This window comes from Streptomyces sudanensis (assembly GCF_023614315.1).
In the GTDB taxonomy this organism is placed as follows: domain Bacteria; phylum Actinomycetota; class Actinomycetes; order Streptomycetales; family Streptomycetaceae; genus Streptomyces; species Streptomyces sudanensis.
In genome coordinates this window covers 1,916,432-1,974,102 of sequence record NZ_CP095474.1, presented here as the reverse complement: position 1 = coordinate 1,974,102, position 57,671 = coordinate 1,916,432, and the positions used below count along the sequence as shown (strand labels likewise).

Genomic DNA, 57,671 nt, shown 5'->3' with positions numbered 1-57,671 from the left:
TATGCCGACCTGCGCGGCCCTGCGGCCTGCGAGCTGCTCGGCGGACCCGAGAAGCAGGCGGTGCACGACCGGCTCGGCCCCGACCCGCTGCGCGACGGCGACGATCCCGCCCGCGCCTGGCGCCGCGTCTCCCGCTCCCGTACGGCGATCGCCGCGCTCCTCATGGACCAGAGGGTCGTCGCCGGCGTCGGCAACGTCTACCGCGCCGAGGTCCTCTTCCGGCACGGCATCGACCCGTACCGCGCGGGAAAGGACGTTACGGAGACGGAGTGGGCGGCGATCTGGCAGGATCTCGTCACACTCATGCGCGAGGGCGTCCGCACCAACCGCATCGACACCGTGCGCCCCGAGCACACCCCCGAGGCGATGGGCCGCCCGCCGCGCGTCGACGACCACGGCGGAGAGGTGTACGTGTACCGCAGGGCCCACCTGCCCTGCCACATCTGTGGCGGCGAGATCCGCACCGCCGGTCTCGCCGCCCGCAACCTCTTCTGGTGCCCCGGCTGCCAGCGGCACTGACCCGGGCCGCCCCGGGGGCCGGCCTCAGAAGCCGTGCGGCAGCCAGGGCGCGACCGCTGAGCCGAAGGCGAGCGAGGCCTCCGCCAGCGCCCCCTCCCGCACCTCCCGCACCAGGCCCGCTCCCGCCAGCGACACCAGCGAGGACCCGCCCAGGTACGCCGCGCCCAACTCCCTCACGGACAGCGCGAGACCGGCCGGCTCCTCCGTGCGGACGCACCGCGCGCCCCCGCGGTCCCCGGTCAGCCGCCAACGGCCCGCGTTCCACGGGCAGAAGCCGTCCTCCACCTCCAGGACCACGTCCACCGGCGCCCGGTACGTCCGCGCCTCCAGCGCCGCACCCACGTCCACGAGCCGTACGAACATCCCGTCCCGCAGCGTGACCCCGCACCGCCGGACGTCGGACACGAGGTGCTGCCAGGGATCATCGACCGGTCGGTTCCTGACGGAAACGGTCGAGGTCAGATCGATCTCGAACAGGTAGCGCCAGACAGCGGCGTACGACGCCGGGTCGAGCGCCCCCATGTGCTCCAGTACCACCGTGCCGGCGGCCCCCGCCGCGTCCCACTCGGGCCGCACCCGGTACAGCGCGTACCCCGCGACCCCGCCGTCCCGCTCCGCCAGCACGCACTGCAGCGCCGACGCGCCGCCCCGCTCCGACGGCGGGTCCAGCAGCGGCAGCCGCTCCCACCCCGGCCGTCGCTCCAGCATCCCCGGCCGCAGCGGCACCGACCGCGCGTACACCGCCTCGCACACCGCCGCCGCGTCCTCGGGCCGCGCCAGCCGCAGCCGCACGCCGTCCGTACCCGCCGGAACGGACAACCGCACCCGGGTCGTGTCGACGGTGGCCCGCATCTGTCGCGCCGCCAGGCCGTAGCCGAACCGGCCGTAGATCCCGGGCTCCGACGCCGTCAGCACCGCCAGCGGCTCGCCCCAGGCGCGTACGTCGTCCAACTGCTGCCGCATCATCGAGGTGAGGACGCCGCGCCTGCGGTGGGTCGGCGCCACGCTCACCGCCGTCACCCCGGCCGCCGGCACCACCGCCCCGCCCGGCACCGACAGCCGGAACGAGAACGCCCCGGCCGTCCCCACGCACTCCTCCCCGTCCCAGACGCCCAGCGAGCGCTCGTGCTCGGTCAGCGCCTCCCACAGGGCGCGTTCCTCCGGCGCCTCGACCACACCGCCGAACGCACGTTCCAACTGCTGGTACCACACGTCCCACTCGGCGGCGGTGAGAACCCTCGGCTCGGTCGTCATGTGCCATCCCTACCAGCCACTCCTTCCGCCGTGCGACCCGATTTCGAACGCAATGTCACGGGGTCCCCCTGCACGCCCCCCGCCCGGATGGATAAGGTCCGGACCAATGGCCCGCAGCACACCACCCACGAGCACGTACGCGGCCCGGTACCGCAAGGCGGTCCGCCGGGCCCGCGTCGCGCTGCGCAGGTCCGCCGTCGACTACTTCCGCGGCGACGGCTCCGACCGGGTCGCCCTGGCGGGGCTCTTCCTCACCATCCCGGCGATCATGCTCGCGACGATCGCCACCCCCGTGTGGTGCGCCCCCGAGGCCCTCGTCCTGCCGATCGTCGCCGGCGGGCTGCTGCTGCGCCCCGCCAGCCTCCTCGCCCTGTACGCCGCCTCCGCCGCCGCGCTGATCGTCGAGTCCGCCGTCCTCGGCCCGTACACCGAGGGGGCCGCCCGGATCACCCCCGGCACCATCCTCGTCGTCGCCGCGTGCGGCCTGTTCGGCCTGCTCATCGCCCAGTTCCGGGCCCGTGTCGGGGTGCCCTGGCGGCGCGGCGGCACCATGCTGTTCGACCTGCGCGAACGCATCCGCGCCCAGAGCGCCCTGCCCCCGCTGCCCCGGGGCTGGCACCGCGAGATGGCCCTGCGGCCGGCCGGCGGGCAGTCCTTCTCCGGCGACTTCGTCGTCGCCGCCCGCACCAACGGCGGACGCACCCTCGAAGCCGTCCTCACCGACGTCTCCGGCAAGGGCATGGACGCCGGCTCCCGCGCCCTGCTGCTGTCCGGCGCCTTCGGCGGACTGCTCGGCTCCCTCCCGCCGCACGGCTTCCTGCCCGCCGCCAACGCCTACCTCCTCCGGCAGGACTGGCAGGAGGGCTTCGCCACCTCCATCCACCTGGTCCTCGACCTGGAGTCGGGCGACTACGAGCTGCTGTCCGCCGGCCACCTGCCGGCCCTCCAACTCCACGCGGGCAGCGGACGCTGGGAGGAGAAGGCCGGCGACGGGCCGCTGCTCGGCGTCTACGACGGCGCCGAGTTCCACCCGGTCAAGGGCACCCTGCGCCCCGGCGACGTGCTGATGCTCTTCACCGACGGCCTCGTCGAGGCCGCCGACCGCGACATCGCCGACGGCATCGACCGGCTCACCGGCGAGGCCGACCGCTACGTCGCCGCGGGCTTCCACGGCGCGGCCTGGCACCTCATCGAGGCGTGCGCCAAGGACGTCAACGACGACCGCGCGCTGCTCCTGATCTCCCGGGACGCCTGACCCCGCGCGTACAGTCGCCCCATGCCCCACCTCTCACTCCGGCAGGTCGAAGCGATCGCCCGGCGCGCCCACGCCGAACAGACGGACAAGGCGGGACGGCCCTACGCCGAGCACCTCCGAGCCGTCGCCGAGGGGGTGCGGGCCAGGGGCGGCAGCGAGGAGCAGATCGCCGCGGCCTGGCTGCACGACGCCGTCGAGGACGGGGCCCTGTCGCCGCGGTGGCTCGCCGGCGCCGCGCTGCCGCAGCAGACCAAGGACATCGTCCTGGCGCTCACCAAGCGCCCCGGCGAGGACCTCGCCGACTACACCGCCCGCGTCCTCGCCGTACCCGGCGCCCTCCTCGTCAAGGAGGCCGACCTGGCGCACAACGCCGACCCCGACCGGCTCGCCCTCCTCGACGAGCCCACCCGGAACCGGCTGACCGCCAAGTACGCGCGCGTACGGCGACTGCTCGGCCTCACACCCGGCTGACCCTCCCGGCGGGCACCGGCACGCCCCGCGGGGCCCCGTCCCCCCGCGCGGGCGCCTCCCTGCGGAACGCCCACTCCAGGCGCGGCTCCGTCACCCACCGCAGCGCCCGCCGCACGGGCGGGGCGCACATCAGCGTCACCGCCGCGGCCGCCGCCGCCGTCAGCCCGACCCGCCCCGCGGGCGCGGCCAGCACCGGATGCGCCTCGACGAGCTCCCAGTACTGCAGGGCCTTCGTCGCGAACCCGTGCAGCAGGTACCCGCACAGGCTCCCCGCGCCCAGCACGGTGAACCAGGTCCGCCGCGACGGCACCCACGCCAGGAACGCCGCCGTCAGCACCAGGGCCACCGCGCCCAGCACGGCCGTCGCCAACGGCCCCGCCCACCACGGGTACCCCAGCTCCTGGGCGCTGGTGTGGCGGTAGAACCAGCCCATCCGCAGGTGCGGCGCCACCGCGTACGCCGCCACCACCGCCCCCGCCGCCACCACCGCGGCCGCGACCCGCACGGCCCGCCGCCGCAGCAGCCGGAAGTGCTCCTCGCGCAGCGTCAGGCCCAGCACGAAGAACGGCAGGAACTGCAGGACCCGCTGGAGTTCCAGGTCGGCCGCGATGCGCGGGGTCAGCGAGGCCAGCGCCGCGACGGCCACGGCGACGGGCAGCGGGTGGCGCAGGGAACGCCACAGCGGGGCGGACAGCCGCCACACGAACAGCGCGAGGAGGAACCACATCAGGTAGGACGGGTCGGTGAGCGAGAACGCCTGCTGCGGCGCGTCCTGCGCCCACCGCCGGTACAGCGTGTACGCCACCTCGAAGACGAGGTAGGGGACGAGGACGCCGCCCACCAGCCGCCTCAGCTGGTCGGGCCGTCCGGTGAAGCTCCGCGAGAAGTACCCGGAGACGATCACGAAGGCCGGCATGTGGAAGGCGTACACGAGCATGTACAGCGCGCGTGTGGCGCGGCTGCCCTCCATGATCGCTTCCCATGTGTGACCGACCGCGACGAGCACGATCGCCAGGTACTTCACGTTGTCGAAGAAGGGGTCGCGCCGGTCCTGCTTTTCCTGTGACGGCTGGAGCATCCGAGGAACCCTAACCCCGCCCCAGCCAATCAAAAAGACTGACGATCACATCGGAGCAGATGGTGCGACGCCCGAAATCGGGCGTTAAATCCGGTGTGAAGCGCGCATATCGCCCCGCCGCTCCTCACGTTCCGCACAGTGGCCGGGACCGGGTCGAAAGCTGTGGATTTTCCGTGGCGGACGCGCGGACGCCCCGGGCGGACCGCCGCGCGCCCCCGGCGGAATTCCCTCCGCGGCCCCCGCCGCCCCGGCCCGTCCGTCCTTTCCGGACGGTGCGGACGTTCACGGTACGTCACGGGGCAGCGTGAAACGGGTTGTTGGTGGCACGATGGAGGAGTGCGGGGGGTGTGCCGGGCACGGTGCCCCCGGCCGTCCTGACGGGCCGACCGAGGGGATCGATCGTGGCCATTTCGCTGTCCGTGGTGCTGCTGCTGGTGATCGTGCTGGTGGTGATGATCCGCAATGGATCGATCAAGACGGGACCCGCCGTCGTCGCCGCCCTGTTCGGCTTCTTCCTCGCGTCCTCCGGACTCGGGCCGACCATCAGCAAGGTCCTCAACGAGATAGCCGCGTCCATCAGCAAGATCAACTTCTAGCCGGGCCGGCCGCGGCGCCCCGCGGCGCCGCGGAGACGACTCCGGCCCGGCCGGGTGATCGCTCACCCGGCCGGGCCGGAGGTCCTCCAGAGCGGGCGACGGGAATCGAACCCGCGTAGCTAGTTTGGAAGATCGCGTAAGTGCTGCCTGGGTGACCTGGCGAGACGCTGATCTGTGCCTCGCCCTACTTCGCGCCGGTGTTCCCCGCCACTCCCCGCTAGCTCCCGCTCGTTGGGGCACACGAAGGGCACGGATGCTATGCCTTGCGTCGCCTCCGGCGTCGGCGCTTACTGGGGGCCGAGGCGACATCTTCCGCCCAGAGAGACCCGACAGACGCAACGGGAGGTTTACCTGGGGTCACCCGTCGTGGCGCGCGCTTCTGTGGCCCCTGCGGCTTCTTCCTCGCCTGCTGCTGGACTGACTTCCGCGGCACCTGCGGTTTTTTCTTCGCCTGCTGTTGGTCATGCTTCTGCTGCTCGTGCGCCGTCTTCCCGGGTTGCTTGCGGGTTCGCCGCCCAGGGTTGCCCAAGGTTCCTGGCTTGGCCGCGTTCTTGCACGCAAGGCAAGAACGTTTGCCGCCGATCATCAAGAATCCGTCATTTATGCAGATGTTACGGCTATGTCCGAGTTGGCTGCATGAGCACTGACAGTTCATGGCCCCCCCGGGTGCCTAATACGTTGAACTGGATACGAGTCTGCCTCACTCCTGGCGCGTATGGAGTGGAAAGATGTCGACTTGCAGAACGCGTTGATCATCGCTTGACGTTCTCCGGCCACCTTCACCCACCACTCTCCCCAGCTTCCATCCCGTCCGCCGTCGACCCACACACCGTGGAGCGGGCGTGGTCCAGGGCGTCAAGGTGGAGCGCCCAACTGGACGAACGACCTTGACGCCCTGGGCCGCGTCTGCTCGGCTCTGCCTGGGTCGACGGCGGACGGGATGGAAGCTCCCCACGCACGCCCCTACAGACCTGCAGTCGGCGACGGCGCCCCCGCCATCCCGGTGCCGGCCGATCCCCCGCCGGAGGCATCGTCTTGACCGTCGGGAGTCTTCCCTCCTTGGCCACTCAGCCTTCTTGCCCGTAAGCCCGCGTCCCTTCGGCGCTCCAGTGGGGTCTGTCGGTGGTGCTCTGCCCGTGAGCGGCCCGGCTGCCTATTCGGGGGCTTGGCCTGTGGCGCCTGGTCGGAGATGAGGCGTCGGGGGTTGGGGATGGCCTTGGGGCGNGGTGGTGAGGGGGAATGCTGCTCGGTCCGGCGTCGTCCGGGGTGGGTCAAAGCGTGGAACGGATCATCCTGCGGCATCTGCTGTGGCGCGGGGCCGGGGGCGGGGCGACGCGGGCCGAAGGCATGGCGTCGCCCCAGTCCCCGCGCCCGCGCCGGCCCGCGGTGCGGGCCGGTGGGGTGTGATCCGTAGCGGTGGCTGAACAAGTCATTGGCCGACGCGCCGGATGCCGGGGAAGGGCAAGAGCCCCGGCCTGCCTGGCGTCCCTGTGGTCGCTGCCTGCCCGGGGGAGCCTTGGTTGTCTGGGCCGTCTGGCGCGGTGCGGGTTCGGAGTGCTGCCGGGTATGGCCCGGGGTCGCTGCGGTGGCGGCTGCATCGCGTAGGACCGGCCCGCTTCGGAATCCCGGACCGGCGGCGCGGGAGCCTCGGGGCCCCTTCCCCCTCCCCGCCCGAAAGGGCGGGGCTTGATGAGGTAGAGAAACCTGTAACAGCTCTCATGTCCCATGACCTGTTCGGGATAGCGAGAAGCCTCTGAGCTGGGGCTTTACCGGCATCTCAGGTTGGCATATGCGTCTTGTGTGCGGCAACTTGTCTCATGTGAGACGCATTGGCATCATGGAGGCATGCCCACCCGCCGAAATCGTCCACGGTCCAAGGTCGTGCAGCGACCGCCCCGTACTGTCCAGGCCTCTGCATCGGATGCCCCCGCCGGCACCCCCGAAGACGCTCGGGCCAAGGCCGTACGGCAGCTCGTAGAGCCAGGCAAGGAGCGTGTCCACCTCGCAGCCGAGTTGGAGCGACTGGACGCCCGCCTTCGCCCCCTGGTCCTGGAGGCCGTCGCGGCTGGCGTTCCCTATCGCCGCGTTGCCGAGCTGACCGGCATCTCCCGCGCGACCGTGGCCCGTTGGGGCAAAGGCGCGGAACACTGAAATGTAGGCCGCACCCGTCGACACCGGGCGCGGCCCTGTCCGATTCGAAGGAGTCGAAGCCATGTCGAATCGATCTGCCCTCATCATCGCAGAAAAGCCCTGCCCGACCTGTTCCGGGATCTGTTTCGTCACCGATGATGGCTCTGTGACCGGGAAGCCTGGAAAGTCTGTCCCCTGCTCGTGTTCCCTCGGCTCCCACAGTCCTACTCGGGTGCCTGAGGGAGTTCACTACGCCGTGGGTACGCGGCTCGCCCTTGAGCCTGCTGATTGCGCCTGCGCGGGGACGGGCTGGTTGGACGGAGGATTTTACGCGTGGGACGGGGAGGTTCACCTTGCGGCCGACGAGCGGTGCCCCCTCCACGCCGCCTGAGCGGCCATCCGCGGGGCACGCAGGGGGCACGCGGTTCTGATCACAGCCCTGGAACCACTCAGGGCCAGGACGGAGGATCACCCTCTGACCTGGCCCTGAGCCGTCCAGAGCGGGCGACGGGAATCGAACCCGCGTAGCTAGTTTGGAAGACTAGGGCTCTACCATTGAGCTACGCCCGCAAGCGGTACGCCGCACGTCGCCGAAGGGCGACGGCCGCGCCACGTGGAGCATCGTAGCGGGTTCCCGCGTCCGACCGCACACCCTTCGGCGCGGCGACGCGGCGCCCGCGGCCATGTACCCTACGTGTCGCACCGACGGGGTGTGGCGCAGCTTGGTAGCGCGTCCGCTTTGGGAGCGGAAGGCCGTGGGTTCAAATCCCGCCACCCCGACCACGACAGCACCGCCCGCGCACGCCGGGCGCGGACAAGATCACGTTGTGGGGCCCGTCCTCCTTGCGGTTACTATGCAAGCTACGAGCCCGTGTGTCTCTCTGACCGGGCCGATCCGCTGGGCCGCCGCAGTCAGCGCCCAGCTGAAACCCAGAATCAGCCATCAAGGAGACCGAACCGTGAAGAGCGCCGTGGAGACCCTGAACCCGACTCGGGTTCGGCTCACTGTCGAGGTGCCCTTCGAGGAGCTCAAGGCCAGCCTCGACGCGGCGTACAAGAAGATCAACCAGCAGGTCACGGTCAAGGGCTTCCGCAAGGGCAAGATCCCGGCCCGGGTCATCGACCAGCGGTTCGGCCGTGGTGCGGTGCTGGAGGAGGCCGTCAACGACGCCCTCCCCAAGCTCTACACCGAGGCGGTCAACGAGGCCGAGGTCAACCCGCTCGGCCAGCCCGAGGTGGACATCACCGAGCTGAAGGACGGCGAGCTGCTGGCCTTCACCGCCGAGGTCGACATCCGCCCGGAGATCGAGATCCCGGACTTCTCCGGCATCGAGGTCACCGTCGACGCCGTCGAGGTCACCGACGAGGACGTCGAGAAGTCCGTGGAGCAGCTCCGTGAGCGCTTCGCCTCCACCTCCCCGGTCGAGCGCGCCGCCGCCGAGGGCGACGTGCTGACGATCGACCTCGAGGCCAAGGTCGACGGCGAGGTCCTCGCGGACGGCGTCGCGACCGGCGTGCAGTACACGATCGGCTCCGGCGAGCTGCTGGAGGGCATCGACGAGGCCGTGACCGGCCTGGAGGCCGGTGGCGAGGCCACCTTCACCTCCACGCTGAAGGGCGGCTCCGCCGAGGGCAGGGAGGCCGAGGTCACCGTCAAGGTCACCCAGGTCGCCGCCCGCGAGCTGCCCGAGCTGGACGACGAGTTCGCCCAGATGGCGAGCGAGTTCGACACGCTCGACGAGCTGAAGGCCGACAGCCGCAAGCGCCTGGAGAACATGAAGCAGTACGACCAGGCCACCCAGGCCCAGGAGCGCGTCCTGGACGAGCTGCTGAAGCTGGCCGAGGTCCCGATCCCCGAGAAGCTCCTCGAGGACGAGATCAACACCCGCAAGCACAACCTGGAGCACCACCAGCTCGGCCAGATGGGCCTCACGCTGGAGAAGTACCTGGAGCTCCAGGGCAAGACGGTCGAGGAGTTCGACGCCGAGACCCGCGAGCAGGCGGTCAAGGGCATCAAGACCCAGTTCATCCTGGACGAGCTCGTCTCCAAGGAGAAGCTCAACGTCAACCAGGACGAGCTGACCGAGCACCTGATGCGCCGCGCCGCGTCCTCCGGCATGAGCCCGGACCAGTTCGCCCAGGCCGTCGTCGAGGGCAACCAGGTCCCGATGCTCGTCGGCGAGGTCGCCCGCGGCAAGGCCCTGGCGCTCGTCGTCGAGTCCTCCAAGGTCGTCGACACGAACGGCGAGCCGGTCGTCATGGACGACGACGAGGACGAGGACGAGACGGCCGCCGAGGCCCCCTCCGAGGGCGACGAGGCGCAGGCCGAGGAGAAGACCGAGGCCTGACCGGCCCCGGCCCGGACTCCCCGGCGGGCCCCGGACGCACAGTGCGTCCGGGGCCCGCCGCCGTACCCGAGGAACCTTGCGCTCCCAGCGAACAGTTCGGCAACCGGGATGGCGCCCGCCCACCTGCGCGTTAGGGTCCATGAATACGAGGGCAGGGGAGTCCCGCCCCCAGTACGACAGACGCTGAGACGGCCGCAGCCGTCGGAGACGAGCAGGTGGATACGTGACGAATCTGATGCCTTACGCCGCGGGTGAGCCGTCCATCGGTGGTGGCCTCGGCGACCATGTGTACAACCGGCTGCTCGGCGAGCGGATCATCTTCCTGGGCCAGCAGGTCGACGACGACATCGCGAACAAGATCACCGCGCAGATGCTCCTCCTCGCCGCCGACCCGGACAAGGACGTCTACCTGTACATCAACAGCCCCGGTGGTTCGGTGACGGCCGGCATGGCGATCTACGACACCATGCAGTACATCCCGAACGACGTGGTCACGATCGGCATGGGCATGGCCGCCTCCATGGGCCAGTTCCTGCTGACCGGCGGCACCGCGGGCAAGCGCTTCGCCCTGCCCAACACCGACATCCTGATGCACCAGGGCTCCGCCGGCATCGGCGGCACCGCCTCGGACATCAAGATCCAGGCCGAGTACCTCCTCCGCACCAAGCGCCGCATGGCCGAGATCACGGCGCGCCACTCGGGCCAGACCGTGGAGACGATCATCCGCGACGGTGACCGCGACCGCTGGTTCACCGCGACCGAGGCCAAGGAGTACGGCCTGATCGACGAGATCATCTCCGCCGCCTCGGGCGTTCCGGGCGGTGGCGGCACCGGCGCCTGAGCCCCCGCCGCGCCGACCGCCCCCNCCCCCAGCAGCCCGCCGAACGCCACAGGATGGTGAACACCCCATGAGCAACTTCTCCGCGAGCGGCCTCTACACCGGCCCGCAGGTGGACAGCCGTTACGTCGTCCCCCGCTTCGTCGAGCGCACCTCCCAGGGCGTGCGCGAGTACGACCCGTACGCCAAGCTCTTCGAAGAGCGCGTGATCTTCCTCGGCGTCCAGATCGACGACGCCTCCGCCAACGACGTCATGGCGCAGCTGCTGTGCCTGGAGTCGATGGACCCGGACCGCGACATCTCGGTCTACATCAACAGCCCCGGCGGATCCTTCACCGCGCTGACGGCGATCTACGACACGATGCAGTTCGTGAAGCCGGACATCCAGACCGTCTGCATGGGCCAGGCGGCCTCCGCCGCGGCCGTCCTCCTCGCCGCCGGCACGCCCGGCAAGCGCATGGCCCTGCCCAACGCGCGCGTGCTGATCCACCAGCCGTCCGGCGGCACCGGCCGCGAGCAGCTCTCCGACCTGGAGATCGCGGCCAACGAGATCCTCCGGATGCGCACGCAGCTGGAGGAGATGCTCGCCAAGCACTCCACGCAGCCGATCGAGAAGATCCGCGACGACATCGAGCGCGACAAGATCCTCACGGCCGAGGACGCCCTGGCGTACGGCCTGATCGACCAGATCGTCTCGACCCGCAAGAGCACGGCGGCCGCGGCGGCCTGACGCCCGACCTTCCCTTGGCACGGACCCTCCGGCGACTCCCCGTCGGCGCGAACCGTGCCAAGGGGGGCCCGAACGGGGGGCCCGGCAAGGTACCGTCGGATATGAGGCACCAGGAGCCGGCTGCGAACAAGCCGCTCCCAGGCGAAGGGGAAGCACCTCGTGGCACGCATCGGTGATGGCGGCGACCTGCTCAAGTGCTCGTTCTGCGGAAAGAGCCAGAAGCAGGTGAAGAAGCTCATCGCAGGACCCGGTGTGTACATCTGCGACGAGTGCATCGACCTCTGCAACGAGATCATCGAGGAGGAACTCGCCGAGACGAGCGAGGTGCGGTGGGAGGAACTCCCCAAGCCCCGCGAGATCTACGAGTTCCTGGAGGGCTACGTCGTCGGCCAGGAGCCGGCGAAGAAGGCCCTCTCGGTGGCGGTCTACAACCACTACAAGCGCGTCCAGGCCGGCGAGAACGGCGGCGGCCAGGGCAGGGACGACGCGATCGAGCTCGCCAAGTCCAACATCCTGCTGCTGGGTCCCACCGGTTCCGGCAAGACGCTGCTCGCCCAGACGCTGGCGCGCATGCTGAACGTCCCGTTCGCCATCGCCGACGCGACGGCGCTCACGGAGGCCGGGTACGTCGGCGAGGACGTCGAGAACATCCTGCTCAAGCTCATCCAGGCGGCCGACTACGACGTCAAGAAGGCCGAGACGGGCATCATCTACATCGACGAGATCGACAAGGTGGCCCGCAAGAGCGAGAACCCGTCCATCACCCGCGACGTCTCGGGTGAGGGCGTCCAGCAGGCCCTGCTGAAGATCCTGGAGGGCACCACGGCCTCCGTCCCGCCGCAGGGCGGCCGCAAGCACCCGCACCAGGAGTTCATCCAGATCGACACGACGAACGTGCTGTTCATCGTGGGCGGCGCCTTCGCCGGACTGGAGAAGATCATCGAGGCGCGGGCGGGGGCGAAGGGCATCGGCTTCGGCGCGACGATCCGCTCCAAGCGGGAGATCGAGGCGAGCGACCAGTTCCAGGAGGTCATGCCGGAGGACCTGGTCAAGTTCGGGATGATCCCCGAGTTCATCGGCCGGCTCCCCGTCATCACCTCCGTCCACAACCTGGACCGCGAGGCGCTGCTGAAGATCCTCGTCGAGCCGCGCAACGCCCTGGTGAAGCAGTACCAGCGCCTCTTCGAACTCGACGGTGTGGAGCTGGACTTCGACCGCCCCGCCCTGGAGGCCATCGCCGACCAGGCCATCCTCCGCGGCACCGGCGCGCCATCATGGAGGAGGTCCTGATGTCGGTGATGTACGAGGTCCCGTCCCGCAAGGACGTCGCCCGCGTCGTCATCACCGAGGACGTCGTCCACAACAACGTCAACCCGACCCTGGTGCCCCGCGTCGTCAAGGACCAGGGCCGCCACGAGAAGAGCGCGTAACAGCCGCCGCACGACGAAGGGCGCCCTCCCGGTCCATCCGGCCGGGAGGGCGCCCTTTCGCCGTGCGGCGGGCTCACGCCTTGACGCGGACGTCCTTGCGGAGGTCGGCCGTGATCCGCGCGGCCGCGTCCTTCTCGGTGCCCTTCGTCATCTCGCCGGCGAACACCACGGCGAACGTGCTGTGGTCCGCCCAGGCGCAGAACCAGTTGGTCTGCTGCTGCTTCGTCATGGGGTTCTCACCCTGCATGGACTGGCACTTCATGGCGCCGTTGAAGCCGTCGGGGGACACCTCCTCCGCCGAGCCGATCAGCTTCGTCTTGCTGTCGGTGTCCTTGTCCGCCTCCAGGCGCATCTGGGCGAAGTACGCGTCCAGGGTCTTCTCCGGGTCCGCGATCTCGCCGTACACGCCGCTGAAGCTGACCGACTTCGCCGCCAGTGCCTCCGGCGAGGCCCCCGGGTTCGCCGGGTCGGCCTTCTTCGGGTCGTACGTCGAGTACGCGCCCGACACGGACGTGCCGTTGCGCACGCCCGCCCGCTCCAGGTTCTTCACCATGGACTCGTTGGAGGCGCCCTCCTTGCTGTGCCGCTTGTACTCGCCGCCCAGCACCGTCTCGGGCGCCGCCAGCCTGTGGGGTCCGTCGTCCTCCAGACCGCCGAGCCCCCCGAACAGGAACCACGCGCCCACGCCGAGCGCGACCACGCCCGCGGTCACGCCGATGACCAGGCCCGTCTTCTTCTTCGGGGCCTGCGGCGCGCCCGGGTACCCCGGAGCGCCGTACGAGGGCTGCTGCGGAGGCTGTCCGTAGGGGGGCTGCTGCGGGGGCTGACCGTAGGCGCCGGGCTGCGGGGGCTGGCCGTACGGGGCCGGCTGCGGCGGGTGGCCGTATCCCGGCTGGGGCGGCGGCGCCTGCTGCGGGTAGCCGTAGCCGGGCTGCGGCGCCTGCGGGGGCTGGCCGTACGGACCCGGCTGGCCGTAGGGCCCGGGCTGCGGGGGCTGCCCGCCGTAGGGGCCCGGCTGGTGGTAACTCATCAGGGATTTCCCTCGTCCAGACGTTTACGCGTTGCCCACATCTTGGCCGAAGGAGCGCTTCCCGGGGGGCGCGGGGTGCGCATCGCCACGGAACATTCCCGTTTCAGTACGCGGCTGTGACACCCCTAAACTGGGCCCGTGACCGAGAACACTCAGCAGCAGCCAGCGTCCATCCCCGAACTGCCGACCCAGTACGCGCCGGCCGAGGTAGAAGGGAAGCTGTACGAGAGCTGGGTGGAGCGCGGTTACTTCGACGCCGACGAGAACAGCGACAAGCCGCCGTACGCGATCGTCATCCCGCCGCCGAACGTCACCGGCAGCCTCCACCTGGGCCACGCCTTCGAGCACACCCTCATCGACGCCCTCACCCGGCGCAAGCGCATGCAGGGCCACGAGGTGCTGTGGCAGCCCGGAATGGACCACGCCGGCATCGCCACGCAGAACGTCGTCGAGCGTGAGCTGGCCAAGGAGGGCAGGTCGCGGCACGACCTCGGGCGTGAGGCGTTCGTCGAACGCGTCTGGCGGTGGAAGGCCGAGTCCGGTGGCCGGATCTCCGGCCAGATGCGCCGCCTCGGCGACGGCGTCGCGTGGTCGCGCGAGCGGTTCACCATGGACGAGGGGCTGTCCCGGGCCGTCCAGACCATCTTCAAGAAGCTCTACGACGACGAGCTGATCTACCGCGCCGAGCGCATCATCAACTGGTGCCCCCGCTGCCTCACGGCCATCTCCGACATCGAGGTGGAGTACCAGGAGAGCGACGGCGAACTCGTCTCCATCCGGTACGGGGAGGGCGACGACTCCATCGTCGTCGCCACCACCCGCGCCGAGACGATGCTCGGCGACACCGCCGTCGCCGTCCACCCCGAGGACGAGCGGTACCGGCACCTCGTCGGCCGGGAGGTCGAACTGCCGCTCACCGGACGCCGCATCCCGGTCGTCGCGGACGAGCACGTCGACCCCGCGTTCGGCACCGGAGCCGTCAAGGTGACCCCGGCGCACGACCCGAACGACTTCGAGATCGGCCGGCGGCAGGAGCTGCCCTCCCTCACCGTCATGGACGAGCACGCCGTCATCACCGTCCACGGCCCCTTCCAGGGCCTGGACCGGCTGGAGGCCCGCTCCGCCATCGTCGCCGCCCTCCGCGCCGAGGGCCGGGTCGTCGCCGAGAAGCGCCCCTACCCCCACTCCGTCGGCCACTGCTCGCGCTGCAAGACCACCATCGAGCCGCGCCTGTCGATGCAGTGGTGGGTCAAGGTGGGCCCGCTCGCGCAGGCCGCCGGCGACGCGGTCCGCGACGGCCGCGTCGCGATCCACCCGCAGGACATGGAGAAGCGGTACTTCGACTGGGTCGACAACCTCCACGACTGGTGCATCTCGCGCCAGTTGTGGTGGGGCCACCGCATCCCCGTCTGGTACGGCCCGAACGGCGAGGTCGTCTGCGTCGGCCCCGACGAGCAGCCTCCGTCCGGGGAGGGCTGGCACCAGGACACCGACGTCCTCGACACCTGGTTCTCGTCCGGGCTGTGGCCGTTCTCCACGCTGGGGTGGCCCGAGCGGACCGCGAGCCTCGAGAAGTTCTACCCGAACTCCGTCCTGGTCACCGGGTACGACATCCTCTTCTTCTGGGTCGCCCGGATGATGATGTTCGGCCTCTACGCGATGGACGGCACCCCGCCGTTCCGCACCATCGCCCTGCACGGCATGGTCCGCGACCAGAACGGCAAGAAGATGTCGAAGTCCTTCGGGAACGTCGTCGACCCGCTGGACTGGATGGACAAGTACGGCTCCGACGCCCTCCGCTTCACCCTGGCGCGCGGCGCCAACCCGGGCATCGACGTGCCGATCGGCGAGGACTGGGTCCAGGCGTCCCGGAACTTCGCCAACAAGATCTGGAACGCCACGCGCTTCGCACTGATGAACGGCGCCACCGTCGAAGGCCCCCTGCCGGACGCCGCCCGGATGTCGGCCGCGGACCGCTGGATCCTCTCCCGCCTCGACAAGACGGTCGCCGAAGTCGACGCGTACTACGAGGACTTCCAGTTCGCCAAGCTCAGCGAGACCCTCTACCACTTCGCGTGGGACGAGGTCTTCGACTGGTACGTCGAGCTGTCCAAGACGACGTTCTTCGCGGGCGGCGAGCAGGCGAAGGTCTCCGCGCGCGTCCTCGGCGAGGTCCTCGACGTGACGCTGCGCCTGCTGCACCCCGTCGTCCCGTTCGTCACCGACACCCTGTGGACCACGCTCACCGGCGGAGAGTCCCTCGTCGTCGCCGACTGGCCGGGCGCGGTGTCCGTCCCCGGAGCCGACACCCCGGGAGGCTTCCGCGACGAGGCCGCCGAGCGGGAGATCGAACTCGTCCGGCGCGTCGTCACCGAGGTCCGCCGCTTCCGCTCCGACCAGGGCCTCCAGCCCGGTCAGAAGGTTCCGGCGCGCCTCGACCTGGCCGGTACGGCGCTGGCGCCGCACGAGGCGGCCATCCGCCAGCTCCTGCGCCTCCAGCCGGAGGGCGAGGGCTTCCAGGCCACGGCGTCCCTGCCGGTCGCCGGGGCCACGGTCGCGCTCGACCTGTCGGGCACGATCGACGTCGCCGCCGAGCGCAAGCGCCTGACGAAGGACCTGGGCGCGGCCGAGAAGGAGAAGGCGCAGGCCGAGGGCAAGCTCGGGAACGAGGCGTTCCTCGCCAAGGCGCCCGACCAGGTCGTGGAGAAGATCCGTACCCGGCTGGCCAAGGCCGAGGAGGACATCACCCGCATCCGGGCCCAGCTCGCGAGCCTGCCGCAGGACTGACCGGCCGCGGCCGCCCGGCACCCGGCCGGGCGGCCGGTGCGCCATGGCGGCCGGCCGCCTCCCACGGCCGGGCGNNNGCCGCATCGGCGGGGCCCCGGGGCCGGCCGGTTCCGGGTTCCGTGAGCCCCCGCGCGCACCGGGCCCGGTCCCGCGCACCGGTCCGGCGGCGGCCGGTCCGCCGCCGGGCACGGGGCGGCGGGCGGCGGTGTCGGCGGCCCTCCGTAGACTGGACGCGTGAGTGAGCAGCCCCCGTCCAGCGACCACCCGGACAGCGACGACACCGCCGACTTCGACGGCATCGTCGGAGCCGAGACGGACCGAGACCCCGACCTGGCGGTGATCGAGGCCGGCAGCCGTACCCTGCGGACCCAGGCCGGCCCGCCGCAGGGCGACCCCGTGCCGGCGCGGCCCGCCGACCCGGAGGTCGACAAGGCGCTGCGGGAGGTCGAGCAGGAGCTCTCCACCCGCTGGGGCGAGACCAAGCTGGAGCCCTCCGTCCAGCGGATCACCGCCCTCATGGACGTCCTGGGCGAGCCCCAGCGCACGTACCCCGCCATCCACATCACGGGGACCAACGGCAAGACGTCCACGGCCCGCATGATCGAGGCCCTGCTCGGCGCGTTCGACCTGCGCACCGGCCGGTACACCTCGCCGCACGTCCAGTCGATCACCGAGCGGATCAGCCTGGACGGCGCCCCGATCGGCGCCGAGCGGTTCATCGAGGCCTACCGGGACGTCAAGCCGTACGTCGAGATGGTCGACGCCGCCCAGGAGTACCGGCTCTCCTTCTTCGAGGTCCTCACCGGCATGGCGTACGCCGCGTTCGCCGACGCCCCGGTCGACGTCGCCGTCGTCGAGGTCGGCATGGGCGGCAGCTGGGACGCGACCAACGTCATCGACGGCTCCGTCGCCGTCGTCACCCCGATCTCCCTGGACCACACCGACCGGCTCGGTTCCACGCCCGCCGAGATCGCCGGCGAGAAGGCCGGGATCATCAAGCAGGACGCCACCGTCATCCTCGCCCAGCAGCCGGTGGACGCGGCGCAGGTGCTCCTCAAGAAGTCCGTCGAGGCGAACGCCACCGTCGCCCGTGAGGGCATGGAGTTCGGCGTCGTCTCCCGGGAGGTCGCCGTCGGCGGCCAGCTGCTGACCCTGCGCGGCCTCGGCGGCGAGTACGAGGGCGTCTTCCTGCCCCTGTACGGGGCGCACCAGGCGCACAACGCCGCCGTGGCGCTCGCCGCGGTCGAGGCGTTCTTCGGGATCGGCGCGCAGCACGCCCGCCCCCTGGACCTCGAAACGGTCCGCCGGGCCTTCGCCGCCGTCACCTCGCCCGGCCGCCTGGAGGTCGTCCGGCGCAGCCCCACCGTCGTCCTGGACGCCGCGCACAACCCGGCGGGCGCCCGGGCCGCGGCGGACGCGGTCCGGGAGGCGTTCGCCTTCTCGCGGCTGATCGGCGTGGTGGGCGCGAGCGGCGACAAGGACGTGCGGGGGCTCCTGGAGGCGTTCGAGCCGATCTTCGCGGAGATCGTCGTCACGGCGAACTCCACGCCCCGGGCGATGGACCCCGACGCCCTCGCGGCCGTCGCGGTGGAGGTCTTCGGCGAGGAGCGCGTGGTGGTCGAACCGCGCCTCGACGACGCGCTGGAGGCGGCCATCACGCTCGCCGAGGAGGAGGGCGGGTTCGCGGGCGCGGGCGTGCTGGTGACGGGTTCGGTGATCACGGTCGGGGAAGCCCGGCTGCTCCTCCGGAAGGGCTGAGACGGATGCGTACGCTCTGCGCCTCGACGCTGGTCGGCGAGTTCTTCGTGCTGGGCTTCGCGGGCCTGGTGGCGATGAAGGACCCGGATCTGGGCATGGGCACCGTCTGGACGGTGTGCGGCGTCCTGATGGTGGTGAGCCTGCTGCTGTGCGGCCTGCTCACCCGTCCGGGCGGCGTCCAGCTGGGCTGGGCGCTGCAGGTCGCGCTCGTCCTGAGCGGCTTCTTCGTGCCGGTCATGTTCTTCCTCGGCGCGGTCTTCGCGGGCCTGTGGTGGGCGTCCGTCCACTTCGGGCGGAAGATCGACGAGGCGAAGGCCCGCTGGGCGGCACAGCACGAGGCCGGCGCCCCGTCGGCGTGACCGCACCGGGCCCGGCACCCGGTCCGGGTGACCGCCGCACGCGCGGGCGGCCCGCCGGTCCGGTCGGGTGCCGTCCCGGCGGCGCGCCCCTGTAGCCTCTGTGCACCGCACGTACATGCTTGCAAGGAGCCGTTCCACGATGACCCAGCGCACCCTCGTCCTCCTCAAGCCCGACGCCGTCCGCAGGCACCTGATCGGCGAGATCATCGGCCGCATCGAGCGCAAGGCCGGCTGGACCATCGCCGCGCTGGAGCTGCGCACGCTCGACCAGGACACGCTGGAGCAGCACTACGGCGAGCACCGCGGCAAGCCCTTCTACGAGCCGCTCGTCGCGTTCATGTCCTCCGGGCCGGTCGTCGCGATGGTGGTCGAGGGGGAGCGGGTCATCGAGGGCGTACGCCGGCTGGCCGGGCCGACGGACCCGATCGCCGCGGAGCCCGGTTCCATCCGGGGCGACTACGGCACCATCGTCCGGGAGAACCTGATCCACGCCTCGGACTCGGAGGAGTCCGCCATTCGGGAACTCAAGATTTTCTTTCCCGGCCTTTCCTGACCTACTGTCAACCGTACGCGCTCATGACCTGGGGCGACCGAGTGGAATTCCGGTCGCCCCGCGGCATATGACGAGGAGGATCGGGAACGCATCGCACCGGTATCTCGTCACCTGTACAGAGGCGGATCACCGCGCCGTGTTCGCGTAGGCGGCACTACGATGGAATCCTCCGCTCCACACGATCCAGCGCGCCGTCCTGAGAAGCCGTCAACGCTCTATGGGAAGGCCCGACGCTCCTCATGGGAAACAAGGGGAACTCAATGTCGTTCATCGGCCGTGACATGGCTGTCGACCTCGGGACCGCCAACACGCTGGTGTACGTCAGGGGTCGCGGCATCGTCCTCAACGAGCCGTCGGTCGTCGCCATCAACACCAACACCGGCGGCATCCTGGCGGTCGGCGCGGAGGCGAAGAAGATGATCGGCCGGACCCCCGGCAACATCGTCGCGGTGCGGCCGCTGAAGGACGGGGTGATCGCGGACTTCGAGATCACCGAACGGATGCTCCGCTACTTCATTCTGAAAATCCACAAGCGCCGCTATCTGGCCCGTCCCCGCGTCGTCGTCTGCGTGCCGTCCGGCATCACGGGCGTCGAGCGCCGCGCGGTCATCGAGGCGTCCACCCAGGCCGGCGCCCGGCAGGTGCACATCATCGAGGAGCCGATGGCGGCCGCCATCGGATCGGGCCTGCCGGTCCACGAGGCCACCGGCAACATGGTCGTCGACATCGGCGGCGGCACGACCGAGGTCGCCGTCATCTCCCTCGGCGGGATCGTCACCGCGCAGTCCATCCGGGTCGCCGGCGACGAGCTGGACAACGCGATCATCCAGCACGTCAAGAAGGAGTACAGCCTCCTCCTGGGCGAGCGCACCGCCGAACAGATCAAGATCACCATCGGTTCGGCGCACGACTTCGGCGAGGAGGAGCACACCGAGATCCGCGGACGCGACCTGGTCTCCGGCCTGCCCAAGACCGTCGTCATCTCCGCCACGGAGGTCCGCAAGGCGATCGAGGAGCCCGTCAACGCCATCGTCGACGCCGTGAAGACCACCCTCGACAAGTGCCCGCCCGAGCTGTCCGGCGACATCATGGACCGCGGGATCGTCCTCACCGGCGGCGGCGCCCTGCTGCGCGGCCTCGACGAGCGGCTGCGCCAGGAGACGGGCATGCCGATCCACATCGCCGAGGACCCGCTGGACTCGGTGGCGCTGGGCTCCGGCAAGTGCGTCGAGGAGTTCGAGGCGCTCCAGCAGGTGCTGGACTCCCAGCCCCGCAGGTGACGCCGGCGTGACCGGCCGTACGGGGTCCCGTCGGTCCCGTGCGGCCGGTCTCCGGTACCCCGGTACAACAGCACAGACATTCCTACGAGGAAGGCACGGCCGCCCCACGTGAGGGACACGAAAGAGAGCCGACTGCTTCTGGCGCTTCTGGTCGCCGTCGCGTTCGCGCTGATCACGGTGGACATCCGCGGCGGTGAGAAGTCACCGGTCGACGGAGCCCGCCGCGTCGCCGCCACCGTCTTCGGTCCGGTGGAGAACAGCGTCGCGTCCGCGGTCGCCCCGATCGGCAACGCGATCGGGGCCGTACGGGACTCCGGCGAGCGCCACGGCCGCATCGCGCAGCTGGAGAGGGAGAACGCCGAGCTGAAGGCGAGGCTCGGCAGCGACGACCGCAACCGCAACCGCGTCCGCGAGCTGGACAAGCTGCTCAGGACGGCCGGCGCGGGGCAGTACGGCATCAAGGCGGCCGAGGTCATCGCCATGGGGGCCGCCCAGGGCTTCTCCTGGACGGTCACCATCGACGCCGGGGCGCAGGACGGCATCCGCCGCGACATGACCGTCATCAACGGCGACGGACTCGTCGGCCGCGTCACCACCGTCGGCCCCTCCACCGCCACCGTGCTCCTCGCCGGCGACCCGGACTTCACGGTCGGCACGCGGATAGAGCGCACCGACGAGCTGGGCTTCGCCACCGGCCAGGGCGACCGCCCGCTGTCCGTGCAGCTCCTCAACGGCAAGGCGAAGGTGAAGCCCGGCGACCGGCTCGTCACCTTCGGCTCCCAGGCCGACCGCCCGTTCGTGCCGGGCGTGCCCGTCGGCGAGGTCATCCGCGTCGACCCCTCCAGCGGCGCCCTGACCCGCAGGCTGTTCGTCCGCCCCTACGTCGGGTTCAGCCGCCTCGACATCGTCGGCGTCGTCGTCCAGGCGCCCCGCACCGACCCGCGCGACACGGTCCTGCCCGCCAAGCCGAAGCCCGCCCCGACGGTCACCGTGACGGTCACGCCCTCCCCGGTCGGGGACCGGCCGCAGGGCGAGGGGGACGGGCAGGCGAACGCCCAGCCGGGCGTGACCCCCCGCGCCGACGAGCAGGAGCAGGAGTAGTCCCATGCGCTTCAACCGGATCCTGCTCTCCAGCACGCTGGTCACGGTCGCCCTGGTCGTCCAGGTGTCCGTCCTCGCCCGCCTCCAACTGCCCGGTGCCGTACCGGACTTGCTCCTGCTGACCGTGCTCGGCCTGTCCATGGTCTACGGGCACGTCGGCGGCGCCCTCGTCGGATTCGGCGCCGGCCTCCTCGCCGACCTCGCCCCGCCCGCCGACCACGCCGTCGGCCGCTACGCCCTGGTCCTGTGCGTCGTCGGCTACGTCGCGGGGCTCACCAGGCCGGAGACCGGGCAGCCCAGGTCCGCGGCCGGCCCGATGGCCGTGGTCGCCGCCGCCGCGGTCGGCTCCACACTGCTGTACGCGGGCGTCGGCGCCCTCGTCGGCGACACCGGAGCCCGCCACGTGGGCCTCGTCTCGCTGATCCTCACCGCCGTCGTCTACGACCTGCTGCTCACGCCGTTCACCCTGCCGTGGATCATGGCGCTGGCCCGGCGGGCCGACAACGACCCGCTCGCCGAGCCCGCCGGCGGCGGCGACGTCACCACGGGCTGGATGGTCGGCGGCACCGGCCTGAGCCTCGGCGACCGGCGCGGCGGCCTGCGCGCCCGCGCCGCCCGCGGCAGGGCCGCCCGCGCCGCCCGCATCAGGGGGGTCAAGCGCCCGTGAGGCCGGCCCGACCCCGACGAGAACGGCACACCGCACGAGGGAACCGAGACACCCAGGGGAGGGAGTCGTGAGCAACATTCCCGAGACGGGCCGGACCCCGCGCGTCCAGATCCGCCTCATCGTCATCCAGGTCCTCGTCTTCTCCCTCCTCCTCACCCTCCTCGGCCGCCTCTGGTACCTCCAGATCCGCAACGGCGAGGAGTACTCCGACGAGGCGAGGAGCAACCACGTCCAGCAGGTCGTCCAGCCCGCCGTCCGCGGCGCCATCCTCGACGCGCGCGGCGTGCCCCTCGCCGACAACGAGACCCGCCTCGTCGTCTCGGCCTCCCGCACCGAGCTCATGCGCATGAAGGACCGCGGCAGGGGCGTCCTCACCCGCCTCGCCGGCGTCCTCGGCATGACGCCCAAGGAGGTCATGGACAAGGTCCGCCTCTGCGACTCCAAGACCCCGCAGCCCTGCTGGAACGGCTCCCCCTACCAGCCGATCCCCGTCACCGACGAGGCCACCACCCAGCAGGCCCTGCAGATCCGCGAACGGGCCGAGGACTTCCCCGGCATCACCGCCGAACCCACCGCCGTACGCCGCTACCCGGCCCCCGGCAAGGCCCGCACCGCGCAGGTCCTCGGCTACCTCTCGCCCGTCACCGACGAGGAGATCGAGAAGGCCAAGGACACCGACTCGCCGTTCCTCCGCTCCGACCAGATCGGCCGCTCCGGCATCGAACGCACCTACGACAGGTACCTGCGCGGCAAGGCCGGCGTCACCCGCTACGAGGTCGACAACCTCGGCCGCGTCATCGGCCAGGCGGAGAACGACCCGACCGTCCCCGGCTCCACCCTCGTCACCTCCATAGACGCCCGCGTCCAGGCCGTCGCCGAGTACGAGCTGCACCAGGCGATGAAGAACGTCCGCAAGGAGACCGACAAGATCACCGGCCGCCCCTACAAGGCGGACGCGGGCGCCGTCGTCGTCATGGAGTCCAAGACCGGCCGCGTCGTCGCGATGGCCTCCCAGCCCGACTACGACCCCAACGTCTGGGTCGGCGGCATCTCCGGCAAGGAGTACGCCAGGCTCACCGGCAAGGGCTCCAACTACCCGCTGCTCAACCGGGCCATCCAGGGCCAGTCGCCCGCCGGCTCCGTCTTCAAGGTGGTCTCGGCGAGCGCGGCCGTCCGGGCCGGCTACCCCTTCGACGACCGCTACAACTGCAGCGCCTCCTACAGCCTCGGCGGCCGCAGCTTCGCGAACTTCGAGTCCAAGGGGCACGGCCCCATCACCCTCGGCGACGCCCTCAAGTACTCCTGCAACACCGTCTTCTACGCCCTCGGCCACAAGGAGTGGCAGCGCGACGGCGGCCTCAAGCCGGACAAGGACGCCCACGACTGGTTCTACCGGACCGCCCACGACTTCGGGTTCGGCTCCGAGACCGGCATCGACCTGCCGAACGAGGTCAGCGGCCGCGTCCCCGACCGCCGGTGGAAGCAGCGGTTCTGGGAGGCCAACAAGGACTCCTGGTGCAAGCAGGGCAAGAAGGGCGGCAGCTACGTCGAGCAGATCGCCTACGAGAACTGCCTCGAAGGCAACCAGCTGAAGGCGTTCGACAGCATCAACTTCGCCATCGGCCAGGGCGACGTCCTCATCACCCCGATTCAGCTGGCCACCGCCTACGCCGCCATCAGCAACGGCGGCACCCTCTTCGCACCGACCATCGGCAAGGCCCTGATCAGCCCCGACGGCAAGAAGGTCCAGGAGATCAAGCCCAAGGCCCGCGGCAGGCTGCCGGTCGACGCGCAGACCATCAGCGACCTCGACAAGGGCCTGCGCTCCGTCGTCGAACCCGGCGGCACCGCCGCCTGGCGGTTCGGCGGATGGCCGCAGGACAAGATCCCGATGCGGGCCAAGACCGGCACCGCGCAGGTCTACGGCAAGCAGACCACCTCGTGGTTCGCCACCTACACCGACGACTACACCATCGTCATGACGATCTCCCAGGGCGGCACCGGCTCCGGCGCCTCCGGCCCCGCGGTCCGCAACATCTACGACGCCCTCTACGGCCTCGACGACGCGGGCAACCAGGACCTCAAGCGGGCCCTCCTGCCCAAGCCGCAGAAGGACCTGCCGAAGATCCAGCCCGACGGCACCATCGAGGCGCCGCCGATCAAGCCGTACGACCCCGAGTCGCAGAAGCCCAAGGACGGCACGGGACAGGGCGACGGACAACCGGGCCTCGCGGGTCCGCCACCGGTCTGGAGGGACTGACCGACCACCATGCCCGGAAACAACGACTTCTCCGTCCCCCGCTACGGGCCCGAGCCGGGCGGCCTGTGGGCCAGGCTCACCGCCCGCGACTCCCTGGTGCGCCGCCTCGACTGGCCCCTGATGCTCGCGGCACTGGCCCTGTCCCTCGTCGGCGCGCTCCTCGTGTGGTCCGCCACCCGCAACCGCACCGAGCTCAACCAGGGCGACCCGTACTCGTTCCTCTTCAAGCACCTGCTCAACACGGGCATCGGCGTCGCCCTGATGGTCGGCACGATCTGGCTCGGGCACCGCACCCTGCGCGGCGCGGTGCCCGTCCTGTACGGCGTCTCCGTCGTCCTCGTCCTGCTCGTCCTCACCCCGCTGGGCGCCACCATCAACGGCGCCCACGCCTGGATCGTCCTCGGCGGCGGCTTCTCCCTCCAGCCGTCCGAGTTCGTGAAGGTCACGATCATCCTCGGGATGGCGATGCTCCTCGCGGCCCGCGTCGACGCCGGGGACCAGCTCCACCCCGACCACCGCACCGTCGCCAAGTCCCTGCTCCTCGCCGTCGTCCCCATGGCCATCGTCATGCTGATGCCCGACCTCGGCTCCGTGATGGTCATGGTCGTGATCGTCCTCGGCGTCCTCCTCGCCTCCGGCGCCTCCAACCGGTGGGTCCTCGGCCTGATCGGCGCGGGCATCGCCGGAGCGGTCCTCGTCGCCGTCCTCGGCGTCCTCGACGAGTACCAGATCAACCGCTTCGCCGCGTTCGCCAACCCCGAACTCGACCCCTCGGGCGTCGGCTACAACACCAACCAGGCCCGCATCGCCATCGGATCCGGCGGCCTGTACGGAGCCGGGCTCTTCAACGGCCACCAGACCACCGGCCAGTTCGTCCCCGAACAGCAGACCGACTTCATCTTCACCGTCGCCGGCGAGGAACTCGGCTTCCTCGGCGCCGGCACGATCATCGCCCTGCTCGGTCTCGTCATGTGGCGCGCCTGCCGCATCGCCCGGGAGACCACCGAGCTGTACGGCACGATCGTCGCCGCCGGCATCATCGCCTGGTTCGCCTTCCAGTCCTTCGAGAACATCGGCATGACCCTCGGCATCATGCCCGTCGCCGGCCTCCCCCTGCCGTTCGTCTCCTACGGCGGCTCGTCCATGTTCGCCGTGTGGATCGCCGTCGGCCTCCTCCAGTCCATCCGCTCCCAGCGGCCCATAGCGGCCTGAACGCACGACGGCCGGGCGGCACCCTGGACTACATTCGGTGTATGGCGGACACGAAACGTGAGATAGAGCGAAAGTACGAAGCCACCACCGACACCCGGGTGCCGGACCTCACCCGGGTCCGCGGGGTGTCCCGCGTCGTCGACACCGGCACCGCGGACCTCGACGCCGTCTACTACGACACCCCCGGCCTGCGCCTCGCCGCCCACTCCGTCACCCTGCGCCGCCGCACCGGGGGCGACGCGGGCTGGCACCTCAAACTGCCCGTCGCCCCCGGCGTCCGCGACGAGATCCACGCCCCCCTCGGCGGCGACGTGCCACCCGCCCTCGCCGCGCTCGTCCGCGCCCTCACCCGCGGCGACACCCTCGCCCCCGCCGTACGGCTGCGCTCCTCCCGCGACGTACGCCACCTCCTCGACGGCGACGGCGCCCTCCTCGCCGAACTGAGCACCGACACCGTCCGCGCCGAACGCCTCACCGGCGACGGCGGCACCGCCCACTGGACCGAGATCGAGGTGGAACTCGCCGACGGCACCGACCCCGCCCTGCTGGACGCCGTCGACAAACGCCTCCGCAAGGCCGGCATCCGCCCCGCCGCGTCCCCGTCGAAACTCGCCCGCGCCCTGGAGGAGACCGGCACCCCGCCCCCNCGGCCCGCCCCTCCCCGCACCACACGGCAGGCGACCACGCCCTCGCCTACCTGCGGAAGCACACCGAAGCCCTCCTCGTCCACGACATCGGCCTGCGCCGCGACCAGCCCGACGCCGTCCACCGGATGCGCGTCGCCACCCGCCGCCTGCGCAGCGCCTTCCGCAGCCTCCGCACGGTCCTCGACCGGGAGGCCACCGCCCCCGTCGCCGCCGAGCTGAAGTGGCTCGCCGCGGAACTGGGCGTCGACCGCGACCGGGAGGTACTCGACGAACGCCTCCACACCGCCCTCGAAACCGTCCCGCGCACCCTCCGGCTCGGCCCCGTGCACGCCCGCCTCCGCCGCTGGTCCGCCGCCCGCCGGGCCGGCTCGCGCGACCGCCTCCTGGAGGTCCTCGACGGCGACCGCTACCTCGCCCTCCTCGACGCCCTGGACGCCCTCCTCGCCGACCCGCCGCTGCGCCCCGCCGCCGCGAAGGCCCCGGAGAAGGTCCTGGCCAAAACGGTCGCGAAGGACCACGCGCGGGTGGCGGCCCGCCTCGAACACGCCCTGGCGCTCGACCCCGGCCACCACCGGGACACCGCCCTCCACGAGACGCGGAAGGCCGCCAAACGCGCCCGCTACACCGCCGAACTCGCCGCCCCCGTCCTCGGCAGGCCCGCCCGGCGCCTCGTCAAGGACATGAAGGCCGTCCAGCAGCTCCTCGGCGACCACCAGGACAGCGTCGTCGCCCGCGAGGCGCTCCGGCAGCTCGCCGTCCAGGCGAACGGCGCGGGCGAGTCGTCCTTCACCTGGGGGCTGCTCCACGGCCGCGAGGAGGCCAGGGCCGCCGCCCGCGAACGCGAGCTGCCGCACGTGTGGGCGGGCGTGCGGGACCCGCGCGGCTGAGCCGTTCGCCGTGCCGGGGGGCGACTCGGGGCGCGTTACGCTTGAGAGTCGCCCCCATCAGCTCACGAAGGTTCCCCGAAATGCCTGAGTCGGTCTTCCCACAGCTCGAAGCTCTGCTCCCGCATGTGCAGAAGCCGATCCAGTACGTCGGCGGCGAGCTCAACTCCACGGTCAAGCCCTGGGAGAGCTGCGACGTCCGCTGGGCCCTGATGTACCCCGACGCGTACGAGGTCGGCCTGCCCAACCAGGGCGTCATGATCCTCTACGAGGTGCTGAACGAACGCGAGGGCGTCCTCGCCGAGCGCACCTACAGCGTGTGGCCGGACCTCGAGAAGCTGATGCGCGAGAACGGCGTGCCCCAGTTCACCGTCGACAGCCACCGCCCCGTCGGCGCGTTCGACGTCTTCGGCCTCAGCTTCTCCACCGAGCTGGGCTACACCAACATGCTCACCGCGCTCGACCTCGCCGGCATCCCGCTGGAGGCGAAGGACCGCGACGTCGACCACCCGATCGTCCTCGCCGGCGGGCACGCCGCGTTCAACCCCGAGCCGATCGCGGACTTCGTCGACGCCGCGGTGATCGGCGACGGCGAGCAGGCCGTGCTGGAGATCACCGACATCATCCGCGCCTGGAAGGCCGAGGGCCGCCCCGGCGGCCGCGAGGAGGTCCTCTTCCGCCTGGCGAGGACCGGCGGCGTGTACGTCCCGCGCTTCTACGACGTGGAGTACCTGCCGGACGGCCGCATCGGCCGCGTCGTGCCCAACCGCTCCGGCGTGCCGTGGCGCGTGTCCAAGCACACCGTCATGGACCTCGACGAGTGGCCGTACCCCAAGCAGCCGCTCGTCCCGCTCGCCGAGACGGTCCACGAGCGGATGTCCGTCGAGATCTTCCGCGGCTGCACCCGCGGCTGCCGCTTCTGCCAGGCCGGCATGATCACGCGCCCCGTGCGGGAGCGAAGCATCACCGGCATCGGCGAGATGGTGGACAAGGGCCTGAAGGCGACCGGCTTCGAGGAGGTCGGCCTGCTCTCGCTCTCCTCGGCCGACCACTCCGAGATCGGCGACATCGCCAAGGGCCTCGCGGACCGCTACGAGGACGACAAGATCGGCCTGTCCCTCCCCTCGACCCGCGTCGACGCGTTCAACGTGGACCTGGCCAACGAACTGACCCGCAACGGCCGCCGCTCCGGCCTCACCTTCGCCCCCGAGGGCGGCTCCGAGCGCATGCGCAAGGTCATCAACAAGATGGTCTCGGAGGAGGACCTGATCCGCACGGTCGCCACCGCGTACGGCAACGGCTGGCGCCAGGTGAAGCTGTACTTCATGTGCGGCCTCCCCACCGAGACCGACGACGACGTCCTCCAGATCGCCGACATGGCGGCGAACGTCATCGCCAAGGGCCGCGAGGTCTCCAAGTCCAACGACATCCGCTGCACGGTCTCCATCGGCGGGTTCGTGCCCAAGCCGCACACGCCGTTCCAGTGGGCTCCGCAGCTCTCCGCCGAGGAGACCGACGCCCGCCTGGAGAAGCTCCGCGACAAGATCCGCGGCGACAGGAAGTACGGCCGCTCGATCGGCTTCCGCTACCACGACGGCAAGCCCGGCATCGTCGAGGGCCTCCTGTCGCGCGGCGACCGCCGCGTCGGCGCCGTCATCCGCGCCGTGTACGAGGACGGCGGCCGCTTCGACGGCTGGCGCGAGCACTTCAGCTACGACCGCTGGATGGAGTGCGCCGCGAAGACGCTGCCGCACTACGGCGTCGACGTCGACTGGTACACGACGCGCGAGCGCACCTACGAGGAGGTCCTGCCCTGGGACCACCTGGACTCCGGTCTGGACAAGGACTGGTTGTGGGAGGACTGGCAGGACGCCCTCGACGAGACCGAGGTCGAGGACTGCCGCTGGACGCCCTGCTTCGACTGCGGCGTCTGCCCCCAATTTGATACATGGCCACAACTGAGCAACAGCGGTAAGAAGCTGCTCCCACTTACGGTCAAGAAGGGGTCGTGACCAGCGGCGATGCCGTCCGGCGGATGGCTGAGACGCTCGCTGGAATGACCGAGGCGGAGCGTGCCGAGATCCTCCGTGGGCTTGGAGCGAAGGAGCGTGAGCAGGCTTCCCGCCCCTCGCGGCGTACGCCGCTCCCTGCTCCTCGGCGAGATCCGAGCATCGCCTCCGCTGTGGAGTGGGTGTAGGCACACGACGAGCGGCGTCCGGTATCGACGGGCCGGACGCCCCTCGCCGCGCCTCTGCGGGGCTCTACGCCCTTGCCGGACTCGGGGCTGGGGCTCGGCCCTCTCAGAGCCGCACAGGCCCGCGTACGGCCTCGTCCGGGGCGCACCTCAGATCCGGCGTGCGGTGGCCAACGGACGGGCGCGCTCGGACAGCTCGCGGACGTGAGGGTTTCGCGCGTGTGGGCGGAGGGCGGAGAGCATCGCGCGGAAGCGGTCGTCGGCCCGACCCGACTGAACGTGGGGGTAGTCGTCGAGTGCCAGGTGCCAGGTCTGGACAGCTTCCTCCAGCCGACCAGCCTCCAGCTTCCACTCGGCCAGCATCGATCGGTGCCGAACCCTGGCGCGCCGGTACACGGTGGGCCTGACCTTCTCGGACTGTTCGAGAGCACGGATGGCACCCTCACGGTCGCCGAGTTCGTAGCTGACCTGTGAGACGTGGTAGCTCAGGGACGCGGGGTCGTAAGAGCCGTGAGCCTTGGCCTTGGCCTCCGCCTTCTCCATGGCCACCTCCGCCTCACGGAGCATGGCCCACGCCCCGCGCCGGTCGCCTGTCTGCGCGGCTGCGTGTGCCTGCTGTCCGGCAAGGAACGCCCGCATCCTCGGACCGGCCTCGGGGGAGGCGGCCGACGCTGCGTTGGCGTATCGCAAGGCCGCTGCGCCATGCCCAAGCTCGACGGCTTGGACGCTCATACCGCGCAGCGTCGTGCAGTAGGTGAGGTGGTCTCCGGCTGCGCCGGCCAGCTCAAGGGCCTTCATGTAGTAGCTCTGGCCGAGCATGTCCAGGCGCTCGTCAACGGCCATGTACCCGGTCAGGTAGAGGTGATCAGCGGCGGCCGAGAGCATGGCCTTGCGTACGGAATCGCTGGCCGTGGCTTGGAGGTACGGGGCGATGTTGTTCACCATGAACGCGGCGGCCATGGGCCGGGCGGTACGCCCGCCGAACTGGTCATCCAGTTCGCTGATCCGTTCAGTCATGGCGATGACGGACTCGACCTCGGCCATGCCGATCCGGGTGTGCGGGTTGGTCTTGATCCGTTCGAAGCGTGACAGTACGTCGGGCCAACCGGGGATGGTCAGGGCGACCGAGTACAGGCCCCCTGCGAGCACTCCCCTCCGAGATGGGTCCATGTCCATGCTCCCGAGATCGATCAGTCCTGCAACGGTATCCGTCGCCTCGGGCTCGATGTCGGGCTGATCGGCAAAGCCTGCCTCGAACGCGGTGACCTGCCTGCCGAGCTTCCGGCTGAGGGCCTCCAGCACGACGGGGCGGTACTTGGCCATGGGGCGTGTGCCGGATAACCAGTGGGACACGGCGGACTCGTCGTACTTCAACCGCCGACCGGTCTCCGTTCCGACTCGGTTGACCGCACGCGCGAACTCGCCCAGGTTCCAGTGGGTCTCGGCGTAGAGGGCTGCCAGCTTGTGGTTCGGAGTACGTGCGCGTGATGCCATGAAGCCACCCCCCTGGGCTTGGTTTCAAGGGTTTCAAGGTACCGCCAGGCTCCTTCCATGTTCACGGCCAGCGCACACCTGTTGACTCAGGGTCGTGCCACGCGGGGCGACGAGCAGGACCCTTCCGCCCCGCGTGGCCAGCCAAGCCGACAGGCGTAGTCGAAGCTGCGCCCCGCCCGGAACGGAGACTCAGGTGACCACCGTCGACACCGCGACGATCACGGTCGAACTGCCCGACGCGTTCGACCCTCGCTGGAACCGCCTGCCCGGTATCACCATGGACGGCAACAAGATCACCCTCGACCCGGCCGAGTACTTCTTCCGGTTCGAGGCGAACACCTGGCTCGTCATCGACTGGCAGACCGTGACGGACGGCCTGCTGAACGTGGACGAGACCGAGACCGCGAGCGTCGAACAGATGGCGCTGGAGTTCGTGAAGGCGCACGGCCGCTCGACCAACGACGCGGGCGAGGTCCTGGCCATCGCCTACCAGGTGTACTCGTACCTGTTCCGGGACGAGCACCTCGCCACGCTCGGCCTGCCGGGTGTCACCGCCGAGCACCTGAAGATGCTCCGCGAGGCGGCCACCTTCATGGCCCTGAACAAGGTCGAGCTCGACGGCCACATCTCCAACGTGGGCCCGTGCTGGTTCTTCCCCTCCGCGACCGGTGTGGTCTTCGACCTCTCCGACGAGGACGGCCAGATGCTGGACGAGGTCTACCACGGCGGCTGGTTCAACGAGCACCGCCGGATCGAGGGCATCAAGGCTCACGCCGCGCTCGGCGGACGGCTGGTCCACGGCTGCCAGTCCAAGCCCGACCAGTCCGGCGGCGTCGTCGCCCCCTACGGCGCGTCGATGGCCACGTTCGGCAAGGAGCTCGCCGAGATGAAGGCCGAGTGGATCGAGCAGGTCAACTCCTACCGGGTGACGGCCGCCTGATCCCACCGTTGAACCACGGCCCGGGGTGGCAAGCGCGCTGTCGCCCCGGGCCCGGCCCCCTGACCCNCCCCNGAAGGAACGGAACCGCCCCCGTGGACAGCAAGCTCACCGCCGCCATCCTCGCCGACATCTGCGCCCGCACCGGCCAGCCGATCCCCACCCGTGAAGAGATGCGGGTGTGGGACATGTCGGGTGTCGAGCGCTTGCGCTTCCCCCCGCACATGCGCACCGCGATCTACAAGTACGCCGTCGAACCGTTCGCCAACGAGGACGAGATCCTTCGAGCTGCCCGCTTGTCCGGCATCCCCGTGCCGGAGGTCATCGGCTCCATCACCCGAGAGGGCACCCTTGGCATGGTCATCGAGGACTTGGGTGAACCGGTCCGCGAGGCACAGGACGCTGATGGCATCGTGGCCGCTGTCGCCCTGCACCAGGCGCCCGCCGCCCCGTCGCTCCGGGAGATGGACGAGGACGCGCTTGCCGCTCTGCCCGAGCTCGCGCTCGGTCATCTGCGCCGCCTGCGTGATGCCGGCCGCTGGTGCGACGAGGACACCGCCGAGCTCTCGCTTGCCCTGAGCACCCTTGCCGCGTCGGCGGAGAAGCGGGCGACCGGTGCTGAGCTGACCCCGTTCGGCTGGGTGCACTCCGAGTTCCATCCGACCAGCCTCCACATCGGCGAGGACGGCTGGCGCTTGCTGGACTTCGCCCGTGCGTTCACCGGTCCTGGCCTGCTCGACCTCGCGTCCTGGCACGGCACCACTGGTGACCCGGACCCGGCGAGGCTGCGCGCCTTCATCGAGGCGTACGTGAACGCTGGCGGTGACAAGGACGCGCTCGCCGAGCGCGGCGGTCTGCCTGCCGAGCGGTGGGCGCTGGGCTGGCATCGGGTGTGGGCGAGTGAGTGGTTCATGGAGCAGGCGCTCCGCTGGATCAACAACCCCGAAAATGACCCGCTCTACATCAAGGTCGTCCGCAAGCACCTCCTCGCGGCCGTCAGGCTGCTGGAGGCGTGACGTGGACGCTTGGGACGCTCACGCCGCCCAACGCCTGGCAGAGGGCCCGCTACGCCCCCTCGACCCGCCCACTCGGATGGAGTGGACACAGCGCCCCGGCATCGGTCCCGGCGCCGAGATCCTCGGCGATGACCTGGCAGGGCGACGCGTCGTGGAACTGGGCTGCGGACCCGGCCACAACGCTGCTCATCTGACCAGCCTCGGCGCGAAGGTCACCGGAGTGGACCGCTCAGAGGGGCAGATCCAACGGGCGTGCGCCCACTACGGACACCACGGGACCGAGTTCGTCCACTCACGCGCGCTGGGCTACCTCACCCGGGAGAGCGAACGCCTGGAGGCCATCGTCTCTGTCTTCGGAGCGATCGGCCTGGACGAACCGTCGAAGTTACTCGGCGCCTGCTCACGCAGCCTCGGACGCAAGGGCGTGCTCGCCTTCTCGGTACCTCACCCGCAGCGCACCGGCACCATCCCCGTCAGTCCCCGCACCCGCGACCGCATGACGTTGCCGGACGGAACCGCCGCCACGGGCGACCGATGGGACATCGACTCGGCCGCTTGGGTGAGGGTGGTCAACCGCGCCGGATTGCTGATCACCGGAGTGCACAACCTGTTCGCCCCGGCTGATGCTCGCTGGCCGACCACCTTGCTCATCACCGCACGGAAGCCCTGACACCCGACCGAACCCGGGAGGCACCGATGCACGAACCCCCGTTCCTGCTGTTAGACATCGACGGCGTCTTCATCCCGTTCCCCGGACCGGACGGCGCCACCCCCGCTACCCACCCCCGCCACACGGTCACCACTGACGACGTGGCCAAGCCGTTCGATGTCTGGCTCAACCCGGACCACGGCAAGCTCATCACCGACGCCATCGGCACCGGACTGGTCCGGCCCGTGTGGTGCACGAGTTGGCGGGCCGATGCCCGCCGCGTCATCGCCCCGCTGATGGGCCTGCCCGACTTCGAGCACATCGAGCTGCCCAACCTGCCGATCAAGACCAGCCACCCTGACGGCTACCTGTGGAAGCGCAACCACGTCGCGGACTGGCTCGCTACGGCTCCGGCCGTGTGGATCGATGACGACTTCACTCGCCTCGACCACCAGTGGGCGGCCGACCGTAGCGCGTTCGGAAACCCCACCCTGCTCATCGAGCCCGACCCGTACGAGGGCATCCAGCCCGAGCACATCGCGACCGCTCTGGAGTGGGCCACCGCCCTCGTGTCCACAAGGGAGGCGGCTTGATGTCGGCTCGACATGCCGCACCCCCGGACCGTGACCGACTGGGCGCAGTCCTCACCGCGAGTTGGGCTGTGCTCCACCTGCTCGGCTTCGCGACGCTCGGCCTGCTACTCCATGAGCGTCCGGCTGTCGCCGACCAGGCGACTCCCTCGGAGTCCGTTCCGGACTCGGAGCCTGCACCCGCCTGACCTGCTGCGCTCGGTGCCGTCAGCCTGCCCTGCGCCCCTGTGCTGGCCCCTCTCGCCCATGGTGGAGGCTGGCCGGCTCGGGGGCGTTCGAGCCTCTCAGGCGGGCACACAGGCCCGGACATGACGACGGCCCCCGGGGCTTCCCGAGGGCCTGTCTTCATAGCTGTGCGCCTGTCTCAGGCGCTCTCTCCGAGATGGCGGTAGAGGGTGGCTCGGGAGACCCCGAGCGCCTTGGCGATGGCGCTCACGCTCTCGCCCTTCGCCTTCCTGGCACGGGCCACGGTGAGCACGTCCTCATCGACCACGGACGGCCGTCCACCGGTACGCCCCTGCGCCTTGGCTGCATCGAGTCCGGCGCGGGTGCGCTCCTTGATGAGGCTGCGCTCGAACTCCGCCATGGCTCCGACCACCTGAAGCATGAGACGGCCGTCTGCCGTACCGGGGTCGATGTTGGCCAGTGCACCCGTGAGCACCTTGAACCCGATGCTACGCTCTCGAAGGGTGTCGACCATGGTCACAAGGTCGATGAGAGACCGAGCGAATCGGTCCAGCTTCCACACGCACAGGGTGTCGCCAGGGCGGGCGTAGTCGAGTGCAACCCGCAGCTCCGGCCGGTCAGTGTTCTTGCCCGATGCCTTGTCCTCGAAGATCCGGGCGCAGCCTGCGGCCGTCAGTGCGTCGCGCTGGAGCTGTGCTTCCTGGTCGTCGGTGGAGACGCGGGCGTAACCGATGAGCTGCCCCGTGGGCGTGATGATCTCTGCCATGGCCCGACTGTCTCAGAACTCGTCTCAAAAGGTCAAGCCCGAGACGGAGGTTTCGAGACGGGTTTTGAACAGTGCTGCGCCCCCTTGCGGGGCGCTTCCTGTCTCGTCTCACAAACCTTGGTTTTCGAGACGCCCGTTACTGATCACGCTGCGCAACGGTCGGGCGAGACGGAGACGAGCATCGGCCCTGCTGCCTTGCTCCATGTCCCGCCTTGCGACAGGGCCGACAGTCCCTCGGTGCGCAGACCGTTGACCACGGGGGCGAGGAAGGTTTCCTGCCAGTGCTGCGTGGCTGCGGCAGTCATGCCGCTTGCCTCGACAACGGCCCTGACTCGCGCTTCCAGTACCGCTGTGCCCTCTTGTATGTCGGCTCCGGTCCATGCGTCCGCGTGCTCGCCTGCCAGCGCCCAAGACATCTTGATCATGACTGCATCGTAGGAGCGGAGAGCAGAGCAGCCGAGAGTCAGAGGGGGTGGGGTATGCCCCCTTGAAGGGGTCTCGACTCACCGCCGGGTCTTGGCGGCCAAAATCCTGCCACGGTTTCAGACCTCGTCAGAGCGGCGGCGTAGCAGGGCAGCGGCGAAGAAAGTGCAGGTAGGACGCGGTTTGCTTGGCCAGTTCGACGGCCTGAGACTGCACAGGAGTGAACCCTTTCGAGGCTTACCGCATGGCGCTTCGCTCAGTGGGGGCGCGGCAGCGCCCCACCCTGGTCTTCTTGATGTCGGCCCCTTCGGGGCCGCTCTGCTGAAGCGTCCTCCCGTCGTGCGGCCGAAGGCCGCCCCTGCTCCCTACCTCTTCGCCGCTGGCAGGCTGGGGCTTTGCAGTTCTCCAGTGGTCTGCACGCTGGTCGGCCGTAGGCCGCCAGTGTCAGAAGACTGGCGTACTTACGTAAGTAGCAAGGGGGAGCGAGGCTTGCCGAGCGGAGCGAGGTAGCTGGTGGTGGTGACACTTCCTGTAAGGGGGGCAACATCACCACCACCACGAGTCAGGCTGTCGCGTCGGGCTTCCTGGCCCAGCGCCCATCGACAAGTTCCAGGGCCTCGCTGAGCTTGGGCCGGACGGTCTCCCACTTCCGCCCGACCGTGGGCGCGTAGCGCAGTGCCAGCGCCTTGTACGTCGTCTCCTCCGGCTGCTCCTCGATGATCCGCGCGAGGAGGTCTTCGTCCCACGGCTTCGCCTTCGGCAGGCCGACGACCTTCAAGCGGGGCTCGGCCCGCTCCCAGATGGGGACCTCGCTGGACTCGCCGGCACGGCGCACGGTGACACTCAGGTCCAGGTCTTCCCGGGCCCGGTTGCTGGCGGTCTGAATCCGCCTGCCGTGCTTGCCGGAGTTCCGCAATGCGATGAGCCCACGTGCGCCCGCAGCGATGGCCCGTCCCCCGATCGGGGAAGAGGAGACGCTCATCCCTTCCCCCGTCCCCTTGGGAGTGTGGGTGACCAACAGGGTGGGGATGCCCGCTTCGCTGATCGGGCGCAGGCTGTGCATGATCCGTTGCGCGGTGACGGGTGAGGAGATGTCTTCGCCCGGAGCGAGGGCGCCGATGATGTTGTCCAGAACGAACAGCCCTGGCTTGATGTCCGCCAGGTCTGCGCCGATGCCCGCCCAGTAGTGGGGGTCTCCGGGGTCCTCGACGGGGAAGATGGTCACCGAGTCGTCCGGCACGGCACCGTACAGCCGCTCCTTCAGTTCCTCCGGTGCGCCGTCGTCGGTCACGCCGAAGACGATGTGGTCGAGCTTCCGAAGCACGGGTTGCCCGAGGAACGTCGGCTCACCGTTGAGTAGGGCCATCCCCATGCCAGCGCTGAGCAAGGTTTTCCCAGCCTTCGGTTCCCCGGACAGGATGGTGGTCCGGGTAGTGAGGAGATCACCGATGAGGAACGCGTCCTCATACGGGACGCGCTCGATCTGATGGAGCTGTCGCCCCTTGTCCTTGATGGCTCCCAAAGGTTGCCGTCCTCCCTACTTCCTGTGGGGCGCGTGCGGGTGCGCCGATGGCCCCGCCGGATGGCGGGCGCATGTGCCTCCTTTCGCTTCTCGGGGTGGCCGTGAGCAGGGATGGTTCAGGCGGCGGGCTCGGTGGTGCCGCAGGCGTGGGTCTCTCCGTCGATGAGAGGGGACGCACAGACCTCGCAGGTCCAGACGATTTCGATCGTGATGTTCAAGGGGCGGCAACCTCCTGTCGGCAGCCAAGGGCAGCGCGTAGCTGTGCCTCGGCGAGTGAGTGGAAGTCGCGCGTACCGTTCGCGCTCGGGGTGCTCCTGCCTCCCCTGCCAGCCCTCTGGATGGCGGCCCCTTCACGGAGTGGCCAGCTCTACCGCCGTCACACGGCGGGAGCTACGGTCCGCTCCACGAGGGAGCGGGAGGATCTTCCTACACGGCAGGTTGCTCGGTCGTCAACCTGGCCGGCCGAGCCCCCGCCCTTCGCGTCGCGGTAGGCGAGCCAGGACGGGGGCCGTCTCTCGTCAGAGCTTGGCGGCGAAATCGTCGCTCTTGATGACGAGGCGCTCGCGCACATCGCGAGGGATCTTCAGCCGCAGATGCACGGACGGAGCGCGCACTCCCTTGACCTTTGTCCGAGTCACCTCGCACGTGATGCCGACTCGGCGCAGGTCTTCCGCCATGGCTTCCATGCCGCCCTCTTCCCAGACTTCGCGGAACGTCTTCCCGTTGTGGACGAGGGTCCACCGGTCCTGTGTGGTCTCGGGGTCGATGGCGTTCAGTTCGTCCGTGAGCCTGTCGAGCGCCCTCTCCGCCTGCTCCCGCGTGAACCGCGTCTTCGTGTAGCGGCCTCCCGGTTCGAGCTCGGTCATGTAGTAGGCGATGGCCTCTTCGAGGCGCTTCACCTCGGCGCGGGCTTCGGCTCCTCGTGCGTACTCCCGGACCTGTACGGGGAAGTCCCCGAGGACTCGGAGGACATCGCTCACCAGCACGTCGTAGACACCCTGCGGGTTGGGGGCGCCGAGCCCTCCGCTCTTGCAGTTGCCGCACCGCAAGTAGGCGTAGTCCCGTCCCTTGTGGCTCGTCTTCTGCACGGTCATGTTGGTGGAACAGTCGACGCAGATCAGTACGCCGAGGAACTGTGTGGCTCCGCCTGTCTGCCGGGCAGGCTGGTTCTTGCTTCGGCGGTCGAGTGCTGCTTGAAGGGTCTCGAACTCCTCCTCGGTGAAGATCGGGGGAGCGACTCGTATCGGCTTGCCGTCGTTGCCGAGGACGAGCCTGCTGCGCCGCTTTCCGCCCTGCTTGTTCTCCTCGACCCGATACCCCATGAGCGCCGGGTTACGGAGGCGGCGGAGGAGAGTCGACGGGGTGAGACCTGCCGACATGAGTTCGGACCGGACGAGGCATCGAACCATGCGCCGAGCGGAGACTCCTCGGAGTGCCATGCGGCGCGCCCAGTGGAGCGCTTTGTGGGCATCCCCCTTGATGGCGAGGACGGTCCTGCCGTCCCTCTCTGCGGTCTCGTATCCATACGCGGGCTTGCCGACAAGCCAGTCAGTCTGAGTCCTGGCGTAGTCCCACAGGCTCGACACTCGTGTGCTCGTGTTGGCGGCCTCGATCTCGGCGATGCCCCCGATGAGCGTGACCATGATCCTGCCGACAGTCGTACTGAGGTCGATCGCGTCGTTCTTCGATACGAGATTCTTCCCGTACCGCTCACACCACTCGATCACGGTCGAGAGATCCGACATGCGACGGATGAAGCGGTCGAGCTTCCAGAAGAGGAGAGCATCGAACTCGGGCGCCCGGTTGTTGAGCCACTCGCCAAGCTCCTTCCGCTTCCACGGCGGAACCTTCGTTGCCGACACGTTGAGGTCCGAGGCGACGCCGACGACGCGGTACCCCTTGTCCCTGGCAAGCATGCGGAGGTCGAGCTCCTGCCGCACAGGCGACGTAGTGTCCTCTGTAAGTACAGACAGGCGGATGGAGAGCAGGGCTCGGGGAGCGTCCTCGGGGAGCAGCGCCTCCGCCCTCTTCAGGTCCTCCAGTAGGGCCAGGTCTGCGGCGGACCACTCGGTCTCAATGTCGTACGTCTTCACGGGGGCGGACACTACCCGATGGATTTGGACCCGTTTCCTTCTGGTCCCAGATGGACACCTCGATCCAGATCGGTCCCACCGGCAAGAAGCTGCTCCCGCTCACGGTCGTGAAGTAGCCGCCGGCGGGGCACGGCGTTCCGGTCGCGGCCCGCTCGGGGAGACCCCCGGGCGGGCCGTCGCGTCACCGGGCCGCGCAGGCGGGGGAAGCGCCCCGAGCGGTGCGCTCCCGCCGCGCGGCCGGGGGTGGAGGGATGCTTCCCTGCGCGTACCCTGGGTAGTACAACGACTGCTTCCGGCGCGGCGCCCGCCCCCGAGGTCCTCCCGCACCAGCGGGGGTGACCCGGGCGGGACCCCCGGGACGTCCCACCGCATCCGGTGGGCGGCGCGCCACCGCGCCGCCCCGCACCGAGGAGAAGAACCACTGGGCAAGCGACAGCCCGAAGGCCCGCCGCCCGCACCGGCGGTGCAGCGCATCCGACTGCGCTACACCAAGCGCGGCCGCCTCCGGTTCACCAGCCACCGAGACTTCCAGCGCGCGTTCGAGCGTGCGCTGCGCCGCGCCGAGGTGCCCATGGCGTACTCGGCCGGCTTCACGCCCCACCCCAAGGTGTCGTACGCGAACGCCGCCCCGACCGGTACGGCCTCCGAGGCCGAGTACCTGGAGATCGCGCTCACCGAGCCGCGCGACCCCGCGAGACTGCGGGAGTTGCTGGACGGGTCCCTGCCGCGGGGCCTCGACGTCGTCGACGCGGTGGAGGCCCGCACCTCCGGCCTCGCCGACCGCCTCACCGCCTCCGTGTGGGAGCTGCGGCTCGACGGGGTCGATCCCGCCGACGCCGAACGGGCCGTCGCCGCGTTCCTCGCGGCGGGCACCGTGGAGGTGCAGCGCATGACCAAGAACGGTCTGCGCACCTTCGACGCCCGTTCCGCGGTGACGGGACTCGAAACCGTTCCCGCCCCGGCTGATGGGCCGCCGGACGGCCCCTGTGCGATACTGCGGCTGGTTGTTCGGCACGTGACACCTGCCGTCCGACCCGACGACGTCCTGTCCGGTCTCCGAGCTGTGGCCGACCTGGCGCCGCCGGTCCCCGCAGCGGTGACCAGGCTGGCGCAGGGGCTCTTCGACGAGGAGTCCGGCACGGTGACCGACCCGCTCGCGCCCGACCGCGAGGCAGTCCCGGCCGCCCCTCCCAGGGTCGCCGAGCCCGCCGCCGCGACGGCGCCGGAAGGTGCAGGTTCCGCGTAGGAGCGGTCGTCGAAGCGTGACCCTGGCACTCGGGAACCACCTGGACCGGGCCGCGCACAGACACAGAAGACTTTCGCCAGGCCGTGCGCAGAAGGCGTACGGAACCGGCGAGCCAGACATACAGCTCCCGTGCGGCGCCCGCGCCCCGGACGGCGGCCACCGCGCACCGCGCGGTGCCGCGGCCGGACCGGACACAGGCGCGGCGCCCGGGAGCGTGACGGGAGAACCGCCCGCATGCTCGAGTCGAACGAAACCGGCACCGCCGGTATGAGCGAAGAAGACAACACGCCTGGTGGCACGCTGCCGCCGCGTCGCAGGCGCCGCGCCGCGTCGCGTCCCGCGGGCCCGCCGGTCACGGCGGACACCGCCCCCGAGACCGTGATGACCACCGTCCCGGCCGCGGAAGCCGGCGAGGCCGCCGCGTCCGAGGCCGCCGCTCCCGGGGCTTCCGCCCCTGTGGAGGAGCCCTCCGAGGCCGCCGCTCCGGCCCGCCCGCGCTGGCGTGCCACGCGCAAGGCGACCGCGCCCGCCGAGGCTTCCGGGGCCGTGGAGCCGCAGGCCGCCGCGTCCGAGGCCGCCGCCCCTGTCGGGGAGGCGGTCGAGGAGCCGGCCGCTCCGGTGCGTGCGCGCCGGCGTGCCACGCGCAAGGCGACGGCGCCCGCCGAGGCTTCCGGGGCCGTTCCGGACGCCGCGTCCGAGGCCGCCGCCCCCGAGGCTTCCACCCCTGCCGAGGAGCCCGTCGAGGAGCCGGCCGCTCCGGCCCGCCCGCGCCGGCGTGCCACGCGCAAGGCGACGGCGCCCGCCGCGGAGGTGTCCGAGGCGGTGGTGACGGTGGAGCCGCAGGCTTCCGCGCCCGAGGCCGTCCCGGCCGCGGAAGCCGGCGAGGCCGCCGCGTCCCCCGTCTCCGAGGCTTCCGCCCCTGTGGAGGAGCCCTCCGAGGCCGCCGCTCCAGTGCGTACGCGTCGGCGTGCCACCCGCAAGGCGACCGCGCCCGCCGGGGCTTCCGGGGCCGTGGAGCCGCAGGCCGCCGCGCCCGAGACCACCGCCCCTGTCGCCGCGTCCGAAGCCGTCGCCCCCGAGGCTTCCACCCCTGTCGAGGAGCCCGTCGAGGAGCCGGCCGCTCCGGCCCGCCCGCGTCGGCGTGCCACGCGCAAGGCGACCGCGCCCGCCGCGCGTCCCGAGGCCGAGGCGGGCGAGAGCCTGCCCGCCGCCACCGTCGCGCAGATCGCCGCCGACGAGTCCGGCCAGGTCACCGCCGCCGAGCAGGCGGCCTCCCGGGGGCGTACGCGCCGCCGTGCGACCGCCCCGCAGTTCACCGCCGAGCCCCCTCGGGGCCCCGAGCGCGGACGCCGCCCGGCGCGTCCCGCCGTACCGGTGTTCCAGGCCCCGGTCTTCACCGAGCCGATGTTCCAGACCCCGGAGACCGCCGCCGCGGCCGCCGCCGCGGAGGCCGCGGAGGCCGCCGCCGGAGAGGAGACGGACGCGCCCGTCGAGCCGGCCGCTGCCGAGGCCGGCGGGCGCCGTCGCCGCCGCCGTCGCGGCGAGGCCGCCGAGGCCGCCGAGCCCGTGCGTCCCGTCGAGCCCGCCCCCGCCGAGGAGGCCGAGGCCGAGGACGAGACCGCCGAGGAGGCCGAGCAGGCCGCAGCCGAGGGCGACGAGCAGGACGACTTCGAGGAGCGCCCGTCGCGCCGCCGCCGCCGGGGCGGCCGTCGCCGCCGCCGCGGCGAGTCCGCCGACGACCACGACGAGACGGCCGGCGACCAGGGCGACGAGGACGGCGCCGAGGACGAGGACACCGACCACGAGCCGGAGGGCCCCGAAGGCCCCGAGGACTCCGAGGACTCCGAGGACTCCGGGAGCGACGCCACCCCGTCCGCCGCCGGTACCAGCAGCTCGCGCCGTCGCCGCCGCCGTCGCCGCCGCAGCGGCGAGCCCGCCGAGGTCGAGGCCGCCGAGGAGGACGGCGTCCGCACGGTCGTCAAGGTCCGCGAGCCGCGGCCCCCGCGGGACAAGGGCGCCGAGCCGTCCGACGAGGTGCAGTCCATCAAGGGCTCCACGCGCCTGGAGGCGAAGAAGCAGCGCCGCCGCGAGGGCCGCGAGCAGGGGCGCCGCCGCGTCCCGATCATCACCGAGGCCGAGTTCCTCGCCCGCCGCGAGGCCGTCGAGCGCGTCATGGTCGTCCGCCAGCACGGCGACCGCACGCAGATCGGCGTCCTGGAGGACGGCGTGCTCGTCGAGCACTACGTCAACAAGGAGCAGGCGACCTCGTACGTCGGCAACGTCTACCTGGGCAAGGTGCAGAACGTCCTGCCGTCCATGGAGGCCGCGTTCGTCGACATCGGCAAGGGCCGCAACGCCGTCCTGTACGCCGGCGAGGTCAACTTCGAGGCGCTCGGCATGGCCCACGGTCCGCGCCGCATCGAGACCGCGCTCAAGTCCGGCCAGCCCGTCCTCGTGCAGGTGACGAAGGACCCCATCGGCCACAAGGGCGCCCGCCTCACCAGCCAGGTCTCCCTGCCCGGCCGGTACCTGGTCTACGTGCCCGAGGGCTCGATGACCGGCATCAGCCGCAAGCTCCCCGACACCGAGCGGGCCCGGTTGAAGACCATCCTCAAGAAGATCGTCCCCGAGGACGCGGGCGTCATCGTGCGGACCGCCGCCGAGGGCGCCAGCGAGGACGAGCTGCGCCGCGACGTCGAGCGGCTCCAGGCGCAGTGGGAGGAGATCCAGCAGAAGGCGAGGACGGGCAACGCCCCGACGCTCCTCTACGGCGAGCCGGACATGACCGTCCGGGTCGTCCGCGACATCTTCAACGAGGACTTCTCCAAGGTCGTCATCAGCGGCGACGAGGCGTGGCAGACCATCCACGGCTACGTGTCGCACGTCGCCCCCGACCTGGCGAACCGGCTCCAGCGCTGGACGTCCGAGGTGGACGTCTTCGCGACGTACCGGATCGACGAGCAGCTGATGAAGGCGCTCGACCGCAAGGTGTGGCTGCCGTCCGGCGGCTCGCTGGTGATCGACAAGACCGAGGCGATGGTCGTGGTCGACGTCAACACCGGCAAGTTCACCGGCCAGGGCGGCAACCTGGAGGAGACCGTCACCAGGAACAACCTGGAGGCGGCCGAGGAGATCGTCCGGCAGCTCCGCCTGCGCGACCTGGGCGGCATCGTCGTCATCGACTTCATCGACATGGTGCTGGAGTCCAACCGGGACCTGGTGCTGCGGCGCCTGCTGGAGTGCCTGGGCCGCGACCGTACGAAGCACCAGGTCGCCGAGGTCACGTCGCTGGGCCTGGTCCAGATGACCCGCAAGCGGGTCGGCCAGGGCCTGCTGGAGTCGTTCTCCGAGACGTGCGTGCACTGCAACGGCCGCGGTGTCATCGTCCACATGGAGCAGCCCACCGCCGCGGGCGGCGGCGGCAAGAAGTCCCGCAAGCGCGGTCGCGCCGCCGAGCAGCCGCACGAGCACGCCGAGCAGCCGCACGAGCACGCCGAGCCGGTCGAGGCGCCCGCCGTCGAGGCCGCGGAGCCGGAGGCGCCCGCCCCGGCCGCCGAGGCGGAGCCGGTGTTCGCCCCGGACGAGGAGCTGTACTCCAGCGCCGCCGAGGCCGAGGCCGCCGCGTCCCGGGGCCGTACCCGTCGCCGGGCGAGCCGCAGGGCCTTGGCCCCGGCCGGCGCGCCGCGCGACGCCGAGGCCGCGCCGGTCGTCCGGACGCCGGTGACCCCCGAGACCCCGGTGGCCGAGGTGGCCGAGGCCGCGGTGGCGCCGGAGCCGGAGGCGCCCGCCCCGGCCGCCGTTCCCGAGCCGGCCGCCGTCCCGTCGGAGACCGCCCCCGAGGCGCCCGCCGCGGAACCCGCCGCGCCCCAGGGCCGTACGCGCCGCCGCGCCACCCGCAGGGCGACCGCGCCGGCCGGTTCGCCGGAGGCCGCGGCGGCCGCCGTCGTCGNNNTGATACACCCCCGGAGGCGCCGGCCGCCGAGCAGCCGGCGGCCGAGGCGCCGGCCGTCGAGGAGCCCGCGCCCCCGGCGGCTCCGCCGCGGCCGCGCCGCCGGGTGGTCCGCAAGGTCACCGCTCCCGCCGGTTCGCCGTCGGGTGCCGAGGAGGCCGCGATCGTCGTGGTGGGCGGCGCCCCGGCCGCCGGACCGGAGACCGGGCCGGAGACCGCCGGGACGGAGGCCGGGGCCGGGCAGGAGACCGGACCGGACGCCCCGGCCGGCACCAAGCCCGCCCGGAAGACCGCCAAGAAGGCGACGGCCAAGAAGACCGCCGCCAAGAAGACGGCGGTCAAGAAGACCGCGGCGAAGAAGACGACCGCCAGGAAGACGACCGCCAAGAAGGCCGCGGCCGCCGAGGCGGCGCCGGAGACGGCCGGGGAGGCCGCCGGGGAGCCGGCCGCTTCTCCCGTGACGACGGTCACGGAAAACTGACCGTCCGGTGAAGTGTCGTTGAAATGATCTGTGTCCCGCCCCGCATTCCGGTGGGGCGGGGCACGGATTCTGTTTCAGAACCGATGCTTCCCGCTGTTAACGGCCCGGAAATCGACGAAGACATTCCTGATAATCTGACGCCGGTCGATGCCGCCCGCCGTTCTCCACCGGAGCGCCCGGGCGGTGTGCGACCCGGTTCCGGGCCGGACCCGTACCGGCCGTCATCGGTGGGGCGTCGGCATCGCGCCGGAGGGGTGGACGCGCGCTCTCGACGAGACGTACGCGCACCCCGGACCTCTGCCACGAAGAGCTCTTGCGGTGTTCAAGGAGGACGTCCATGCCGAGCGTGAACGAGCAGCCCATTCCCGCTGCCCGCCCTGTCATCGGTGAAGAGGAGATCGAAGCCGCCGTACGCGTACTGCGCAGCGGCCGGGTCGTACAGGGCCCCGAGGTCGCGGCGTTCGAGGAGGGCTTCGCCGACCTGGTCGAGGGCCGCCACTGCGTCGCCGTCAACTCCGGCACCTCGGCGCTGCACCTCCTTCTGATGGCCCTGAACATCGGCCCGGGCGACGAGGTCATCGTGCCGTCGTTCTCCTTCGCCGCGTCCGCCAACGCGGTCCGGCTGGTCGGCGCCGACGCCGTCTTCGTCGACATCGACCCGGACACCTTCTGCGTGGACCCCGCCGCCGTCGAGGCCGCCATCACCCCGCGTACGGTCGCGATCATGCCGGTGCACCTGTACGGCCACCCGGCCGCCATGGACCGGATCATGGCCATCGCCGGCAAGCACAAGCTGGCCGTCGTGGAGGACGCCTGCCAGGCGCACGCCGCGGCCCTGAACGGCACCCCGGTCGGCGCGTTCGGCGTCGGCGGCACGTTCAGCTTCTACCCGACCAAGAACATGCACTCCCTCGAAGGCGGCATGATCACCGTCGCGGACGCGGAGATCGCCCGCACGCTGCGCCTGCTGCGCAACCAGGGCATGGAGCAGCGGTACGCCAACGAGATCGTCGGCGCCAACATGCGCATGACCGACGTCGCCGCCGCCGTGGGCCGCGTCCAGCTGACGAAGCTGCACGGCTGGACCGAGCAGCGCATCGCCAACGCCGCGTACCTCTCCGAGCACATCACCGCGCCGAACGTGGTGACCCCGGTCGTCGCCGAGGGCGCCCGGCACATCTACCACCAGTACACGATCCGCGTCCGCGGCGACCGCGACGCCGCCATGGCGAAGCTCACCGAGGCCGGCATCGGCAACGCCGTGTACTACCCGACGCCGATCCACCGCCTCAAGCCGTACTGGGAGCCGGACCAGAAGGCCGGGCGCACCTGGGACCTGCCGGAGACGGAGAAGGCGGCCGCCGAGGTCGTGTCCCTGCCCGTCCACCCGTCGCTGTCCCAGGGCGACCTGGAGCGGATCGTCACCGCCGTCAACGCGCTGGGGGAGGGCCTGTGACCGCCGCCGACACCACGCTCCGCGCCGGCCTCGTCGGCCTCGGCTCCATGGGCCGCCACCACGCCCGCGTCCTCGCCGGGCTGGAGGGCGTCCGGCTCGTCGGCGTCGTCGACCCGATGGGCGACCAGAACGGCTGGGCGCAGGGCGCCCCCGTCCTCGACACCGTCGAGGAACTGCTCGCCCTCGGCGTGGACTACGCCGTCGTCGCCTGCCCGACCGCCCTCCACGAGGAGGTCGGCCTGAAGCTGGCCGAGGCCGGCGTGTGCGCGCTCATCGAGAAGCCCGTCGCGGACACCGTCGAGGGCGCCCGCCGCCTCGTCGAGGCGTTCGAGTCGCGCGGCCTCGTCGCCGGCGTCGGCCACATCGAGCGGTGCAACCCGGCGCTGCGCTCCCTGCGGGCCCGCCTGGAGGCCGGCGAACTGGGCGACGTGTACCAGGTCGTCACCCGCCGCCAGGGCCCCTTCCCGCACCGCATCGCGGACGTCGGCGTCGTCAAGGACCTGGCGACCCACGACATCGACCTCACCGGCTGGGTCACCGGCCAGACATACACCTCGATCGCCGCGCACACGGTGTCCAAGTCGGGCCGCCCCCACGAGGACATGGTGTCCGCCGTCGGCCAGCTCTCCGACGGGACCATGGTCAGCCATCTCGTCAACTGGCTGAGCCCGCTCAAGGAGCGCTTCACGTCCGTCACCGGTGAGCGCGGCTGCTTCGTCGCCGACACCCTCACCGCCGACCTGACGTTCCACTCCAACGCCGCCGTCGCCACCGAGTGGGAGGCGCTGCGCGCCTTCCGCGGCGTCGCCGAGGGCGACATGGTGCGGTACGCGATCCCGAAGCGCGAGCCGCTGCTCGTGGAGCACGAGCTGTTCCGCGACGCGGTCCTCGGCACGTCCGACGACATCTGCACGCTGCGGCAGGGCCTGCGGACCGTGGAGGTCGCCGCGGCCGTCCTGGAGTCCGCGGCGACCGGTGAGACCGTCCGCCTCGACGGCTCCGCAAAGGGGCAGGGGTAGTCTCCCTTGACCAGACCTGATGTCACCGTCGTGGTGGCGGTCTACAACACGATGCCGTACCTGACGGACTGCCTGAACTCGCTCGTCAAGCAGAGCATCGGGCCCGACCGCCTGGAGATCGTGGCCGTCGACGACGGTTCGACCGACGACAGCGGCCGGGAGCTCGACCGCTTCGCCGAGCGGTACCCCGGCCTCGTGAAGGTCATCCACCAGGCGAACTCCGGAGGCCCGGCCGCGCCCAGCAACCGGGCCCTGGAGGTGGCCACCGGCCGCTACGTGTACTTCGTCGGCTCCGACGACTACCTCGGCCGGCAGGCCCTGGAACGCATGGTGAAGTACGCCGACGAGCACGGTTCCGACATCGTCATGGGCAAGATGGTCGGCACCAACGGCCGCTACGTCCACCAGGCGCTCTTCAAGGAGAACGCCCCGGACGTCAGCCTGTACGACTCGGCGCTGCCGTTCTCGCTGGCCAACACCAAGCTGTTCCGGCGCGACTTCGTGGAGGAGCACAAGCTGCGCTTCCCGGAGGACATGCCGGTCGGCTCCGACCAGCCGTTCACCATAGAGGCGTGTGTCCGCGCCCGGCGGATCTCCGTCCTCGCGGACTACACGTGCTACTACGCCGTGAAGCGCGGCGACAGCTCCAACATCACCTACCGCTCCGGCCACCTGTCCCGGCTGCGCTGCACCGCCCGGATGATGGAGCACGCGGCGAAGCTGATCGAGGCCGGCCCGAAGCGGGACTGGGTCCTCAGGCGGCACTTCACCTGGGAGCTGGCCAAGCTCGTCCAGGACGACTTCCCGTCCCTGGACCACGACACCCGGGTCGAGGTGTGCGCCGGCATCGCGGAACTGGCCGACGCCTACTTCACCGACGCCCTGCGCGACTCCATGGACGTCCGGCGCCGGGTGCGGATCGCCCTCGCCCAGCGCGGCGCCGTCGACCTGCTGGTCCGCGCGATCCAGGACGAGGCGGAGCGCGGCGCCCCGCCGCTGCTGCTGGAGGACGGGCGCGCGTACGTGCGCTACCCCGGCTTCCGCGACCCCGCCCTCGGCCTGCCCGACCGGCTGTTCGAGGTGATCGGCGAGGCCGTCCCCGGGCAGCTCGCCGGCGGCACGGGCCTGGTCTCCGCCGCGTGGGAGCAGGACGGCGACGACATGGCCGTCTCCCTCGCCGTCCGCCTCCCCGTCACCGGCGAGACCGGGTCCGCGACCCTCCGCCTCGCCGGCCGGCCCATGCCGAGGAGCGCCGACAGGCCCGGCGGCCGGCGCGTCCCCGCCGGTACCGAACTGCCCCCGCTGGTGGGGGAGTCCGACCAGGAGGAGGCGGCGGACGGCACCGGGACGGTGCTGCGGGCCCGCATCCCGCTCCGGCCGGTCCGGGCCCGCCTCGACGTCCGCGCCTACCTGGATGTGGCAGGCTCGACGTACGAGATCCCCGTCAAGACCCGCGGGGTGCCGCTGCCGCTGGCCCGGCGCTGGCGGGAGAAGGTCCCGTACCGGGTCTCCGCCACCGCCGACGCCGCGGGGAGGCTGGTCGTCACCACGGCCCCGCTGTGGGGGCCCCCGCCCGGCGCCGGCCTGCGACTGCGCCGCGTCCTGTCCCGTGTGAAGAGGAAACTGACCCGATGAACATCTGTGTAGTCGCGCTCGGCAAGATCGGTCTGCCGCTCGCCGTGCAGTTCGCCGACAAGGGCCACAAGGTCATCGGCGCCGACGTCAACGAGAAGGTCGTCGAGCTGGTCAACGCCGGCACCGAGCCCTTCCCCGGCGAGCACGACCTGGACGTCAAGCTGAAGAAGGCCGTCGACGCCGGGCTGCTCACCGCCACCACGGACACCGCCGCCGCCGTCGCGCGGTCCGAGGCCGTCGTCGTGGTCGTCCCGCTGTTCGTGGACGCCGAGGGCACCCCCGACTTCGGGTGGATGGACTCCGCCACCCGGGCCATCGCCAAGGGCCTCAAGCCGGGCACCCTCGTCTCGTACGAGACGACCCTCCCCGTCGGCACCACCCGCACCCGCTGGGCGCCGATGCTCCAGGAGGGCTCCGGCCTCACCCCCGGCGAGGACTTCCACCTGGTCTTCTCCCCGGAGCGGGTCCTCACCGGCCGCGTCTTCGCCGACCTGCGCCGCTACCCGAAGCTCGTGGGCGGCATCGACGAGGCGTCCACGCGGCGCGGCGTCGAGTTCTACGAGCAGGTCCTCGACTTCGACGAGCGCGCCGACCTCCCCCGGCCCAACGGCGTGTGGGACCTCGGCACCGCCGAGGCGTCCGAGCTGGCCAAGCTCGCCGAGACCACCTACCGCGACGTCAACATCGGCCTGGCGAACCAGTTCGCCCGCTTCGCCGACAAGAACGACATCGACGTCAAGAAGGTCATCGAGGCCTGCAACTCGCAGCCCTACAGCCACATCCACCAGCCGGGCATCGCCGTCGGCGGCCACTGCATCCCGATCTACCCGCGGATGTACCTGTGGAACGACCCGGAGGCGACCGTCGTCCGCTCCGCGCGCGAGGCGAACGCCGCGATGCCGGAGTACGCCGTCGACCTGCTGGCCGCCGCCTACGGCGACCTGAAGGACGCGGCCGTGCTGGTGCTGGGCGCCGCCTACCGCGGCGGCGTCAAGGAGACCGCGTTCTCCGGCGTCTTCGGGGTCGTCGAGGCGCTGAAGGCGCGCGGCGCCGTCCCGTACGTCTCCGACCCGATGTACACGGACGAGGAGCTCGCCGCCCACGGCCTCACCCCGCACCGGGGCGAGAAGGTCACCGCGGCGGTCCTCCAGGCCGACCACGCCGAGTACCGTGAGCTGGCGGCCTCGGACCTGCCGGACGTGAGGGTCCTCGTCGACGGGCGCCGCACCACCGACCCGGCCCGCTGGGAGGGCGTCCGCCGCGTCGTCATCGGCGGCTGAGCGCCCGCGCTCCACAGCCGTCGACACCCCAGGCCCTGTCCCGCCGCCCGGCGGGGCGGGGCCGACCTGCTGGAGGTTCCACGATGACCTGGATGATCACCGGAGGCGCCGGATTCATCGGCGCGCACGTGGTGCGGGCGATGGCCGCGGCGGGGGAGCCCGTCGTCGTCGTCGACGACCTGACGTCGGGGCGCGCCGACCGGCTGCCCGCCGGTGTCCCGCTGGCGGGCGGCACGGTCCTCGACCGGGACTTCCTCGACCGCGTCCTGCGGGAGCACGCCGTCACCGGCATCGTGCACATCGCGGCGAAGAAGCAGGTCGCCGAGTCGATGGCGAAGCCGCTCCTCTACTACCGGCAGAACGTCGAGGGCCTGCGCGTCCTCCTCGACGCCGCGGTCGACGCCGGCGTGGGCCGGTTCCTGTTCTCCTCGTCGGCCGCCGTGTACGGGATGCCCGACGTGGACCTGGTCACCGAGAAGACCCCGTGCGCGCCGATCAACCCGTACGGCGAGACGAAGCTGGCGGGGGAGTGGATGACCGGCGCGGCCGGCCGCGCCCACGGCATGGCCACCGCCGCGCTGCGCTACTTCAACGTGGCGGGCGCGGCCGTGCCGGAACTGGCCGACGACGGCGTGTGCAACCTGGTGCCGATGGTCTTCGAGCGGCTCACGGCCGGCCGGGCGCCGCTGGTGTTCGGCGACGACTACCCCACGCCGGACGGCACGTGCGTCCGCGACTACATCCACGTCGAGGACATCGCCGCCGCGCACCTGGCGGCGGCGCGGCGGCTCGTCGAGGACCCGCGGGCGGAGCTGGTGCTCAACGTGGGCCGCGGCGAGGGCGTCTCCGTACGGGAGATGGTCCGCGTGATCCAGGAGGTCACCGGCCTCACCGGCCCGGTGCCCGAGATCGGCCCGCGGCGGCCCGGCGACCCGGCCCGGGTGGTCGCCTCGGCGGACCTGATCCGCGAGGAACTGGGCTGGACGGCCCGCCGCGGCGTCCGCGAGATGGTCGAGTCGGCCTGGCGCGGCTGGCGCCTGAGCCACCCGGCCTGAACCGCGTCACCCGATCTGGAGCGCGCCGCCCGGCTGGAGCGCGCCGCCCGGACGGCCCGGGCCGTGTCCGGCCGCGGGCGTCCTCCGGCGGGCGTCCCCCGGGACCGCCCGCGGCCGGCTCAGGGGGAGACCCGCTCCCAGGCGCCCAGGGCCGGACCGGGCCCGGGCTCCTGGCGGGCGATCCACAGCGCGCCGTCCGTCCCGACGACGGCCATCACGACCCGCCCGGCCCCGTCCAGCGCCAGCGACGGCGCCCCCAGGCAGGGGCCGCCGGTGGGGGTCCAGACCGCCCCGGCGGCCTCGTCCCCGGCCGGGTACACCGCCAGCGCCGCCCGCCCCGTCGCCCCGTCCCGGTGCGCAAGCACCGTGCGGTCGTGACCGTCCGCGGTGGCCCGCAGCGCCGCCACCGGCCCCGTCCCGGTCCCCTCCCCGAGCCGCGCCCCGTCCGGCAGCGACGGCCGCCACGCCCGTACCGAGCCGTCCTCCGGATCGTGCCAGAAATGCGTCAGCCCGCTCTCCGCGTCCGCCCCCAGGGCGCCCAGCGAGTCGGGCGCGGCCCGCAGCGGCACGTCCTCACCGCGTTCGAAGCGGACCCCCGGCTTCTCCCGCTCCCACCGCAGCAGCCCCTTCCCCGTCGGCGCCAGCACCTCCACGCGGCCGTCGGCGGCGAGCGCCGCGGACACCATGCCCTGCACGCCGCTGCCCTTCAGGTCCACCCAGGGGCCCCAGGCGCCCGTCCTGGCCTGGCTGCGGACGCACACCCCGCCGCCCGCGTTGCGGACGAAGACGTTGAGGGAGCCGTCCGTGTCGACGACGGCCGTCGGGAGGCCCGTCCGCTCGGCGAGCGACGGGTCGTCCGGGTACGGGGTGCCCAGTGGCCGCCAGTCCCGCACCGGGCGGCCCGTCTGGTACTGCAGGGCGTACACGACGTCCGTGCGGGTCCGTCCGTCCGCGAGCCGCTCGCGGCGCAGCCCCACCAGGTGGACGTACCCGTCCTCGCCCTGGGCCACGGCCAGGTACGGCAGCACCCCGGGCGCCGGGATCAGGTCGGGCCCCGCCCACGCCGGGCCGCCGGGGCGGGTCTCCGTCCAGCGCAGCACACCGCCGTCGCCGGGCGCGTACGCGGTGAGCCGGCCGTCCTTGCCGCGGACCAGCCAGCCGGTGGTCGGCGGTGCCGCCGGGGCCGGGGCCGGGAGGGGCGCCGCCCCGGCCGGACCGGGCCGCTCCGCCCGGCGCTTGGCTTTCCGCGTGAACAAGACCGCCATGACTGACGTCGACCTTTCCCTGTACCTGTACCGCGGGCGAGCGATCCTCGTTCCGCGGGCGCGCGACCCTAGCATCCCGCATCCGGCCGCCCCGGTCCGCCGCCGAGGCCCGGTGACGGACCACCGGCCCGCGGGCATACGATGGCGGTGCCCCTCATCGACCTGACCCAGAAGAAGAGTGCGCAGTGAAAGTCATCAGCATCGTCGGCGCCCGTCCCCAACTGGTGAAGCTCGCGCCCATCGCGGCCGCGTTCGCAGGGACGGAGCACGAGCACTTCATTGTGCACACCGGGCAGCACTACGACGCCGACCTCTCCGACGTCTTCTTCCAGGGCCTCGGCATCCCCGACCCGGACGTCCACCTCGGCGTCGGCTCCGGCAGCCACGGCGTGCAGACCGGCTCCGTGCTCTCCGCGCTCGACCCGGTCCTGGACCGGGAGAAGCCCGACTGGGTCCTCGTCTACGGCGACACCAACTCCACCATCGCCGGCGCCCTGTCCGCGGTGAAGATGCACCTGCCCGTCGCGCACCTGGAGGCGGGCCTGCGCTCCTTCAACCGGCGCATGCCGGAGGAGCACAACCGCGTCCTCACCGACCACTGCGCCGACGTGCTCCTCGCCCCGACCGAGGAGGCCATGCGCCACCTCGCCGACGAGGGCCTGAAGGACCGCGCCGTCCTCGCCGGCGACGTCATGGTCGACATCTGCCTGCGCATCCGCGACGCCGTCCTCGCCGGCGAGCACCCCGCCCCGGCGCTGCCCGAGGGCATCGACCCGTCGCAGCCGTTCCTGCTGGCCACGATCCACCGGCCGGACAACACCGACGACCCCGAGCGGCTCGCCGCGGTCGTCGACTCGCTGGCCGCGCTGCCGCTGCCGGTCGCGCTGCTCGCCCACCCGCGCCTGGTCGCCCGCGCCCGGCAGCACGGCCTGGACCTGGCGAAGGGCTCCGTCCACGTCGGCCGCCCCCTGCCGTACGCCGGCCTCGTCGCCGCCGTGCTGGCCTCCGCGGGCGTCGTCACCGACTCCGGCGGCCTGCAGAAGGAGGCGTTCCTGCTGGAGCGCGTCACCACCACCATCCGCCCGGAGACGGAGTGGGTGGAGACCGTCGACACGGGCTGGAACGTCCTCGTCCCCGACCCGCACACGCTGCCCGCCGGCGAGTGGGCCGCCACGGTCACCCGTGCCGCGCCCACCGCCGACAAGGGCACCCCGTACGGCGACGGGCGCGCCGCGCACAACGTCGTCCGCATCCTCGAGGAATGGCAGAGCGCCGTCCGCAACGACGGCTGACGCGTCCGCCCGCAGCACCCCGGAGACGGAAGCGAGCGGGCGCCGGGAGGCCGGCCGCGCACGGCCCGTCGCGCTCCTCGGGACCTCCCCGCACCCCGTCCCCGCGGCCGGGGTGCGGGCCGTCCCGGCCACCCGGCCGGGACGGCGGCCGGTGATAAAGTGGCGCGTCGCCGCGCAATCTCGTAAGGAAGTCGACATGAAGCAGGCAGCATCGAGGGATGCAGCCGTGGTCACGCCGTGGTATCCGACACGGGAGCTGCCTTTCCGGGGATCCTTCGTCCAGGCCATGGTGGCGGCCACCGCGCCCGGCTGCGACAGCTTCACCGTCTACCACTGCGACCCGTGGGTGGCCCCCATGGACGCGGCGGCGACGAGGGCGGTCGAGAAGGCCAACGCCAAGGTGATGGCCCGGGCCGCGCACCGCGTCCCCACCGCCGGCGGCGCCGAGCTGATCTCCTTCCCCGTCACCACCCCGCGCGGACAGGACTACGGCGCCCAGTCCCGCAACCACGAGCGCCAGCTCCGCAACCTCCTGGGCGGCAAGCCCATCGACGCGGACGTCGTCCACGCCCACGTCGGCCTGCCCAGCGGCTGGGCCGCCCTGAAGAACGCCCGTCCCGGCGCGAAGGTCTTCGTCACCGAGCACGCCTCCTTCCTGGAGCGGGTCTTCCAGGACCCGGAGGCGGTCGAGCTGTACGACGAGCTGCTGCACGGCGTCACCGGTTTCCTCGTCGTCGGCGACAAGGTCACCGAGGTGCTGGAGCGCCGGTTCCCGCACCACGCCGACAGGATCCTGCGCATCCCCAACCCGATCTCCTTCGACGACCCGCGCCCCGAGCCGGTGAAGGACCTGCGCAGCTGGCTGTACCTGGGCAGCGTGACCGAACTCAAGGGCGTCACCTGGCTGGTCGAGGCGTTCGCCCAGTGCCACGCGGAGGACCCGTCGCTCACCCTCACCCTCGTCGGCGAGGGCCCGCTGCGCGCCCCGCTCACCGAACGCGTCGCCGAGCTCGGCCTGAGCGGTGCCGTGAAGCTGCCCGGCTCCATCCCGCACGAGCAGGCGCTGGAGCTGATGCGCGGCCACGACCTGCTGGTCCACCCCAGCCGGTACGAGACGTTCGGCATGACCATCGTCGAGGGCATCGCCGCCGGCATGCCGGTCCTGGTCACCCGCTGCGGCGGACCCGAGAAGACCCTCGCCGGCATCGAGGACGCCGCGGGCGAACTCATCGACGTGGAGGAGAACGCGGAGTCGATCAGCGAGGGCTACCGGCGCCTGCGCGCCCGCTTCCTCGCCGGCGGACTGGACCTCGAACGCGCCCAGGCGAAGCTTGCCGCCGACTACGGCTACGAGGCCGTGGCCCAGGCGCACTACCGACTCTGGTTCCCCGACTCCCCGTGATGGAGTGACATGCAGGTACTGTTCCTGGCCCTCGGCGCCTCGCGCAGGCGGGCCGTGGTCGAAGAGTCCGCCGCGGTCGTCGCGGCCGGTGGCCGGGCGGTCGTCCTGACCGGCCAGAAGCAGCCCTGGGCGGCCGAGAAGCTCGCCCGCGGCGTGCGGTTGACGACGCTCGACGAGCTGGAGGCCAGGCACCTGCCGCAGCGGCTCGAACGGGCGGTGCTCTACCAGGCCCCCCGCCGCGTCGTCGGGGCGGTCGGCCGCGGCCCCCTGAACGCGAAGGCCAAGAAGGCCCTCAAGGCGTACGAGAAGCGGGTCGCCGGCCGCGTCCACCGCCGTGTGTTCGCGCCGCTGCACCGCAGGGTGTGGCCGACGGCCACGGCCCGGATGGTCCTGCGCCGCTGCTTCGGTCCGCAGGGCGGCCCCGACCTCGTCGTCGTCGCCGACGCCCTGTCCACGCGCACCGCCGCCGAGCTGATGGACGCCTGGGAGAGCGAGGGCCTGGGCACCCCGCGCCTGGCCTACAGCGTCGACTCCGTCGTGCCGCCGATCGTCGCCCGGACGACCCCGCCTCCAGCCGCTCGCTGAACCAACCGAGGAAGACTGATGAAGAACCGTAGCGAACGGCGCCCCCGTGTGCTCTACCTGGCGTTCTACTTCCCCCCGTCGCGGGCGAGCGGCGTCTACCGCGCCCGGGCGACCGCCAACCACCTGGTGGAGAAGGGCTGGGACGTCACGGTCTGCGCCGCCCCGCTCGACTTCCTCTACGACGTGATCGGCTCCGTCGACGAGGAGCTGTCGAAGACCGTCGACCCGCGCATCCGCGTGGAGCGGCCGTCGCTCAACCAGTACACCTGGCAGCACGACCTGCGCGACTACAGCTGGCTGCGCCGCAGCTTCCCGCTGATGGCCAAGCGCGTCTACCAGCTCAGCCAGACGAAGCTGTTCCCCGAGCGGTACTCGTCCTGGGCGTGGGCGTCCGTGACGCGGGCGCTGAAGCTGCACGCCAAGCAGCGTTTCGACGTGGTCGTCGCCACCGGCAACCCGTTCGCCTCCTTCGGCGCCGCCTGGCTGTTCAACAAGCTGACCGGCGTCCCGTACGTCATGGACTACCGCGACTCGTGGACGCTGGACCTCTTCCACGACGAGCCGGCCTTCCCCGAGGGGCACATCGCCTGGGCGTGGGAGAAGCGCATGCTCGACAAGGCGTCGGCGGCCGTCTTCGTCAACGAGGCGCTGCGCGGCTGGCACGCCGAGCGCTACCCGGAGGTCGCCGACCGCATGATGGTCGTCCCCAACGGCTGGGACGCCGACGTGCTGCCGGAGACCACCGGGGAACCGGCGGACGAGCGGCCCGCCGAGGAGGCCGCCGGGCAGCGGCGCGCACCGCTGAAGTTCACCTACCTCGGCACGCTCACCGCGAAGCAGCCGGTGGAGGAGATGGCCGAGGCGTTCAAGATCGCCCGTCGCCATCCGGACCTGGCCGGCGCCGAACTGCAGATACACGGCCACCTCGGCTTCTTCAAGAACAGCCCCGGCACGCTGAAGGCCCGCCTCGGCCTCCAGGACGGCCCCCGCCCCGAGGGCGTGGAGGACACCGGCCTGCGCTACTGCGGGCCGGTCTCCAAGACCGAGGTCGGCAGGGTCTACGAGGAGGCCGACGTCCTGGTCTTCCTCGCGGGCGGCGGCAGGTACGTCACCTCCGGCAAGATCTTCGAGTACATGGCCTTCGGGCACCCGATCGTCTCCGTGCACCAGCCCGGCATCGCCGCGCAGGACGTCCTCGACGGCTACCCGCTGTGGTTCAACGCCAACAGCCTCGACGTCGAGGAGCTGGCGGCGTCGATGGTCGCCGCGGGCAAGGCGGCCCGCGACCTGACCCCGGAGCAGCGCGCGGAGGCGCGCCGGCACGCCGACACGTACACGCGTGAGGCGACGCTCATCCCGTTCGAGCAGCGGCTGCGGAAGATCGTCGAAGGCCGCTGACGCCCCGTACCGCACGGAAGAGGCCCCGCACCGGTTCCCTTGGGTTCAAGGGGTCGTCGCAACACCGCTTGGTTTCAGGTGGTGAGTAGATCACGTAGACGCTCGGCTGGGGTATCCCAGTCGAGCGTCTTGCGTGGGCGGCCGTTGAGTTCCTGGGCGACGTGTTCGAGGTCTTCGGGGGTGTGCGGGCTCAGGTCGGTGCCCTTGGGGAAGTACTGCCGCAGCAGCCCGTTGGTGTTCTCGTTGGAGCCGCGTTGCCAGGGTGAGGCCGGGTCGCAGAAGTAGACGGGCATGCCGGTGGCCATGGTGAACTGCTTGTGGCGTGCCATCTCGCTGCCCTGGTCCCAGGTGAGGGAGCCGCGCAGGTGGTCGGGCAGGGTCTGGATCGTGGCGACGAGGCCGTCGCGGACGGTCTGGGCATCGTGAGCGCCGCCCGGCAGGTGGACCAGCATGGTGTACCGGGTGCTGCGCTCGACCAGGGTGGCGATCGCGGAGCGCCCGCCCGCACCGATGATCAGGTCGCCTTCCNAATGTCCGGGCACGGCCCGGTC

At 71.5% G+C, this 57,671-nt stretch carries 43 protein-coding genes, 2 tRNA genes and 5 pseudogenes (1 of these 50 cut by a window edge); 39 read left to right on the top strand and 11 right to left on the bottom strand.

The window, feature by feature from the left end; all coding sequences use genetic code 11:
* Nucleotides 1-519, top strand: partial view of an Fpg/Nei family DNA glycosylase gene (locus MW084_RS09145; protein ID WP_255115375.1) — the 3' portion only. 291 nt of this gene lie to the left of the window's left edge; only the last 519 of its 810 coding nucleotides appear in the window; its start codon lies off the left edge, out of view; it ends in the stop codon at nt 517-519.
* A gap of 24 nt (nt 520-543) precedes the next feature.
* On the opposite strand, the gene MW084_RS09140 is transcribed toward MW084_RS09145, so the two are convergent.
* Nucleotides 544-1,773, bottom strand: a complete 1,230-nt coding sequence (locus tag MW084_RS09140; RefSeq protein ID WP_010470187.1) for a GNAT family N-acetyltransferase — start codon at nt 1,771-1,773, stop codon at nt 544-546.
* 106 nt (nt 1,774-1,879) lie between these two features.
* On the opposite strand from MW084_RS09140, the gene MW084_RS09135 reads away from it, so the two are divergent.
* Together MW084_RS09135 and MW084_RS09130 are read left to right on the top strand one after the other, a co-directional pair.
* Nucleotides 1,880-3,028 (top strand): PP2C family protein-serine/threonine phosphatase, encoded by a 1,149-nt coding sequence (locus MW084_RS09135; RefSeq protein WP_010470188.1) that lies wholly within the window; start codon nt 1,880-1,882, stop codon nt 3,026-3,028.
* Between the two features lie 21 nt (nt 3,029-3,049).
* Nucleotides 3,050-3,499: an HD domain-containing protein gene (locus MW084_RS09130; protein WP_010470189.1), complete on the top strand. Its 450-nt coding sequence runs from the start codon at nt 3,050-3,052 to the stop codon at nt 3,497-3,499.
* On the opposite strand, the gene MW084_RS09125 is transcribed toward MW084_RS09130, so the two are convergent.
* Nucleotides 3,486-4,577: an acyltransferase family protein gene (locus MW084_RS09125; protein ID WP_010470190.1), complete on the bottom strand. Its 1,092-nt coding sequence runs from the start codon at nt 4,575-4,577 to the stop codon at nt 3,486-3,488. The two genes, MW084_RS09130 and MW084_RS09125, sit on opposite strands and share 14 nt — an antisense overlap.
* 401 nt (nt 4,578-4,978) lie before the next feature.
* On the opposite strand from MW084_RS09125, the gene MW084_RS09120 reads away from it, so the two are divergent.
* From MW084_RS09120 to MW084_RS24550, 3 genes are all read left to right on the top strand, one after another.
* Nucleotides 4,979-5,173, top strand: coding sequence for a hypothetical protein (locus tag MW084_RS09120; protein WP_010470191.1), 195 nt, complete (start codon nt 4,979-4,981; stop codon nt 5,171-5,173).
* A gap of 463 nt (nt 5,174-5,636) precedes the next feature.
* Nucleotides 5,637-5,813: a hypothetical protein gene (locus MW084_RS09115; protein WP_158684313.1), complete on the top strand. Its 177-nt coding sequence runs from the start codon at nt 5,637-5,639 to the stop codon at nt 5,811-5,813.
* Between the two features lie 1,205 nt (nt 5,814-7,018).
* Nucleotides 7,019-7,324, top strand: coding sequence for a helix-turn-helix domain-containing protein (locus MW084_RS24550; RefSeq protein ID WP_158684314.1), 306 nt, complete (start codon nt 7,019-7,021; stop codon nt 7,322-7,324).
* Nucleotides 7,325-7,802: 478 nt separating this feature from the next.
* On the opposite strand, the gene MW084_RS09110 is transcribed toward MW084_RS24550, so the two are convergent.
* Nucleotides 7,803-7,873 (bottom strand) — tRNA-Gly (locus MW084_RS09110).
* A 136-nt stretch (nt 7,874-8,009) separates the two neighbouring features.
* Between MW084_RS09110 and MW084_RS09105 the strand changes: the two genes are divergently transcribed.
* From MW084_RS09105 to clpX, 5 genes and pseudogenes are all read left to right on the top strand, one after another.
* Nucleotides 8,010-8,086 (top strand) — tRNA-Pro (locus MW084_RS09105).
* Between the two features lie 176 nt (nt 8,087-8,262).
* Complete coding sequence (gene tig, locus MW084_RS09100) at nt 8,263-9,651, top strand: trigger factor (RefSeq protein WP_010470194.1); 1,389 nt, start codon at nt 8,263-8,265, stop codon at nt 9,649-9,651.
* Nucleotides 9,652-9,886: 235 nt separating this feature from the next.
* On the top strand, nt 9,887-10,492 hold the full coding sequence (locus MW084_RS09095; RefSeq protein ID WP_010470195.1) for an ATP-dependent Clp protease proteolytic subunit: 606 nt from the start codon (nt 9,887-9,889) through the stop codon (nt 10,490-10,492).
* A gap of 67 nt (nt 10,493-10,559) precedes the next feature.
* Nucleotides 10,560-11,219 (top strand): ATP-dependent Clp protease proteolytic subunit, encoded by a 660-nt coding sequence (locus tag MW084_RS09090; protein WP_010470196.1) that lies wholly within the window; start codon nt 10,560-10,562, stop codon nt 11,217-11,219.
* Nucleotides 11,220-11,378: 159 nt separating this feature from the next.
* Nucleotides 11,379-12,649 (top strand): annotated as a pseudogene (gene clpX / locus MW084_RS09085) (ATP-dependent Clp protease ATP-binding subunit ClpX).
* A gap of 73 nt (nt 12,650-12,722) precedes the next feature.
* On the opposite strand, the gene MW084_RS09080 reads toward clpX, so the two are convergent.
* Nucleotides 12,723-13,679, bottom strand: coding sequence for a hypothetical protein (locus tag MW084_RS09080; RefSeq protein WP_010470197.1), 957 nt, complete (start codon nt 13,677-13,679; stop codon nt 12,723-12,725).
* 138 nt (nt 13,680-13,817) lie between these two features.
* On the opposite strand from MW084_RS09080, the gene MW084_RS09075 reads away from it, so the two are divergent.
* From MW084_RS09075 to MW084_RS09020, 12 genes and pseudogenes are all read left to right on the top strand, one after another.
* Complete coding sequence (locus MW084_RS09075) at nt 13,818-16,466, top strand: valine--tRNA ligase (protein WP_010470198.1); 2,649 nt, start codon at nt 13,818-13,820, stop codon at nt 16,464-16,466.
* A gap of 234 nt (nt 16,467-16,700) precedes the next feature.
* Nucleotides 16,701-18,224: a bifunctional tetrahydrofolate synthase/dihydrofolate synthase gene (gene folC / locus MW084_RS09070; protein ID WP_010470199.1), complete on the top strand. Its 1,524-nt coding sequence runs from the start codon at nt 16,701-16,703 to the stop codon at nt 18,222-18,224.
* A gap of 5 nt (nt 18,225-18,229) precedes the next feature.
* On the top strand, nt 18,230-18,583 hold the full coding sequence (locus tag MW084_RS09065) for a DUF4233 domain-containing protein (protein WP_010470200.1): 354 nt from the start codon (nt 18,230-18,232) through the stop codon (nt 18,581-18,583).
* A 139-nt stretch (nt 18,584-18,722) separates the two neighbouring features.
* Nucleotides 18,723-19,136 carry a nucleoside-diphosphate kinase gene (gene ndk / locus MW084_RS09060; protein WP_010470201.1) on the top strand — a complete coding sequence of 138 codons (414 nt, stop codon included), beginning with the start codon at nt 18,723-18,725 and terminating at the stop codon, nt 19,134-19,136.
* A 260-nt stretch (nt 19,137-19,396) separates the two neighbouring features.
* The gene (locus MW084_RS09055) at nt 19,397-20,416 is read left to right on the top strand and encodes a rod shape-determining protein (RefSeq protein WP_010470202.1); all 1,020 of its coding nucleotides are present in this window, start codon (nt 19,397-19,399) and stop codon (nt 20,414-20,416) included.
* Nucleotides 20,417-20,524: 108 nt separating this feature from the next.
* The gene (gene mreC, locus MW084_RS09050) at nt 20,525-21,517 is read left to right on the top strand and encodes a rod shape-determining protein MreC (RefSeq protein ID WP_010470204.1); all 993 of its coding nucleotides are present in this window, start codon (nt 20,525-20,527) and stop codon (nt 21,515-21,517) included.
* A 4-nt stretch (nt 21,518-21,521) separates the two neighbouring features.
* Complete coding sequence (gene mreD, locus MW084_RS09045) at nt 21,522-22,184, top strand: rod shape-determining protein MreD (protein WP_010470205.1); 663 nt, start codon at nt 21,522-21,524, stop codon at nt 22,182-22,184.
* A gap of 67 nt (nt 22,185-22,251) precedes the next feature.
* Entirely contained in the window at nt 22,252-24,444 is a 2,193-nt protein-coding gene (gene mrdA, locus MW084_RS09040; RefSeq protein WP_010470206.1) for a penicillin-binding protein 2, read from the top strand.
* 9 nt (nt 24,445-24,453) lie between these two features.
* Entirely contained in the window at nt 24,454-25,656 is a 1,203-nt protein-coding gene (rodA, locus tag MW084_RS09035; RefSeq protein WP_010470209.1) for a rod shape-determining protein RodA, read from the top strand.
* A 41-nt stretch (nt 25,657-25,697) separates the two neighbouring features.
* A pseudogene (locus MW084_RS09030) lies at nt 25,698-26,302 on the top strand (CYTH domain-containing protein); the annotation flags it as partial.
* A 1-nt stretch (nt 26,303) separates the two neighbouring features.
* Nucleotides 26,304-27,190 (top strand): CHAD domain-containing protein (locus tag MW084_RS09025; RefSeq protein WP_420833734.1); only part of this gene is annotated, 887 nt, incomplete at its 5' end.
* A gap of 80 nt (nt 27,191-27,270) precedes the next feature.
* Nucleotides 27,271-29,199 carry a TIGR03960 family B12-binding radical SAM protein gene (locus MW084_RS09020; RefSeq protein ID WP_039829126.1) on the top strand — a complete coding sequence of 643 codons (1,929 nt, stop codon included), beginning with the start codon at nt 27,271-27,273 and terminating at the stop codon, nt 29,197-29,199.
* A gap of 332 nt (nt 29,200-29,531) precedes the next feature.
* Here the strand turns inward: MW084_RS09020 and MW084_RS09015 are convergent, their stop codons facing one another.
* Complete coding sequence (locus MW084_RS09015) at nt 29,532-30,875, bottom strand: NsdA family TPR-like regulatory protein (RefSeq protein ID WP_086024568.1); 1,344 nt, start codon at nt 30,873-30,875, stop codon at nt 29,532-29,534.
* Nucleotides 30,876-31,068: 193 nt separating this feature from the next.
* Between MW084_RS09015 and MW084_RS09010 the strand changes: the two genes are divergently transcribed.
* The 4 genes from MW084_RS09010 (at nt 31,069) to MW084_RS08995 (ending at nt 34,070) form a co-directional block, all read left to right on the top strand.
* Entirely contained in the window at nt 31,069-31,815 is a 747-nt protein-coding gene (locus tag MW084_RS09010) for a hypothetical protein (protein ID WP_010470213.1), read from the top strand.
* A gap of 92 nt (nt 31,816-31,907) precedes the next feature.
* Complete coding sequence (locus tag MW084_RS09005; RefSeq protein WP_010470214.1) at nt 31,908-32,828, top strand: phosphotransferase family protein; 921 nt, start codon at nt 31,908-31,910, stop codon at nt 32,826-32,828.
* Nucleotides 32,829-32,904: 76 nt separating this feature from the next.
* Nucleotides 32,905-33,498, top strand: a complete 594-nt coding sequence (locus MW084_RS09000) for a class I SAM-dependent methyltransferase (protein ID WP_078571566.1) — start codon at nt 32,905-32,907, stop codon at nt 33,496-33,498.
* A 26-nt stretch (nt 33,499-33,524) separates the two neighbouring features.
* The gene (locus MW084_RS08995; RefSeq protein WP_010470218.1) at nt 33,525-34,070 is read left to right on the top strand and encodes an HAD domain-containing protein; all 546 of its coding nucleotides are present in this window, start codon (nt 33,525-33,527) and stop codon (nt 34,068-34,070) included.
* 361 nt (nt 34,071-34,431) lie between these two features.
* On the opposite strand, the gene MW084_RS08990 is transcribed toward MW084_RS08995, so the two are convergent.
* The 4 genes from MW084_RS08990 to MW084_RS08975 all read right to left on the bottom strand — a co-directional run bounded on the left by MW084_RS08990 (nt 34,432) and on the right by MW084_RS08975 (nt 39,042).
* Nucleotides 34,432-35,019, bottom strand: coding sequence for a recombinase family protein (locus tag MW084_RS08990; RefSeq protein ID WP_010470220.1), 588 nt, complete (start codon nt 35,017-35,019; stop codon nt 34,432-34,434).
* Between the two features lie 143 nt (nt 35,020-35,162).
* Entirely contained in the window at nt 35,163-35,444 is a 282-nt protein-coding gene (locus MW084_RS08985) for a hypothetical protein (protein ID WP_158684315.1), read from the bottom strand.
* A gap of 560 nt (nt 35,445-36,004) precedes the next feature.
* Nucleotides 36,005-36,964, bottom strand: a complete 960-nt coding sequence (locus MW084_RS08980) for an AAA family ATPase (RefSeq protein WP_010470222.1) — start codon at nt 36,962-36,964, stop codon at nt 36,005-36,007.
* A 518-nt stretch (nt 36,965-37,482) separates the two neighbouring features.
* Complete coding sequence (locus MW084_RS08975; protein WP_029553456.1) at nt 37,483-39,042, bottom strand: recombinase family protein; 1,560 nt, start codon at nt 39,040-39,042, stop codon at nt 37,483-37,485.
* A 478-nt stretch (nt 39,043-39,520) separates the two neighbouring features.
* Here MW084_RS08975 and MW084_RS08970 point away from each other — a divergent pair, with 478 nt between their 5' ends.
* The 8 genes and pseudogenes from MW084_RS08970 (at nt 39,521) to galE (ending at nt 51,178) form a co-directional block, all read left to right on the top strand.
* Nucleotides 39,521-40,303 (top strand): TIGR03936 family radical SAM-associated protein, encoded by a 783-nt coding sequence (locus MW084_RS08970; protein WP_010470226.1) that lies wholly within the window; start codon nt 39,521-39,523, stop codon nt 40,301-40,303.
* A gap of 234 nt (nt 40,304-40,537) precedes the next feature.
* Nucleotides 40,538-44,252: pseudogene (locus MW084_RS08965) on the top strand (Rne/Rng family ribonuclease); the annotation flags it as partial.
* Between the two features lie 3 nt (nt 44,253-44,255).
* Nucleotides 44,256-44,733, top strand: a pseudogene (locus MW084_RS08960) (ribonuclease E/G); the annotation flags it as partial.
* Between the two features lie 337 nt (nt 44,734-45,070).
* Entirely contained in the window at nt 45,071-46,189 is a 1,119-nt protein-coding gene (locus tag MW084_RS08955; protein ID WP_010470229.1) for a DegT/DnrJ/EryC1/StrS family aminotransferase, read from the top strand.
* Entirely contained in the window at nt 46,186-47,208 is a 1,023-nt protein-coding gene (locus MW084_RS08950; RefSeq protein WP_010470231.1) for a Gfo/Idh/MocA family protein, read from the top strand. Before MW084_RS08955 ends, MW084_RS08950 begins: the two co-directional genes overlap by 4 nt.
* Nucleotides 47,209-47,214: 6 nt before the next feature.
* Nucleotides 47,215-48,843, top strand: a complete 1,629-nt coding sequence (locus MW084_RS08945) for a glycosyltransferase family 2 protein (protein WP_029553457.1) — start codon at nt 47,215-47,217, stop codon at nt 48,841-48,843.
* Complete coding sequence (locus MW084_RS08940; RefSeq protein WP_010470235.1) at nt 48,840-50,123, top strand: nucleotide sugar dehydrogenase; 1,284 nt, start codon at nt 48,840-48,842, stop codon at nt 50,121-50,123. The genes MW084_RS08945 and MW084_RS08940 overlap by 4 nt, the downstream gene beginning before the upstream one ends.
* A gap of 83 nt (nt 50,124-50,206) precedes the next feature.
* Entirely contained in the window at nt 50,207-51,178 is a 972-nt protein-coding gene (gene galE, locus MW084_RS08935) for a UDP-glucose 4-epimerase GalE (protein ID WP_010470236.1), read from the top strand.
* Nucleotides 51,179-51,297: 119 nt separating this feature from the next.
* On the opposite strand, the gene MW084_RS08930 is transcribed toward galE, so the two are convergent.
* The gene (locus MW084_RS08930; protein ID WP_010470237.1) at nt 51,298-52,443 is read right to left on the bottom strand and encodes a PLL family lectin; all 1,146 of its coding nucleotides are present in this window, start codon (nt 52,441-52,443) and stop codon (nt 51,298-51,300) included.
* A 185-nt stretch (nt 52,444-52,628) separates the two neighbouring features.
* Here MW084_RS08930 and wecB point away from each other — a divergent pair, with 185 nt between their 5' ends.
* The 4 genes from wecB to MW084_RS08910 all read left to right on the top strand — a co-directional run bounded on the left by wecB (nt 52,629) and on the right by MW084_RS08910 (nt 57,120).
* Entirely contained in the window at nt 52,629-53,735 is a 1,107-nt protein-coding gene (gene wecB, locus MW084_RS08925) for a non-hydrolyzing UDP-N-acetylglucosamine 2-epimerase (RefSeq protein WP_010470238.1), read from the top strand.
* A 196-nt stretch (nt 53,736-53,931) separates the two neighbouring features.
* On the top strand, nt 53,932-55,137 hold the full coding sequence (locus MW084_RS08920; protein ID WP_039829131.1) for a glycosyltransferase family 4 protein: 1,206 nt from the start codon (nt 53,932-53,934) through the stop codon (nt 55,135-55,137).
* A gap of 9 nt (nt 55,138-55,146) precedes the next feature.
* Nucleotides 55,147-55,722 (top strand): hypothetical protein, encoded by a 576-nt coding sequence (locus MW084_RS08915; RefSeq protein WP_275563540.1) that lies wholly within the window; start codon nt 55,147-55,149, stop codon nt 55,720-55,722.
* Between the two features lie 18 nt (nt 55,723-55,740).
* The gene (locus MW084_RS08910) at nt 55,741-57,120 is read left to right on the top strand and encodes a glycosyltransferase (protein ID WP_010476729.1); all 1,380 of its coding nucleotides are present in this window, start codon (nt 55,741-55,743) and stop codon (nt 57,118-57,120) included.
* A 74-nt stretch (nt 57,121-57,194) separates the two neighbouring features.
* Here the strand turns inward: MW084_RS08910 and MW084_RS08905 are convergent.
* Nucleotides 57,195-57,648: pseudogene (locus MW084_RS08905) on the bottom strand (IS30 family transposase); the annotation flags it as partial.
* Nucleotides 57,649-57,671 lie beyond the last annotated feature (23 nt).

What these genes read in the sequence shown, in the direction of transcription:
- galE (WP_010470236.1), top strand. Translation starts at nt 50,207, where the DNA reads ATGACCTGGATGATCACCGGAGGCGCCGGATTCATCGGCGCGCACGTG.
- MW084_RS09090 (WP_010470196.1), top strand. Translation starts at nt 10,560, where the DNA reads ATGAGCAACTTCTCCGCGAGCGGCCTCTACACCGGCCCGCAGGTGGAC.
- MW084_RS09095 (WP_010470195.1), top strand. Translation starts at nt 9,887, where the DNA reads ATGCCTTACGCCGCGGGTGAGCCGTCCATCGGTGGTGGCCTCGGCGAC.
- MW084_RS09130 (WP_010470189.1), top strand. Translation starts at nt 3,050, where the DNA reads ATGCCCCACCTCTCACTCCGGCAGGTCGAAGCGATCGCCCGGCGCGCC.
- MW084_RS08985 (WP_158684315.1), bottom strand. Translation starts at nt 35,444, where the DNA reads ATGATCAAGATGTCTTGGGCGCTGGCAGGCGAGCACGCGGACGCATGG.
- MW084_RS08915 (WP_275563540.1), top strand. Translation starts at nt 55,147, where the DNA reads ATGCAGGTACTGTTCCTGGCCCTCGGCGCCTCGCGCAGGCGGGCCGTG.
- rodA (WP_010470209.1), top strand. Translation starts at nt 24,454, where the DNA reads ATGCCCGGAAACAACGACTTCTCCGTCCCCCGCTACGGGCCCGAGCCG.
- MW084_RS08955 (WP_010470229.1), top strand. Translation starts at nt 45,071, where the DNA reads ATGCCGAGCGTGAACGAGCAGCCCATTCCCGCTGCCCGCCCTGTCATC.
- MW084_RS09115 (WP_158684313.1), top strand. Translation starts at nt 5,637, where the DNA reads ATGCTTCTGCTGCTCGTGCGCCGTCTTCCCGGGTTGCTTGCGGGTTCG.
- MW084_RS08910 (WP_010476729.1), top strand. Translation starts at nt 55,741, where the DNA reads ATGAAGAACCGTAGCGAACGGCGCCCCCGTGTGCTCTACCTGGCGTTC.
- MW084_RS09140 (WP_010470187.1), bottom strand. Translation starts at nt 1,773, where the DNA reads ATGACGACCGAGCCGAGGGTTCTCACCGCCGCCGAGTGGGACGTGTGG.
- MW084_RS09135 (WP_010470188.1), top strand. Translation starts at nt 1,880, where the DNA reads ATGGCCCGCAGCACACCACCCACGAGCACGTACGCGGCCCGGTACCGC.
- ndk (WP_010470201.1), top strand. Translation starts at nt 18,723, where the DNA reads ATGACCCAGCGCACCCTCGTCCTCCTCAAGCCCGACGCCGTCCGCAGG.
- MW084_RS09125 (WP_010470190.1), bottom strand. Translation starts at nt 4,577, where the DNA reads ATGCTCCAGCCGTCACAGGAAAAGCAGGACCGGCGCGACCCCTTCTTC.
- MW084_RS09015 (WP_086024568.1), bottom strand. Translation starts at nt 30,875, where the DNA reads ATGGCATCACGCGCACGTACTCCGAACCACAAGCTGGCAGCCCTCTAC.
- MW084_RS08995 (WP_010470218.1), top strand. Translation starts at nt 33,525, where the DNA reads ATGCACGAACCCCCGTTCCTGCTGTTAGACATCGACGGCGTCTTCATC.
- MW084_RS08930 (WP_010470237.1), bottom strand. Translation starts at nt 52,443, where the DNA reads ATGGCGGTCTTGTTCACGCGGAAAGCCAAGCGCCGGGCGGAGCGGCCC.
- MW084_RS09080 (WP_010470197.1), bottom strand. Translation starts at nt 13,679, where the DNA reads ATGAGTTACCACCAGCCGGGCCCCTACGGCGGGCAGCCCCCGCAGCCC.
- MW084_RS09020 (WP_039829126.1), top strand. Translation starts at nt 27,271, where the DNA reads ATGCCTGAGTCGGTCTTCCCACAGCTCGAAGCTCTGCTCCCGCATGTG.
- MW084_RS08990 (WP_010470220.1), bottom strand. Translation starts at nt 35,019, where the DNA reads ATGGCAGAGATCATCACGCCCACGGGGCAGCTCATCGGTTACGCCCGC.
- mreD (WP_010470205.1), top strand. Translation starts at nt 21,522, where the DNA reads ATGCGCTTCAACCGGATCCTGCTCTCCAGCACGCTGGTCACGGTCGCC.
- MW084_RS08920 (WP_039829131.1), top strand. Translation starts at nt 53,932, where the DNA reads ATGAAGCAGGCAGCATCGAGGGATGCAGCCGTGGTCACGCCGTGGTAT.
- MW084_RS24550 (WP_158684314.1), top strand. Translation starts at nt 7,019, where the DNA reads ATGCCCACCCGCCGAAATCGTCCACGGTCCAAGGTCGTGCAGCGACCG.
- MW084_RS09055 (WP_010470202.1), top strand. Translation starts at nt 19,397, where the DNA reads ATGTCGTTCATCGGCCGTGACATGGCTGTCGACCTCGGGACCGCCAAC.
- MW084_RS08940 (WP_010470235.1), top strand. Translation starts at nt 48,840, where the DNA reads ATGAACATCTGTGTAGTCGCGCTCGGCAAGATCGGTCTGCCGCTCGCC.
- MW084_RS09065 (WP_010470200.1), top strand. Translation starts at nt 18,230, where the DNA reads ATGCGTACGCTCTGCGCCTCGACGCTGGTCGGCGAGTTCTTCGTGCTG.
- MW084_RS09000 (WP_078571566.1), top strand. Translation starts at nt 32,905, where the DNA reads ATGGAGTGGACACAGCGCCCCGGCATCGGTCCCGGCGCCGAGATCCTC.